The following is a 54,591-nucleotide window of genomic DNA, read 5'->3' on the forward strand; positions in this document are numbered from 1 at the left end:
CCTCGGCCACCTCGACGGCGACCTGGCCCGTCAGGCCGTCGACCACGAGCAGCGTCTCGCGCGGGTTCACCACGTCGCGCACGTCGGCGGCCTGCTGGATCAGCTCCTGGTCGATATGCAGCCGACCGGCGGTGTCGAGCATGTAGACATCGTAGCCGCCCAGGGACGCCTGCGTCTTGGCGCGCCTGGCGATCTGCACCGGGGTCTCGCCCTTCACGATCGGCAGCGTGTCGACGCCGATCTGCACGCCGAGGATCTGCAGCTGCTCCATCGCGGCCGGGCGGTTGACGTCGAGCGAGGCCATCAGGACCCGCTTGCCCTCGCGATCCTTCAGCCGTTTGGCGAGTTTCGCGGTGGTCGTCGTCTTGCCCGACCCCTGGAGGCCGACCATCAGGATCGGCGCGGGGGCGTTGTCGATCTTCAGCTTGCCGGGGTCGCCTTCGCCCTGCAGCACGTGGACCAGCTCGTCATGCACGATCTTGACGACCTGCTGGCCGGGGGTGATCGACTTGGTGACCGCCTGGCCGGTGGCCTTGTCCTGCACCGCCTTCACGAATTCCCGCGCGACGGGGAGGGAGACGTCGGCCTCCAGCAGCGCCACGCGGACCTCGCGGAGCGCGGTCTTCACGTCGTCCTCGGAGAGCGCCCCCTGCTTGGTCAGCCGGTCGAAGACGCCGGAGAGGCGTTCGGAAAGATTTTCAAACATGCCCGGCCCTCCTGCGGCCCCTGAAATGCGACATGCCCCCGATGTGGGCGGGGACGGTGAGTTACACAAGCGCGAACCGAAGGCGCGCGCCCAAACGACGATGGCACCAGTGGGCGCAACGCGCTGACTGGTGGCGATCCCTGCTCGAATGGCAAAGGGACCGGAAGTGCCTTGGCTTCCGGGTATTGCAGCGGCGTTTAGGCCCGCGCGGGCGCGGAGTCAAGGAAAGAGCGGCCCCGGAGCCGCCGGGCGCGGGTTTCCGACACCCGGGCGCCGGGCCTGTTCGCGTGCCTGCCCCTACGGCATTTACAGGGCGCGCGGTTTTTTCCATCCTCGGCGCAGCGTCACAGGAGGCCCGCTTGTCCCTCGTTCCCGTCCTTGCCCGCGCCATGGTCGCGCTTGCCCTCGCCACGCAGGCCTGCGCGCAGGAGGCGCCCGAGCTGCGGCTGGAGCTCGACACCGGCGGGCATCTCGCGGTGATCCGGGCGCTTTCGGCGGATGCCTCGGGGCGCCATGTCGCCTCGGCCTCCGAGGACAAGACCGTCCGGGTCTGGGACCTGGCGGGCGCCGCGCCTCCGGTGGTGCTGCGGGGCTACGCGGGGCCCGGCAACGACGGGATGGTGAACGCGGTGGCGCTGTCCCCGGACGGGCGCTTCGCCGCGGTCGGCGGCTATTTCGGCCCGCATCACGCGGTGGACGCGACATTCGGCGACGTGCGCATCTTCGACACCCGCACGCGCGAGGTGGTGCGGGTGCTCGAAGGCCACCGCTACGTGGTCGACAGCATCGCCTATTCGGCCGAGCGGGACGAACTGGCGGTGACCGGGCAGGGCGGGATCGTGATGCGCTGGAAGGACCCCTTCGGCGCGGCGCCCGAGGCCCTGCCCCCGCTCGACAGCCAGGCAAGCCGGGTGCTGCGGGTGGCCTATGCGGCGGGCGGCACGCGGGTGCTGGCGGCGACGACGGATTACGGGCTGCGGATGTGGTCCCTGCCGGAGGGCGCCGAGATCGCGCCGCCCGAGGCGGAACCGCTCTGGGACATCGTGGTGAGCGGGCTGGCGGTCAGCCCCGACGGCGCGCGCTTCGCGGTCTCGGGTTCGGACGGGCGGGTGGAGATCCGGGCCAGCGCCGACGGTGCCGTGATCGCGCGCCTGCCGGAACGGCCCTTCCGCGCGGATGCGCTGGCCTTCACGCCGGACGGGCGGCTGGCGGTCGGCTGCAGCTATCGCTGCGCCGGGGCGCACGAGGCCGAGGTCTGGACGCCCGGCGCGACGGCGCCGGACACGGTCTACCGCGACCACGACGGCGCGGTGAGCGCGGCGCTGGCGCTGCCCTCGGGCGCGGTGGTCACGGCGGGCGGGCGGGGCACCGCGCTGCATGTCTGGCAGCCGGGCGCAAACGCGGCGCGCCGGGTGCTCTCGGGCGCGGGCACCCCGGTGACGGCGGCGGGGATCGCGCCCGACGCCTCCTGGATCGCCTGGGGCCGGGCGGATCCCTGCCCGGACCGCCCCGTCTGCCCCGAGGTGCTGGCCCCGCTCGCCATGCGGATGGACCTGCCGCAGGGCGACCGCGGCTTCGGACCGCCGGGCCCCGGCGACACCGCGGCCGCGCTCCGCGCGCGGCTCGAGGGCGACGGCCGCACGCTCAGCTTCGAGACGGCGCCGGGCGCGGGGTTCGTCGGCGATACGATGGCGATCTCGGGCGCGGCAAAGCCCGTCCGCCTGCGCCGCTCGGCGACCGACGGGTATTACCACAGCGCGGCCACCCTCGCGGGGGAGGAGGCGATTTCCGGCGGCGCCAGCGGCCTGCTGCTCGCCTATGGCCCCGACGGCGCCTTCGCGGGCGAGTTCCGGGGCCACACCGGCGACATCCTGGCGCTGGCGGCCGCGCCCTCGGCCGGGCGGCTGCTTTCGGCGGCGGCGGACCGGACGATGATCCTATGGAACCTCGCCACCCGGGCCGAGATCGCGCGCTTTTTCGTGGCCGGGGATCAGTGGATCACCTGGACGCCGCAGGGCTATTTCCACGCCTCGCCCGATGGCGACCGCATGGTCGGCTGGCGGGTGAACCGCGGCCGCGACGCGGCGGCCCGCTACATCCGGGCGAGCGAGCTGAAGCGTCATCTCCATTCGCCCGAGATCGTCCGGCGCGCGATCCTCGCCGGCGATCCGGCACAGGCGGCGCGGGACCTGCGCGGGACCGATGGCGAGCTTGCGGCGCTGCTGACCCGTGCCCCGCCCGCCTTCGACCTGCGCCTCGCGTCCGAGATCGACGCGCCCGAGGGGGCCGCGGTGCTCGAGATCACGGGCGCCGGGGTCGAGGAGATCGAGGCCTGGGGCTATTCCATCCTCGTCAACGACCGCCGCGTGCCGCCGCTGCCCTACCCGGACCCGACCGGGCAGGGGCGCAAGCTCTACCAGGTGCCGCTCGGCCCGGGCGAAAACGCGATCAGCGTCACGGGAGAGGACGATTTCGGCTATGTCGCCGAACGCGCGGCGATGGCCCTTGGCGAGACGGTCGCGCGCGCGCCCGAAAAGGTGGGCAAGCTCTATGTCGCGGTGATCGGCGTGGCGGATTACCCGAACCTGCCCGAGGGCTGCAACGGCGGGCCCTGCGATCTTGCCTACCCGGTGCAGGACGCGGTCGAGATGCTGGCGACCCTGGCCGAGACGACCGGCCGGCTGCACACGGAGATGGAGACGCTGGTGATGGTCTCGCCCTCGCGCCTGGCCGGGTCGGACCGGCTGATGCAGGCGCTGAGCGCGGTCACGCCCGCCGATGCCGTCCTGCCGCCCGAGGGCCGGCTGGTGGAGGATGCGCTGACCGATTTCCTCGCCAGGCCCGGGCCCGAGGACACCACCATCGTCTTCGTCGCCGGGCACGGGCTGAACCTCGACGAGGATTACTACCTGCTGCCCGAGGATGCCGAACAGCGCGGCGGGGAATGGCGGACCCGCTCGCTCTTCGACTGGCAGATCCTGCAGGAGGAGCTGGGCTATGCCCTGGGGCGCCGGATCCTGCTGATCGACACCTGCCACGCCGCGGGCGCCTTCAACGCGCGGCTCGAGAAGGACGCGGCCGATGCGCGGATCGTGGTCTTCTCGGCCACCGCCGCCAACAACACCGCCGCCGAGCGCCGCGACCTCGGGCACGGGATCTTCACCTACGCCCTGCTCGAGGGGCTGCGCGGCAAGGCGGCCTCGGGCGACGGGGTGCGGCTGCTGGGGCTTGCGGATTACGTCCATCGCGAGGTGCTGCGGCTGTCCGACGCCCGGCAGGAGCCGTTCTATTCGCTGCTCGAGACCTCCAACTTCCTGCTGGCGCAGCCGTGATCCGGGCGCTGCTGCTCTGGGCCGCGTCGGCCTCTGCCGGGTTCGGCGCCTGCCCGGAGGGCAGGGCGCCCTTCCCGCCCTTCTACACCGATGCGGCGCTCTTCGAGGGCGCGCTGGCGGCGACCGGGCACGAAGCCCCGGCGCCCGACCCGGTGCGCGCGGTGACGGTGCCGCATCATCTGGAGGTCCCGGAGCTGATCGCGCTCGGCCTGCGCCGCGCGGGCGGGGCGCCGCGCCGGATCGTCGTGCTGTTCCCGGACCATTTCCGCGGGCTGCGCCGGCATCTGGGCACCACGACCCGCGGGTTCGAGACCCTGCTGGGCCCCGTTCCCGCCGATCCGGCGGCGCAGGCGCTCATCGACAGCGGGCTGGCCGAGGATGCCTGCATCTTCGACCGCGATCACGGGGTCCGAGCCGTGCTGCCCTTCCTCGCCCGCCTGCATCCCGGGGTGCCGGTTCTGCCGCTGGCCATCGGCATCGGCTCGGGCCCCGCGGAATGGGAGGCGGCGGCGGACGCGCTCGCGCCGCTCGTGGACGCCGGGACGCTGCTGGTGCAGGCCACCGATTTCTCGCATTACCTGCCGCATCACCTTGCCCGGCAGCGCGACCAGCAGGTGCTGAACCTGATGGCCGCGGGCGATCTCGACGCGATCGCGGCGCTGCGGCAGCCCGACCACGTGGACAGCCTCGGCGCGCTCTGGGTGACCTCCCGGCTGATGGCGGCGCAGGGGATGGCGCCGGTGGTGATCGCGAACCGCAACCTGCAGGAAGGGCACCGCGACTTCATCGCCGAGACGACGAGCTACGTCGTCGCGCTCTACCAGCCGCCGGGCGCCGACCCCGGCCCGGCGCCGGGTGACACGCCGGTCTACATGCTGGGCGGCGACTTCTTCACCGGCCGGGCCCTGACGCCGCTGCTCGCCGACGCGCATGTGGCGGACCGGGTCGCCGCGGCGGCACGGCAGGCCACCCGCGGTCTGCCGCTGGTGCTGAACCTCGAGGGCGTGCTGCTGGAGGAGGTGCCCGCCGGGCTGGAGCACCTGACGCTCGGGATGCCCGCGGCGCTGGCCGTGGCCATGGCGGAGAGCCTGGGCGTCGCGGGCTTCGGCCTGGCCAACAACCATGCGAACGACCTCGGCGTCTCGGGCCGGGCGGCGACCCGGGCGGCGCTGGCGGAGGCGGGGATCGCCTTTGCCGGGCCGGGCGAGGCGCTCGACCTGCCGGGGCTGCGGATCGTGGCGCTGAGCGATCTCGACGGGCAGGGCGGACAACTCACCGATGCGGCGCTCGACGCGCTGGTCTCGGACCCGGGCGTCCCGGTGCTGGCCTTCGTGCACTGGGGCGAGGAATGGGTGACCGCGCCCTCGGACCGCGAGCGCGACCTCGCGCTGGCCATGTCGCGGCGCGGGGTGGCGGCCGTGGTGGGCGCCCATCCCCACGCCGCCGGCGCCGGCGTCTCGGTGGTGAACGGCGGCGACACCGGCGTGGTCCATTCGCTGGGCAACTTCCTGTTCGACCAGCGCCCGCCCGCGGCGAGCGGCGCGCTTGTCGAGGTCCGGACCTTTCCGCAAGGCACGCTGTTCCTGCGGCAGATTCCGCTGCCACCGCTCTACGAGATCGCGCGCGGGCGCTGAAGTCTTGCCAGATCCGGAGCGGCGCCGGTAACATTCGCGTTATTTACGGATGAGGTTTGCATGACCCGACGTTTTCTTATCGCCGTCCTCTCGGCCCATTTCCTGTCCGCCGCCCCCGCGATCGCCGATCCGCAGACCGCCCCCCAGGAGCGCCTGCACGTGCTCTATGACCGGGCCGCGGGCGAGGTCGTGCGCCGCATGGTGCGTGTCGTTGCCCCGCATCCCGAGCTCAGCCTGACCTTCCGCTGGGATCCTGCGCCCGGGAACTGGCCCGGCGTCGATGCGGCGGGCTTTGCCGAGGGGCCGGGCGTGGTGACGTGGCGGATCGAGGGGCTGGCCGATTACGATCCGCGCGGCGTCGATCACCGCTACGAGGGCAGTCTGAAGGCCGGGCGCTTCGAAGGGCCGGGCCAGCTGACCTACCGCGACGGGGCCGAGCGCCGCGGCCAATGGATCGCCGGCAGGCTCGAGGGCGAGGGCTACAGCCGCGATGCCGGGGGCAATGTCTACGAGGGCGGTTTCGCCGCGAACCGCCCGGACGGCACGGGCACCTGGCGCGGGCGCGACGGCACGGTCTACGCGGGCGGGTTCGTGGCCGGAGAACGGCACGGCCCCGGCCGCATCACCGAGCCGGGCGGCCTGAGCTACGCGGTCACCCATGACATGGGGCAACTGGTCGAAACCGCCCGGCCCGACGTGCCCGACGCGCTGGTCGGCGGGCTGCTTCCGGCACAGGGCGGGGATTCCGCCTCCAACGTCAGGTTGGCGCTCGGGGTCGACCTGCGGACCACCGAGAATGCCGCGGTGCAATATGCCAGCGAGGCCGCCGACGGTTCGGTCTACATCTTCCCGCGCGACGAGGGCGACCAGAACCTCTGGAACGGGCGGGGCTGGCTGTCGGAATTCGGCTATACCCTCAGGCGCGGCACCGATGCGGAATGGGACGAGACGCGCGCCTTCCTCGCCCTCGAGATGGGGACCAGAAACGGCGGGCGGGAGCGGCTGAAGTCGCTCGACCTCGTCGTGCGTCAGGCCGCGCCGCATCTCCAGCCGATGCTGACGGCCGATCCGCACCTGGGCTGTGTCGGCTTCCGGCCCAGCTTCTCGATCCTGAATTACGGCTGGGGACCGGTCGAGAGCGGCACCGCGCAGGTCCGCTTCATCGACCCGAAGGGCTACGATCCAAACGTCCCGCGCGGGCAGGAGCATGGCTCGGGCTGGTTCGAGCTGCCGATCCCCCGGATCGAGCAGGGCGTTGACATCTACGTGCGCGATGTCCTCGCCGCGGCGGGGGTGGACGTGAACCGGCTGGAGACCGAGCGCTTCACCTGCCCCTCTGCGGACCTGCTGGACCAGTGCCGGGCCACCGCGAAGCAATCGGTGAACTTCGGCCAGCTCGGACCCTACGTGAACGGCTGGGACGGGCTGAGTACGCGGATGCAGGCGAAGATGAGCTACGGCTGGACCGACGCTTTCGGCAAGCCGCAGACCTCGGAGCAGTGGTTCTCGGTCGACATTCCGCTGCTCAAGATCGAAACGCCCGCGCCGCTGGCCGAGTGCGGCGATGCCGGGGCCTATGCGCCCGAGGCGCCGCAGTTCCAGCACGTCGAGCTGAACCCGGACGCGGGCGGATACCGGGTGAACATCCCGGTCCGCGGCAATCCGAACATCGACCGGCTGATCGCGGGGCTCGCGCTCTGGTCGCGCAAGAGCGCATGGCACAACTTGCAGGTCGAGGCGAGCTTCGCCGACGGCAGCGTCCGCAGCACGCCGCCCGTCCACCTGTTCTTCCTGCACCCGCGGCAGCCCGCGTTCACCAGCAGCGCCCGCCCGGCGAGCTGCTACCTCGACCCGGCCGGGGGGAGTTGCTGACGCGGCAGCCCTTGCCCGTCGCGCCGCTTCGCTGCATCAAGGCCCGACGAAGCCGAGGGAGGGGCATGTGCTGGACGACTACCGCGCCATCGTGGGCGAGAAATACCTGCTGACCGGAGAGGGCGCCGCCCGCTGGACGACGGACGCCACCGGCAAGATCAAGGCGACGCCGCTGGCCGTGGCCCGGCCCGCGGACACGGCCGAGGTGGCCGCGCTGGTGACGGCCGCGAACGCCGCCGGGCAGGCCATCGTCCCGGCAGGCGGGCTGACCGGGCTCACCGGCGCCACGGCGGCCGAGGGCGCGCTGGTGATCTCGCTCGACCGGATGAACGCGATCCGCGAGATCCGGCAGGACGCGCGGTCGGCGGTGGTCGAGGCGGGGGTGGTCCTGACCCGGCTGCACGAGGCGGTCGAGGACAGGGGCCTGAGCTTTCCGCTGACCTTCGGTGCGCGCGGCTCCTGCATGGTGGGTGGCTTCCTCTCGACCAATGCCGGCGGTTCGAACGTGCTGCGCTACGGCAACACCCGCGACCTCGTGCTCGGGATCGAGGCGGTGCTGCCCTCGGGCGAGGTGCTGGACCTGATGACGGGCCTGCACAAGAACAATTCCGGCTACGACCTGCGGCACCTGATGATCGGGGCCGAGGGAACGCTGGGCATCATCACCGCCGCCGTCCTGAAGCTGGTGCCGAAGCCGCGCGCCCATGCGACCGCCATGCTTGCCCCCCGCGACCTCGGCGCGGCGCTGAAGATCCTGAACGCGGTGCAGGAGGACAGCGGCGGCGCGGTCGAGGCCTGCGAATACATGCCGGGCGATTACGTCGAGAACTATGCGCAGATGCATCCCGAACACGGGATGCCCTTCGACACGCCGCAGCCCGTCAACGTGCTGATGGAGCTCGGCTCCACCGTGCCGCGGGACAGCACGCCCGGCCCGGACGGAGAGGTGCCGCTCGTCGCCCGCTTCGAGGCGATCCTGGGCCGGTTCTTCGAGGAGGGCCTGCTGCTCGATGCCGTGGTGGCGCAGAGCGAGGCGCAGCGCCGCGTGATGTGGGCCCGGCGCGAGGCCGCGGCCGAGGTCGCGGGCACGCGGTCGCCGCGGGTGACGAACGACGTCGCGGTCGAGGTCGACCGGATGGACGAATTCATCACGCGGGCGGACGCGGTGCTGGCCCGGGTCGATCCGGGCGCCGGGCGGTCGATCGTCGCCCATCTCGGCGACGGCAACATCCACTACACCGTCTGGCCCGGCAGCGACGATCCCCTGGAGCACGACCGGATGGTCGAGGCGATCGAGGATATCGTCGTGGACATGCGCGGCAGTTTCTCTGCCGAGCACGGGATCGGGATCTACAAGCTGAACTCGATGGCGCGGCGGAAGAACCCGGCCGCGCTCGGCGCGATGCGCGCCATCAAGGCCGCGCTCGATCCGAAGGGGATCATGAACCCGGGCAAGATGCTGCCCTGAGCGGGCGGCCCGTCGCTGCAATGGTCGCGGCGGGCCGGTTCGCGGGGTGTCCGGTCAGCTGACCGGTTCGCAGAACAGACGGTAGAGCAGCGCGATCACCTGCGAGGTGCTGTCGCCCGCGAGACGGTAGTAGACCGTCTTGCCGTCGCGCCGCGTGTCCACCAGACCCTCGTCCCGCAGGCGGGCCAGCATCTGGCTGACGGCCGCCTGCCGCATCTCGAGCAGCGACTCGAGTTCGCCGACGGATTTCTCGCCATTTCCGAGGTGGCAGAGAATCATCAGCCGCCCCTCATGGGCCAGAGTCTTGAGGAAGGCGGCTGCCTTTCCGGCGTTTTCCGCCATTTCTTCCGCGGGTGCGGGGGGAGCGGCATCCATTGGGCTCACACGCTTTCCAATTCGTTTTTGTCAGAACGAAAGTTTCTTACCATTTCGCTACGGCAAAAGCGAGATCAGGATTTCACGCTCGGAGCCCCCCCTTCGAAGACGTTCTCGTCCGTGTAGTCGCAGGGAGCGTCCTGCATCTGCAGGTGCAGGCTTTTGCCACTCCACAGATGGGTACGCGCGAGCTCTTCGTCCACCTCTATGCCCAGGCCGGGCCCGGAGGGGGGCGTGACGTACCCGCCCTCGACCGAGATCGCCCCCTTGATGAGGGCGGCGTGGAACGGGGTCTCGATGGTCTCGATCATCAACAGGTTGGGGATCGAGGCCGCGAACTGGATGTTGGCCGCCCATTCGACGGGCCCGCAGTAGAGATGCGGCGCCATCTGCACGTTCCAGCCTTCCGCCATGGCGGCGATCTTCTTCGCCTCCCAGATGCCGCCGACGCGCCCGAGGGCCGGTTGCAGGATCGTCGCGGCGCCGGTGCGCAAAAGCGCCGCGAACTCGGCCTTGGTGGTCAGCCGCTCGCCCGCCGCGACGGGGATCGAGGTGGCGCGCGCGACCTCGGCCATGCTGTCGGGATTGTCGGGCGGCACCGGCTCCTCGTACCAGAGCGGGGACCAGGGCTCGATCGCCTTGGCGAGCCGGATCGCGCCGCCGGTCGAGAATTGCCCGTGGGTGCCGAAGAGCAGGTCGGCGCGGTCGCCGACGGCCGCGCGCACGTCGCGGCAGAATTCGGCGGAGCGCGAGATGTCGCGCATCGCGGGCATGTGGCCGCCCCGGATCGTGTAGGGGCCGGCCGGGTCGAACTTGACCGCCGTGTAGCCGCGGTCGACGAGGTCGCGCGCGCTTTCGGCGGCGAGGTCCGAGCGGATCCAGAAATCACCCGGATCGTGGTGCGGCAGCGGATAGAGGTAGGAATAGGCCCGCAGGCGGTCGTTCATCCGTCCGCCGATCAACGCGTGCACGGGGCGGTCGCGGTGCTTGCCCAGGATGTCCCAGCAGGCGATCTCGAGCCCCGAGAAGGCGCCCATCACGGTCGGGTCGGGACGCTGCGTGAAGCCAGAGGAATAGGCGCGGCGGAACATCAGCTCGATGTTCTCGGGGTTTTCGCCCGCCATGTGGCGGTCGAAGACGTCGCGGATGACGGCGGTCTGCGCCCCGGCGCCGACGGCGGCGGCGTATACCTCGCCCCAGCCGGTGATCCCGGTGTCGGTGGTGACCTTCACGAGGATCCAGTAGCGACCGCCCCAGCCCGGCGCGGGCGGGGCGGTCACGATGATGTCGAGGCCGTCGAGCCTCACCCGATCACCGCATCACGATGACGTTGCGCCGCGCGGCCCCCGTCTTGGTGTTCTCGATCGCGTCGTTGATCTGGTCGAACCGGTAGCGGCCCGAGATCAGCTCGTCGAGCTTCAGGCGGCCCTGCTTGTAGAGGTCGATGATCCAGGGGATGTCGCGCTTGATGACCACGTCGCCCATCTTGGAGCCGACGAAGCCCTGGCCCTGGTTGGCCATGATCAGCGGCGAGTAGGACGAGGTCTTGTCGCCATGCGGCATGCCGACCATCACGACGTTGCCGCCGGCGGCGAGGTAGAGCGGCGCCTGGTTGTAGACGGCATCGACGCCCACGGTGACGAGGACGGCATCGGCGCCGCGGCCGAGGATCTCCTTCACCAGCTTCCAGGGCTTCTGCTCCCTGGCCGAGACCACGTCGGTCGCGCCGAATTCCTTCGCGACCTCGAGCTTCTCGTCCAGCATGTCGACGGCGACGACCCGCCGGGCGCCGGCGATCACCGCGCCCTGGATCGCGTTGAGCCCGACGCCGCCCGCGCCGATCACCACGACGTCCTGGCCGACGCGGATGTCGGCCGCGAGCGCCGCGGCGCCCACGCCGGTGATCACGCCGCAGGAGATCAGCGAGGCCACGTCCTTCGGCAGGTCCGCGGGGATCCTGCAGAGCTGCGACTGGTCGACCACGACCTTCTCGGCGAAGGCGCCCGAGGCCATCGCCTGGAAGACCGGCTGGCCGTCCTGGCTGAGCGGGCCCCTGGTGCCGTCATAGGGGGTTTCGCAGATCGTCGGCTGGCCCGACCCGCAGGAGGTGCAATGCCCGCAGGCGCGGATCAGCGTGACGCAGACATGATCGCCCACCTCCAGACCCTGCACGCCCTCGCCGAGCTTCGTGATCCGGCCCGCGGCCTCGTGGCCGAAGACGGCCGGCACGGGACCGCCGAAGCCGCCCTCCTGGAACGAGATGTCGGAATGGCAGATGGCGACGGCGTCGATCTCGACCTCGACCTCGCCCATTTTCGGGTCGGCGAGCTGGATGTCCTGAATGACGAGCGGTTTGCCGTGCTCGACGCAGACGGCGGCCTTGACGGTTTGCATGATGGGGCTCCTCCGGTGTTGCGGTGACCTTGTCCGGGGGTGGTGTAGCATGCAAGTGCGAAATTGAATTCCGTTCGCCGGAAATTCCGTTGCGTCACAGGGCCGGGCGGGATCGAACGGAGCGCGGCCCTGCGGGCCGCGCACACGATGTTTGCGATCCGGCCGGGGGCCGGATCGCGATGCCTCCGGCGGGGGTGAGCGGCGTCCCGGCCAACGTCCAGTGGACGTTGGCAGCCGCGAACGGGCGGAGCCCCGGGATCGGGGTGCTCTCTTTGCTCAGGCGGTCTGGCGGGCCTTCTTCGCGAAAAGCCGGGCTTCCTGCGGGGCAGTGCCGAGGGCTGCCACCGGGTCGAAGATGTCGCGCGTGTCGGTCTCGGGCCAGGTCTCGGTGGCGATTTCGGCGAGGTGGCGGTTCTCGTCGCGGGCCCGGAGGCAGGCCTGTTTGACCGCCGCCTGCGCCTCGGGGCGGGGCATGTGGGCGGCCAGCCGGAAGGAGAGCGCCTCGGCGTGGAGGAGGCCGCGGCTGTCGTTCAGGGCGGCGCGCATGGCCTCGGCGTCCGGCGTGAGGGCCGGAGCCAGGGTGCGGGCGGTCTCGAGCGCGGAGGCGGCGGAGAGGGTGAGCTGCGGCAGGGTCAGCCATTCGGTGAACCAGGCCGCGCCGTCCCGTTCCTGCCGGGGGTGACCGGCGGCGAGCATCGCGCCGTTCAGGGCGTTGACGTGGGCGGCCAGCGCCACGAGGGCGGAGGGGCCGACGGGGTTCTGCTTCTGCGGCATGGTCGAGGAGCCGCCGGAGGTGCCGAGACGGATCTCTCCGATGCCGGATTGCGTGGCGAGGATCAGGTCCTCGCCCATCTTCGCGAGCGCCGTGGCGAGGCGGGCGAGCCAGGCGGTGATGCGGAGGAGCGGGCTGCGGTCGGCGTGCCAGGAGCGTTCGGGATCCGTCAGGCCGAGGGCCCTGGCGAGATCGGCGCGGAGGGCCGCCGGGTCGGGGCCGAGCTCGGAGCCGGTGCCAGCGGCGCCGGAGAGGGAGACGGGGAGGCTTTCGCGGATCGTGGCGAGCTCGGTGCGCAGGTCGATCAGCGGGAAGCCCCAGTGCGCGACCTGCGCGCCGAAGCTGACGGGGGTGGCGTGCTGTCCGTAGGTGCGGCCGGGCATCGGAAGCTCGGCATGGGTCTCGGCCAGCGTCGCGAGGTCGGAGAGCAGCGCGGAGAGCCCGTCGTGGAAGAGCGCGAGTGCCTGCCGGAGGCGGAGCATCAGGGCGGTGTCCATGATGTCCTGCGAGGTGGCGCCCCAGTGGAGGTACTGCGCGTGTTCGGGGGCCTCCATCGCCTTGCGGAAGGCCGCGACCAGCGCCGGGACGGGGACGCCGTTCCGGCCCGTCGCCTCGGCCATGCCGCCGGGGTCGAGCGGGATCTCGAGCGCGGCGCGGTGGATGAAGGCGGCGGAGATCTCGGGGATCACGCCGGCCGCACCCTGGACCTTGGCCAGCGTCCCCTCGACCAGCAGCATGGCGCGGATCTCGGCGCTGTCGGTGAAGAGGCGGCCGATCTCGCCGGGGTTGAAGAGCTTGGCGTAGAGCTGGCTGTCGTGCGGGGAGGCGGCCATCAGGAGCTTTCGGCGATGCGGTGGATCAGGGCGGCAAGGCCGCGCGGATCGGAGAGGAAGGGGGAATGGCCCGTGGCCAGGTCGTAGCGCGCGGCCTTGCCTTGCGCCGCCATCCGCTCCTGGTCTGCGGCGGGGATCATCCGGTCCTCGGTGCAGCGGATGTAGCTTTTCGGCACCGCGTCGAAACCGGGCTCGAGGCGGATTTCCTCCTGATGCGGGGCGTTCGGCTCGGGGACGATATGGTCGAGCGCGGCGGCGGCCTCGGCCTCTGTCGCGCCGTTGTAGAGGAAGGGGGCGGCGCCCTCGGGATCGAAGATGTAGGCGTCGGTGCCGGCGCGGCGGAAGCGGGGGCGCTCCTTGGCTTCGAAGCTGCGCATCTTGCCGACGAGGGTGTCGCCGTCCTGCGGAAGCAGGGCCGCGACGTAGATCAGGTGCAGCGCCTTTTCCGGCGCGGCCTGCGCGGCGGCGGAGATCGAGAAGCCGCCGGCGGAATGGCCGACGAGGACCGCGCCGTCGCCCGCCGCTCCGAGGATCGTCTCGGCGTGGTCGGCGAGGGTGAGGGCCGCCGGATCGCGGGTGTCGTTCCCGCGGCCCGGCATGTCGAGGGCAAGGACGTCATGGCCCTGCGCCTCGAGGAGGGGGACGGTCGCGTGCCAGCACCAATGGTCATGGCACGCGCCGTGGATGAGGAGAATCCGTTTCACAGGTCGAGGAAAACGGTTTCCTTGTCTCCCTGCAAGACGATGTCGAAGCGATATTCCCCGTCGGCGGTCTTTTTCGCCATCAGGGTCTCGACCCGGGGGCGCTGCTCGATCCGCTTCAGGAGGGGATCGTCGCCGTTTTCCTCGTCCTCGAAGTAGATGCGGGTCTGCAGGCCCGTGTTGATCCCCCGCGCCACGATCCAGAGCGAGATATGCGGGGCCTGGAAGCCGCCGCCGCGCGCCGGGACCCTGCCGGGCTTGACGGTGCGCAGTTCGTATTCCCCGCTCTCGCCATGGGCGGCGAAGCGGGCGAAGCCCGAGACCCTGGGGTCGGCGCCGTCCTGGCCGGGGAATTTCCCCGCCGCATCGGGCTGCCAGCTTTCGATCATCGCGTCGCGGAGCGCCCAGCCGGTGCCGTCGAAGACCTGCCCGCGGATGGTGATGACCTCGCCCCGGGCCCCGTCCTCGATGGGCGAGGTGCCGAGCTCGATCTCGTAGGCGCCGGCGTTGCCCGCGTGGGTCGGCATGCAGCCGATATGGACGTAGGGGCCCGCCGTCTGGGAGGGGCTTTCCTGCAGGGTGTCGAGTTTCTGGACCATCACATGCCCTCCGGCTTGTTCTCGAACATGGTCTGGCGGCGGCCGCGCAGGACGATGTCGAACTTGTAGGCGAGGAAGTCGAGCGGCCGCGACTTCGCCATGTCGAGCGGCGCGACCAGCCGGTCGAGGTGGCTGCGGTCGCGGATCGTGTTGGCGATCGGGCAGAGGTCGATCAGCGGGTCGCCCTGGAAATACATCTGGGAGATCAGGCGCTGGCCGAAGCTGTGGCCGAAGATCGAGAAGTGGATGTGCATCGGCCGCCAGTCATTCGCCCGGTTGGGCCAGGGATAGGCCCCGGGGCGGATGGTGAGGAACTCGTAATAGCCGTTGTCGTCGGTGATGGTCCTGCCGCAGCCGCCGAAGTTCGGATCGATCGGGGCGAAATAGGTGTCCTTCACGTGGCGGTAGCGACCGCCCGCGTTGGCCTGCCAGATCTCGACCAGCGTCTGCGGCACGGGCCTGCCGAATTCGTCGAGCACCCGGCCGTGGACGAGGATGCGCTCGCCGACAGCGGGGCTTTCGCCCCTGGTCCAGTTCAGGATCAGGTTGTTGTCGAGTTTTCCCAGGATGTTGTGGCCGAAGCGGGGGCCGGTTTCCTCGGAGGGCGTCGATTCCATCGACAGCAGCGCCTGGTTCGGGGAGCGCGGCACGCTCGTCTTGTAATCCACCGCGTAGGCGGGCGGGTGGATGTCCCGGTTGCGCGGGACCAGCGGTCCGAGGTCTTCATTCATTCGTCGTCTCCTCCATCTCGGCGAACGTGGCCTTGGCGATCTTGATCGCGTGGTTGGCCCTGGGCACCCCCGCGTAGATCGCCACGTGCTGCATGACTTCCTGGATGTCCTTCTTCGTGGCCCCGGTGTTCTGCGTCGCGCGGACATGCATCGCGACCTCGTCGAAATTCCCCAGCCCGGCGAGCAGGGCGAGGGTGACGAGCGAGCGTTCGCGCGGCGTCAGCCCGTCCGAGGCCCAGACGGTGCCCCAGGCGCCTTCGGTTATGAGCTCCTGGAAGGGCTGGTCGAACGCGGTCTTGTTCGCTTCGGCGCGGTCGACATGGGCGTCGCCCAGGACCGAGCGGCGGACCTGCATGCCGCGGTCGTATTTCTCAGACATGGCCGGTCCCCCTGATGAAATCGTTCAGGATGCGGGAATAGGCCTCGGGCTGCTCGACGGGAGGAAGGTGGCCCGCCTTGCGGATCAGCTCGAACCTGGAGCCGGGGATCAGGTCGATGGTCTCGCGCACGAGGTCGGGGGGCGTGGAGCCGTCGTCGGCCCCCGCGATGCCGAGCGCGGGGATGCGCAGGCCCGAGGTGGGGGTGTAGAAATCGGTGCCGGAGATCGCGGCGGAGCAGCCGGCATAGCCCTCAGTGGGCGTCGCCAGCAGCATGTTGCGCCAGGCGTGGAATTCATCGGTTGCGTGGAAGGGCTTGGCGAACCAGCGGTCCATGATCGCGTCGGCCAGCGCCGCCACGCCGCCCTCGCGGACCGCCTTGATGCGGTCGTCCCACATCTCCTTGGTGCCGATCTTGGCGCCGGAGTTAGAGATCACCACCGCGCGGACGAGGTCGGGGCGCTTCACCGAGAGCCCCTGGGCGATCATGCCCCCGATGGAGAGGCCGACGAAGAGCGCGTCCTTCACCCCGAGGCGGTCCATCAGCTTCTCGGCGTCCGAGACGAGGGTGCCCATCGAATAGGGCCCCGCCGGAACGTCGCTCAGCCCGTGGCCGCGCTTGTCGTAGCGGATGATCCGCAGCCCGGCGGGAAGGTTGGGCACGATCTTGTCCCAGAGCCGGAAATCGGTGCCGAGGGAATTGGCGAAGACGATGGGCGCGCCATCCGGGTCGCCCTCGTCGGAGTAATGCAGGCGGATGTCGCCGAGGTCTGCGATCTTCATCAGTACGGGAGCCCCACGTAATTCTCCGCGAGCGAGGTCTGGGCCGCCCGGGAGTGTTGCAGATAGTCCAGCTCCGCCTCCTGCATCCGGGCCTCGAAGGCGCCGCGGTCGGGAAAGCGGTGGAGGAGCCCCGTCATGCTCCACGAGAAGCGCTCGGATTTCCAGACCCGCGCGAGGGCCTGTTCCGAGTAATGCGTGACCCCGTGCGCGTCGCCCTCATAGGCCTGCACGAGGGCGTGGTAGAGGTAGTGCACGTCCGACACCGCGAGGTTCAGACCCTTGGCCCCCGTCGGCGGCACGATGTGGGCGGCGTCGCCCACGAGGAACAGGCGGCCCCATCTCATCGGCTCGGCGACGTAGGAGCGCAGCGGGGCGATGGATTTCTCGATCGAGGGGCCGGTGACGAGGCGCTCGGCGGCGTCCTCGGGGATGCGGCGCCTCAGCTCGTCCCAGAAGGCGTCGTCGGACCAGTTCTCGACCTTGTCGTCCTGCGCGACCTGCACGTAGTAGCGCGAGAGCCTGGCGTTCCGCATCGAGCAGAGCGCGAAGCCGCGTTCGTGCTGGGCATAGATCAGCTCGTCGTCGACCGGGGGCGTCTCGGAGAGGATGCCGAGCCAGCCGAAGGGATAGACCCGCTCGAATTCCTTCAGGACGGACGCCGGGATGGTCTGGCGGGACACCCCGTGGAAGCCGTCGCAGCCCGCGACCCAGTCGCAGTCGAGCCGGTGTTCGGTGCCGTCCCTGGTGTAGGTCACGTAGGGGGCATCGCTGTCGGCGCCGTGGATCTGCACAGCCTCGACATTGTGGATGACCTTGCCGTCCATCCGGTCGCGCGCCTCGTAGAGGTCACGGGTGGCCTCGGTCTGGCCGTAGACCATCACCTGCTTGCCCACGAGATCCTTGAAGTCGATCCGGAAGCCTTCGTTCCGGCAGGCGAGGTAGACGCCGTCGTGGGGATAGCCCTCAGCGTCCATGCGGGCCCCGACGCCCGCCTCGCGGAGCATCTCGACCGAGCCCCATTCCAGCACGCCCGCGCGGATCCGGCTCAGCACGTAGTCCCGGCTCTGGCGTTCCAGAACGACCGTGTCGATCCCGGCGCGGTGCAGCAGTTGCGACAGCAGCAGGCCCGACGGCCCGCCACCGATGATGGCTACCTGGCAACGCAAAGCAAATCCTCCCTGTTCGCGGGGAACAGGGTATGGATTTGGTTGTCACTGTCAATCAATTTTGGCCCCGCCCGGGGCCGGGCTCATTTCCCGATGGTCTGCAAGGCCTTGGCGAACATGGCCGGATCGACGTTGCCGCCCGAGACGACGGCGACGACGGAATCGCCCTCGATCTCGTGCTTTCTGGTCAGCGCCGCGGCGAGCGCGACGGCGCCGCCCGGCTCGGCCACGATCTTTAGCCGCAGGAAGGCCTCGGCCACCCCCGAGAGCGCCTCGTCATCCGTGACGGTGAGGCCGGGGCCGCAGAGCGCGGACATGATCGGGAAGGTCAGGTTGCCCGGCTGCGGGGTCACGATGGCGTCGCAGATCGAGCCGCCCATCGACTCGTTGCGCTGGATCGAGCCTGCCGCGAGCGAGCGGGTCACGTCGTCGAACCCCTCGGGCTCGACCGGCCGGGCGCGCAGGCCGGGTGCCTTGTCGGCCAGTGCCAGCGCGATGCCCGAGGTCAGCCCGCCGCCGCCGCAGCAGACCAGCACGTCGGCCTTCGCGATGCCCGCCTCGGCGGCCTGCTCGGCGATCTCGAGGCCGGTCGTTCCCTGTCCCGCGATCACCATCGGCTCGTCGAAGGGCTTCACCAGCGTGAGCCCGCGCGCCTCGGCCATCTCGGTGCCGATCTGGTCGCGGTCCTCGGTCAGCCGGTCGTAGAGGACCACCTCGGCGCCATAGGCACGAGTGTTCGCGATCTTCAGCGCGGGCGCGTCCGAGGGCATGATGATGACCGCCGGCGCCCCGTGCATCTTCGCCGCCCACGCGACGCCCTGCGCGTGGTTGCCCGAGGAGAAGGCGATCACGCCTTTCCGGCGCAGATCGGGGGCGAGCGCCGAGACGGCCGACCACGCGCCGCGCGCCTTGAACGATCCGGTGTGCTGGAGGCATTCCGGCTTCACGAAGACCTTCCGGCCCGCGATCTCGTCGAGGAAGGGCGAGGTCAGCAGCGGGGTGCGCCGGATATGGCCCTTCAGCCGGGAGGCGGCGGCCTCGATGTCTGCCACGGTGATTGCGAAGTCGTTCATTTCAGCTGCTCCAGCCATGCCGTCAGCGCGGCGAGCGCCTCGGGTTCGTCAAGAAAGGGGATGTGGGCCCGGTCGGGCACATGGGCCACGATCAGGTCGGGATTGCGGCGGGCCATCTCCTCGACCGTCTCGCGCGTCAGGAGGTCCGAGTTCTCGCCGTGGATGACGGCACAGGGCAGGGGCGCGATGGCCTCGAACAGCGGCCAGAGCGCGATGTCCCCCTCCACCGGGCCGCCCGCCTCGGTGGCGGTGACGAGGCCGGGATCGTAGTTCAGCCGCAGCCCCTCGGGCGTCATGTCGGTGGCGTTCTCGACCTCGGTGATCCAGCGCTCGAGCGGCACGCCGGGGAAGGCGGCGGCGTTCTGCGCCATCTTCGCGCGGGCGGCCTCTTCGACTGTCGCCTGTTCCGGGTGCTTGCCGAGATAGCCGCGGATCGCCTGCAGCCCGGCGCCGGAGACCACCGCGCCCACGTCGTTCATCGCCAGGCCGAGCAGACGGTCCTTCCGGGTCGCGGCCATCATCATGCCGATGAGCCCGCCGCGCGAGGTGCCCAGCACGGCGGCCTTCTCCACGCCCAGATCGTCGAGCAGCTTCAGCGCATCCGCCATCTCGACCGCGGGGTCGTAGGTCTTCCACTCCGCCCAGTCCGATTTCCCGCGCCCGCGGTAATCCATGCGGATCATGCGGACGCCGCTCAGGTGCGGGGCGACGTGGTCGAAATCCCGGGTCGTGCGGGTCAGTCCCGACAGGCACAGAAGCGGCAGGCCCTCGCCCGTGTCCTCGTACCAGAGCGAGAGACCGTCGGGGGCGGTGAAATGCGGCATCAGAAAAGCTCCAGCGCGGGGACGCCGGAGAGGTCCGGCAGGATGTGGGCGGGCCGGCCGGGCAGGCGATCGAGCGGTTCGCCCTTGCGGTTCACCCAGAGCGCGGTGAAGCCGTAGGCGGCGGCCGCCGCCGCGTCCCAGCCGTTCGACGAGACGAAGAGCACCTGATCCGGCGCGGTTCCGAAGCGGTGCCCGACAAGGTCATAGACGGCGCGGGCAGGCTTGAAGATGCCGACGCTTTCGACCGAGAGGCAATCGTCCAGCACGTCGCCGATCCCCGCCGAGGCGACCGCATCGGCCAGCATCCCGGGCGCGCCGTTCGACAGGATCGCGGTGGTGAGCCCACGGTCCTTCAGGGCCCGCAGCATGGCGGGAACCTCGGGGTAGGCCTCGAGTTCGCGGTAGAGCGCCAGCAGCCGGTCGCGCAGCGCGGCGTCGCCGTCCAGCCCGTGCCGCTCGAGCGCCCAGTCGAGCGCGTCCTGCGTGACGGTCCAGAAATCCGCGTGATCGCCCGACACCGCGCGAAGCCAGGAATAGGAGAGCTGCTTGATCCGCCAGTCCTCGGCCAGCGCCTGCCAGCACGCGGCCAGCCGGGCGCGGTCCGGTTCGCGCGCCGCGGCACGCGCGGCGGCGGCCACGTCGAAGAGCGTGCCGTAGGCGTCGAAGATACAGGTCGTCACGGGCATGGCGGATACTCCGTCGCGAGGTCGCGGCGACCCTGCCACGACGCGCGGGCCGGCGGAAGGCTTGTTTGCATTGCGCGGCCGGAGCCCCTAAATTGGGTGGCAAGACCGGGCAACCCGTAGAGATCGGCCCCGGCAAACCCATCCCCCTACATCGAAAAGGAAACGCCATGAGCGAAGCCAAGCAGGGCGATACCGTCCGTATCCATTACACCGGAACCCTCAACGACGGGACCACCTTCGACAGCTCCGAAGGCCGCGATCCGCTGGAATTCACCGTGGGCACCGGCCAGATCATCCCGGGCCTCGAAAAGGCCATTCCGGGCATGAACGTCGGTGAGAAGAAGACCGTGGAGGTGCCCTGCGCCGAAGCCTACGGCGAGCGCGAACCCGGCGCCATGCAGACCGTGCCGCGCGACCAGATCCCCGAGGAGATCGAGGTCAAGCCGGGCCTTCAGCTGCAGGTGCAGACCCCGCAGGGTCAGGTGATGCCGGTGACCGTCGCCGAGGTGAACGAGAGCGAAGTGACGCTCGACGCGAACCACCCGCTGGCCGGCCGCGACCTGACCTTCGACATCGAGCTGGTCGAGATCGCCTGAGCGACCGCCGCTTTCTTGAACCGGGCAAGGGCCGGGCGGGACACCGCCCGGCCCTTTTCAGTGCTGCGTGATCTCGGGCGGAAGGGGCTTCACCGCGAGGTCCTCGTGCAGCGGCACGGTCTGACGCTCGATCAGCCGGTGGACCCGGGGCCGCCCCGGGCCACGGTGCAGGGCCTGCAGCGTCTCGAACCCCTCGAGGTCGGATTTCGTGCGCCGGGCATTGTGGCGGAGATAATCGTTCCAGGTGGCGACGTGGAACCGCTCGCTCCAGAGGTCGGGGTTCTCGAGATCGCGCAACAGGCACCAGTTCCGCGCGCCGTCCCGGATCCGCACCCTCCGGCGGCGGTGGATGGCGGCCAGGAAGGCGTCGGTGTCCTTCTCGTCGATGACGTAGTCGATCATGATCACGATCGGGCCGGACCGCGCCCTCAGATCAAGCCGCAGCTCGGGTTCGGTGAAGGTGTTCAGCGGATCGAGGTCGAGCGCCCCGAATTCGCCGACGCCGAACCAGCGCCCGATGAAGACCCCCAGCGTCAGCAGCGCGCAGGAGATCAGCAGCGCGACCGAAACCGAATGGCTCTCGGCCACGAGGCCCCAGATCCACGACCCGAGCGCCATGCCCCCGAAGGTGGCGGTCTGGTAGAACGACAGCGCGCGGCCGACCACCCAGCGGGGCGTGGACATCTGCACCGACACGTTGAAGAGCGACAGCGCCAGCACCCAGCAGGCCCCGGCGATCATCAGCCCGACTGCGCTGACCGCGATGTGGCGCCCGAGCGCGAGGATGAAGAGCCCGATGGCGAAGCCCAGGAACGAGGCCGCGATGATGCGCTCGTTCGGGTAGCGTTCGCGGACCCGGCCGTTGAGCAGCACGCCGCCGATCGCGCCCAGTCCGAAGAAGCCCAGAAGCAGGCCGTAGGTGAGCGCGGTGCCGTTCAGCATGTCGCGCGCGACCAGCGGCATCAGCGCCAGTGCGGAGGAGGCGGCGAAACCGAACAGGCAGCTGCGCACCAGCACCTTCAGCAGGTGCGGCGACATCGACATGTAGCGCAGCCCCGCCCCGAGCGCCTGCGCCAGCGGCTCGCGCGGGAGACGTTCGGTCTTCTCGGCCGGTTTCCAGAGGAAGAGCGCGGCGATGATCGGGATGTAGCTCAGCGCGTTGAAGGCGAAGGCCGCCGCCGCCCCCGCGAAGGCCACCAGCGCGCCGCCGAAGGCCGGACCGACCGAGCGCATGAGGTTGAAGCCCATGGCGTTCAGCGTCACCGCCGAGGACAGGTTCGTCCGGCTCACGATGTCACCCATCGAGGCCTGCCAGGACGGGTTGTAAAGCGCCATGCCCGAGCCGATGGCGAAGGTGAAACCGAGCAGGCCCCAGGGCCCCAGCACGTCGAGCCAGGCGCAGATCGCGAGGCCGAGGGAGGCCGCCAACATGAAGAGCTGCGCGCTGAGCAGGATGCGCCGGCGGTCGAAACTGTCCGCGAGCGCCCCCGCGATCAGCGAGAAGGCCATGATCGGCAGCGTGTTGGAGGCCTGCACCAGCGCCACCATCTCGGAGCTGCCGGCGAGCGAGGTCATCAGCCAGCCCGCGCCCACCATCTGCACCAGCCCGCCGAGGTTCGAGGTCTGCGAGGCGATCCAGAGCCGGCGGAACGTCTGATTGGCGAACGGAGCGAAGGTGTTGCTCTTGGGTTCTATCGGTCTGCTCCGGATCCTGGCTGGCGCGCGCCGCGCCCTTGTGGCGGGCGTGGCTGCGGGCGGCGGCAGGAAGGGGGCGGAGCCGTCCTGTCCCGCGTCGTCGGAGCATAACGCACCGATTTCGCGGGCAGTTCAAGGGGCGCGATTGCGCCGGGACGGCGGCCCCTGCCGGCAGGCGGGGCCGCGTCGGTCTTGCGGCCGGGTCAGCCGTTGGCGGCGATGAGCTCGGCCTGTTTCACGATCACCTCGGCCTGCTTGATCGAGGCGATGTCGACGAGGCGGCCCTTGTAGACCACCGCGCCGGCGCCGGATTTCTGCGCCTCTTCCATCGCGGCGAGGATCTCTTTCGCCTCGGTCACCTTGTGCTCGGGGGGGGTGAACACCTCGTTGGCGAGCGCGACCTGCTTGGGGTGGATCGCCCATTTCCCGACCATGCCGAGCGTCGCGGAGCGCAGCGCCTGCGCCCGGAAGCCCTCGTCGTCCGAGAAATCGCCGAAGGGGCCGTCGACCGGCAGGACGCCATGGGTCCGGCAGGCGGCGACGATGGCGGCCTGCGCCCAGTGCCAGGGGTCGGACCAGTATTTCTGGCCCGCCTGCAGCATGTAGTAATCCTCCTGCGTGCCGCCGATGCCGGTGGTCTGCATCCCCATGGAGGCCGCGAAATCGGCCGCGCCCAGGCTCATCGCGACGAGGCGGGGGGAGGCGGCGGCGATCTGTTCGACATGGGCGATGCCCGCCGCGCTTTCGATGATGACCTCGAACTTGATCGGCTTCTTGCGGCCCTTGGCGCGTTCGATGGCGGTCACGAGGGCGTCGACGGCGTAGATGTCCTCGGCGCAGCCCACCTTGGGGATCATGATCATGTCGAGCCGGTCGGAGCTCTGCTCCAGCAGATCGACCACGTCGCGGTACCAGTAGGGGGTGTCGAGCCCGTTGATCCGGACCGAGAGGGTCTTCCTGCCCCAGTCGATGTCGCCGATGGCCTCGACGGCGAGCTTGCGGGCGCTCTCCTTGTCGTCGGGCGCAACGGCATCCTCGAGGTCGAGGTTGATCACGTCGGCGGCCGAGGCGGCCATCTTCGGCGGCAGCTTGGTGTTCGAGGCCGGGCCGAAGAGCTGGCAGCGGTTCGGCCGGGCGACGGGCTGGGGCTGGATGCGGAAGGACATGGGTGGAACCTCGCGGCAAGGAAATTACGTTTCGGTCGGAGTCCGGGTTATGAAATTGCGCTCTGTGCTGCAAGGGGATTTCGCGCTTGCAGCAATGGGCTCGGGGCCGGGGCGGATGTCGTGCCTACGGGGCGTGGCGGCCTTTCGGAGCGGCGGCGCTGCATCCTGAGCGCCGTGGCTTCGCGGTGTGGGAACTTCTTCGGCAGATGTGCCGGGATTTCGGACAATCTTGCGCGCCGCGCGGCAGAACGGCACTAAATGCAAAGCAATCCCGGGGCGAATCCTGTTTCCTCCGGCGCAACGAATTCTCCTGACGAGGGCTGACATGATCGAAACGCCGTATCTTCTCTTCCTGGGCGACGCGCCCGATCCGCTGGCCGCCAAGGTGGCGCAGGGCATCCGCGACTGGCGCCCCGACAACGCGGTCGGGCAGTTCCGGATGGAAGGCTGCAAGGCGGACATGAAGCTGCCGGACATGACGCTGGCCGAGGCGAAGGCCGCCGGCGCCAAGACGCTGGTGATCGGCGTGGCGAACCGGGGCGGCGTGATCTCGCAGGCCTGGAAGAAGGTGCTGATCGCGGCTCTGGAAGAGGGCTTCGACCTCGCCTCGGGCCTGCACAACCTGCTGCGCGACGAGCCCGACCTGAAGGCCGTCGCGGAGGCCACGGGCCGCAAGCTGCACGACGTGCGGGTGCCGTCGGTGAAATATCCGATCGCGAATGGCGAGAAGCGGACCGGCAAGCGCTGCCTGGCCGTGGGCACGGATTGCTCGGTCGGCAAGATGTACACCGCGCTGGCGATGGACCGCGAGATGAAGAAGCGGGGGCTCAAGTCCTCGTTCCGCGCGACCGGACAGACCGGGATCCTGATCACCGGCGAGGGCGTGCCCCTGGATGCGGTGATCGCGGATTTCATGGCCGGTTCCATCGAATGGCTGACGCCCGACAACGATGACGATCACTGGGACATGATCGAAGGGCAGGGCAGCCTGTTCCATGTCTCCTATTCCGGCGTCACCATGGCGCTCGTGCATGGCGGCCAGCCGGATGCGCTGATCCTCTGCCACGAGCCGACCCGCGAACACATGCGCGGGCTGCCGGGCTACAAGCTGCCCACGCTCGAGGACCTGCGGGACACCGCGCTCGCCATGGCGCGGGTGGCGAACCCGGCCTGCGAGGTGGTGGGGATCTCGGTCAACACGCAGCACCTTTCGGACGACGAGGCGCGCGCCTATCTCGACGAGGTCGAGGGGCGGATGGGGCTGCCGACGGTCGATCCCTACCGGCACGGCGCCGAACGGCTGGTCGACGCGCTCGAGGCGGTCTGATCCGGCGGAGCGCGGGCCTTGCGGCCCGCGCATGCGATCCATTTTTGCGGACGAGGGGGCTTTGCCCCCTCGAGCTCCCCCAGGATATTTTTGGCAAGAGGAAGAGGCGGACCATTGGAGATATCGGTCAAGGCAGAGACGTTCCGGCTGGCGGAGGTGTTCACCATCTCGCGCGGGTCGCGGACCGAGGCGAAGGTTCTGACCGTGAAGGTCTCGGACGATGGTGTCGTGGGGTGGGGGGAATGCGTGCCCTATGCCCGCTATGACGAGACGCTGGAGAGCGTGACCGAGGAGATCGAGGGGCTGCCGGAGCGCTTCACGCGGGAGGAGCTGCAGGGACTGCTGCCCGGCGGGGCGGCGCGGAACGCGGTGGATTGCGCGCTCTGGGACCTCGAGGCGAAACGCGCGGGCAAGCGGGCGTGGGAGCTGGCCGGGCTGAAGGTGCCGGGGCCGGAGATCACGGCGTTCACGCTCTCGCTCGACACGGCGGAGAAGATGGAGGCGCAGGCGCGCAAGCATGCGCACCGGCCGCTGCTGAAGATCAAGCTCGGGACGCCCGACGACATGGCGCGGCTGGAGGCCGTGCGGCGGGGGGCGCCCGCGTCGAAGATCATCGTCGATGCGAACGAGGGCTGGTCGGCGGAGGTCTATGCCGAGCTCGCGCCGCATCTCGTGCGCCTCGGCGTCGCGCTGGTGGAGCAGCCGCTGCCCGCGGGCGATGACGCGGCGCTGATCGGCATGGACCGCCCGGTGCCCGTCTGCGCCGACGAGAGCTGCCATGACCGCGCCTCGCTGCCGAAGCTGAAGGGCAAGTACGACGTGGTGAACATCAAGCTCGACAAGACCGGCGGGCTGACCGAGGCGCTGGCGCTGCGCGACGCGGCGCTGGCCGAAGGCTACAGGGTCATGGTCGGCTGCATGGTGGGCACCTCGCTCGCCATGGCGCCGGCCGTCCTGGTGGCGCAGGGGGCGATGGTGACCGATCTTGACGGTCCGCTGCTTCTGGCGGAAGACCGCGACGCGCCGCTGCGCTACGACGAACAGGGCGTGTACCCGCCCGAAGCCTCGCTCTGGGGCTGACAGGACATCAGGAGAGACAGATGAGCCGGACCGTATATGTGAACGGGGAGTATCTTCCCGAGGAGGAGGCGAAGGTCTCGATCTTCGACCGCGGCTTCCTGATGGCCGACGGGGTCTACGAGGTGACCTCGGTGCTGGACGGCAAGCTGGTGGATTTCGAAGGCCACGCGAAGCGGCTGGAGCGCTCGCTGGGCGAGCTCGAGATGAAGGCGCCCTGCACCACCGGGGAGCTTCTGGAGATCCACCGGGAGCTCGTCGCGAGGAACGGGATCGAGGAGGGGATGATCTATCTCCAGATCACCCGCGGGTCGCCCGGCGACCGGGATTTCGTCTTCCCGGATCCGGAGACGACGGCGCCGACCATCGTGCTCTTCACCCAGAACAAGCCAGGTCTGGCGGACAACCCGGTGGCGAAGCAGGGCATCAGCGTGATCTCGATCGAGGACATCCGCTGGGGCCGGCGCGACATCAAGACGGTGCAGCTGCTCTACCCCTCGATGGGCAAGATGATGGCCAAGAAGGCCGGTGCGGATGACGCCTGGCTGGTCGAGGACGGGAAGGTCACCGAGGGCACCTCGAACAACGCCTATATCGTGAAGGGTGGCAAGATCATCACCCGCGCGCTGTCGAACGACATCCTGCACGGGATCACCCGGGCGGCGGTGCTGCGTTTCGCGCGGGAGGCGCAGATGGAGGTCGAAGAGCGATCCTTCTCCATCGAGGAGGCGCAGGGGGCGGACGAGGCCTTCTTCACCTCGGCTTCGGCCTTCGTCATGCCGGTGGTGAAGATCGACGGCGCCGAGGTCGGCACCGGCAAGCCGGGGCCGGTGGCGGCGCGGCTGCGGGAGATTTACCTCGACGAGAGCCGGAAGACGGCCATCTGACACGACTGGATTTGTGCGGTTGTGCACAGGTCCTGTTTTGCGGGCCGTGATGCGCATATGTGGGGTCCGGCCTCGGGGTCGGATGCTACATATTGCGTTTTCGGGTTGAGTTTTATCACCCGAATGTGAGCGGGGCATTTGCCGTGCGCGCGGCGTAAATCCTACAAGCGGCTGATTTTATTTGATGAATCGCAATTCCCGCGCCGCGGCGCGGCATGCGGCCCGATTGCGGAACCTGCGCATCCGCACAGGCATTGTCTTCCCGAACGCCGGCAGTGTCGGCAACACCGGAACAGGAGTTACATCATGAAACGCATCATCACCACGTCCGCCCTTGCCCTCGCACTCGCCGGGCCGGCCCTCGCCGCGACGGAATACACCAACAACGGCGTCGTCCCGCCGCGTGAATACCAGCAGGACGTCGTCGGCCAGACGATCGAGCCCGATGCCCGCACAGTGGTGAAGACCGACCGTGTCTTCGACCCGAAGGCAGCGGCCGTGATCGATCAGGAAAACGTCAACCAGTACATCTTCAATGACGACGGCCAGCGCGTCGAGGCTGGCGGCAACTACAAGATGGAAGATGCCCGCTACCGGTAATCCCGGATCCTGGCAGGCCTTGCGCCCTCTCCCCGGCCGGGGAGAGGGCGTTTTCATGTCCGGCAGGGGTGGGCAGGGATGAGGCCGGGCCCTAGATGGAGTGCAGGGCGCACAGCGCCGATGGAGGAGATCCCGGATGCATCGCATGGCGATCCTTATGTGCCTTCTGGCCGCCCCCGCGGCCGCCGGAAGCGAGAATGCCGAAGCGCCGCAGGTGCCCGAGCGCGAGGCCGAGCTGGGTATCGTCGGCAAGGTGATCGGCGCGGACCGGCGGGAGCGGGTTCCCACGCTTCAGGTCTATGACCCGTTCGAGGCGGCGCTGATCGGACAGCGATACGTGAACCAGTACGTGTTCGAGAACGACGCCGAGGCCGCGGCCCGCAAGGCCGATCCGCGCGACTATCGGTAAGCCTGCCGGCTGTGAGGTTGACGACGCCGCCGGATGACGCGCGGCGGTCCGGCGGCGCCTTGGGCGCGACGGTCCAGCGGGCGGGAGACCCGGATCCGTCGCCCCTGCGCCCGGTCCGGGGCCGGTCAGGTCCGGCGCCCGGTGGGCTTTCCCCTTCAGGCTTCGGGCGCCTGCCGGACGAGGCAGGACGACGTGCCGAGGGCGAGGATCCGGCCCTGCGCGTCCACCGCGCGCCCCTCTGACGTGCCGACCTGCCGTCCGCGGGTCTGGATGCGGGCGGTCACCGTGACTTCGCCCGTCGCGGGCGTGATGGGCTTCACGAACTTCACGTCCGTATCCAGCGACACGTAGGTCTCGCCCGGTGCCAGCGTCGTATGCACGGCGCAGCCCAGGGCGCTGTCGAGCAGGGTCATCACCCAGCCCCCGTGCACGAGGCCCATCGGGTTCAGCATGTCGCCGGACGGGGTGCCGCGGAACTCGGCCCAGCCATCTCCGGCCTCTGTCAGGATGAAATCAAGCGCCCGGCAGATCGTCGGAGCCGGGAGCTCGCCGCGCAGCATCGCCTGCAGCTGCTCCAGTCCCGTGAGCGTTGCGATCTGGTCGGGACGGGCGAGGCCGTAGCTGACCGCGTCTGTGGACGGCGCGTCCTTCATGGGATACCCTCAAATTGCATGTCTATGCAAGTAATGTCCATGCATATGCATCGAGTCAAGGGCAAAACGGGAGGAGGCCGTCATGGCCGAGGGATTGAAGGACGACATCGCGGTCACGCCCGCCTTCGAGGAGCTGATGTCGGGCGCGTGCTATTGTCTCGCGCTGCGACGGGCGTCCCGGCGGATGATCCGGCTCTACGACAAGGTGCTGGAGGAACACGGGCTGACGATTGCGCAGTTCTCTCTCCTGCCGTGGATCCATGCGATGAAGCGGCCGACGGTGCAGCGGCTCGCCGAGAAGGCGCAGATGGACCAGTCGACGCTGTCGCGCGGGCTCGCGCTCTTGGAGCGGGACGGGTTCGTCACCTCCGACGTCGATCCGGAGGACAGGCGCAAGCGGATCCTGCGACTCACGGACGAGGGCCGGCGCCGCATGGTGGCGGCCGCCGAGGCCTGGAAACAGGCGCAGGACGAGGTCGCGACGGCGATGGAGGGCGTCTCGATGGCCGATCTCATGCGTGACGTGGGACGTCTGGGAGAGTGACACCCGCGATTGCCGCAACGGAGCCCTGCAGCGGCTGCAATCCTGCTATCCGGATTCCGTAAACAGACGACCTGTGCGCAGATGCGCAGAAGCCTTGAAAAAATAACTGAACTGACCTGTTTAGTTACAAAAACGACGCTTTACGAGTCGAAAGCGACGATTTTGGCGGGCGATGTCACGGCGGCGTGATTTTCGCCCAAAACTTCGTCAAAGTGCGAAAAACACGCCAAGCATTTGATAAATAGCAATTATTCTGTCAAGTTTCACGCGAGTAACCTTGTCATACTGCTGTTACCTTGCTGTGCATGCCCGATCTTGAAGCTTCCGACAAAAAGGCACAGATCACCGTCATCGGAGGCGATACACCGCCCCCGCACAGCAAAAGGAAGACAGAAATGAAACTCGCAACCTTCGCGACCAGCGCTCTCGCAACCGTCCTCGTCGCGGGCTCCGCATTCGCCTACAGCCCCTCCGACGAACGCGCCAACGTCCCGACCCGTGACTACGAACTGGGCTACGTGACCGCACAGCCGACCGATGGTCAGAAGACCACCGTCAAGACCTCGGACGTGTACGATTCCCGCGATGCCGCGCTGATCGGCGAGGAAACCGTGAACGAATACGTGTTCACCTCGGACAACCGCGACAACGACGACACCGCCTTCGGCAACCGCTACCGCTGATCGGATGCCGTGGCTTCGTGACCTGACCGGTACCCTTCCCCGGGTGCCCCTGGTGCTGGCGGTGGGGCTCAGCCTCTCCGCCGGCGCTGCCGGAGCCTATATCGGCCCGGACGAGGTCTCGCCGCCCTATGGCTGGGGCCTGAGCGAGCTGAGCCAGCCGCGCAATCCCATGCCGTCACCCATCGACGACGGGCACAGCGTGAACCCGGACACGGCAGATGCCGCGACCGGCACGACCCCCGCTTCCGGGACGCAGGACTGACACCTGCGCCCCGGAGCCGTCAGCCCGCCTGACGCCTCATCTGCACCGCCGGGAACCAGACCCCGGGCGCGATGCGGATATCGATCCTCCCCCCGATCTCGAACCCGAGCGAGCTGTAGAAGGGCTGCGCCGTGAGCGTGCTCTGACAATGCAGGCGCCGGATTCCGGCCGCCTCGGCAGAGGCGAGCACCTCGGCCATCAGGCGGCGTCCCAGCCCCCTCCGGACGCAGTCCGGATCGGTGGCGACGTGGCGCACGTGGCCCTCGCTCCGCCGCCCGACGGACCCATGGGGCGAGGTGTCGGTCCAGCCGCCCGCGGCCAGCGGACGCCCGTCCTGATCGATCGCGACGAAATAGGTCCCGCAGCGCATCAGCCGCGGGTTGGCCCGTGCCAGGTGGGGCAGGGCGTCGCGCAGCACGTCGGGCTCGTAATCGGCGGCGAGGAGGGCGCGGTAGGACCGTGCGAGCATGGTGGAGACCCTCTCGAGGTCTCCGGGCACGGCGGGTCTTATCGTTATCGTCTGGCACATCGGGATGGCTCCTGGGTCCCGTGGGGGAGGGGAGCGCAACCCTGAAACGACAAGAGCCGCGCTCTGGCGGCGCGGCTCTGCATCTTCTTCGAGTTGGGGGCGATCTTACTTGATCTTGCCTTCCTTGTACTCGACGTGCTTCCGCGCGACGGGATCGTACTTACGTACGGTCATCTTCTCGGTCATCGTGCGTGCGTTCTTCTTGGTCACGTAGAAGTGGCCCGTGCCCGCGCTCGAGTTCAGGCGGATCTTGATGGTGGTCGGCTTCGCCATTTTCGTGTCTCCTGCGGCGGAACGGGTCGTGGTTCCGCGAAATCTCTTGAACTGCGCCTTTTACCCAAGCCCGGGGATGAGTCAACCGCTATCCGCCGAAAAAGCGCGTGCGGCCGGACTCAGCCGAAGGGCAGCCCCTTGGCGACCCCCGTCAGGCTGGTCGAGGTCAGGTGTCCGCGCTCGATCGCGATGCGGATCGCCTCGGCATTGGTGGCGGCGCCGAGCACCTTGCGGGCGCCCTTCAGCCGGTTGACCACCGCGGTGCGGGAGAGGTCCAGCTCTGCGCAGATCTGCTCGTAGGTGAGGCCTGCCTCGAGCAGCTGCAGCACCTCCTGCTGGTGGCTCTTGAGGCCGGGCAGCCGCTCCACCCGGGCGTGGATGCGGGTCACCACGTCGAGGATCGCGGCGATCTCGGCATCGGTGAATTCCCGGTCCCGCCGGGCGCAACTGCCCAGGCTGCGCGATTCGATCGGGCCGGTGCTGCAGGTGACGCCGAAGCGGTATCCATATCCGGCCGCCTCGCAAAGGACGCCAAGCGGATCGGGAATGTCGATCTCGGACCAGCGGGTCGCGCCGGTGTGGAGCAGCGACCAGATCATCGTCGGATCGGCAAGGATGAACTTGCGTTTGGAGTAATGGAGCGACCAGACGTCCTCATAGGTCGAGCGGACCAGAACGGGCCTGGAATAACGCAAATGGAAGCCGAAATTGTATCCGCCGCCGCAAAGCGAATGCAATTCCCTGAAGAGGTCATCGGTTTCGTGCATGACGTTTCGCCGTTCCTGCGATCATGCAATGGCAGCAGAAAATATCGTTAACCACAACCCGTGACGTAACGATCCGATTCCCGGCAACCCTGGGACGACTCATCCCTCGGCAATTGCAAAGGGCGAAGGTGGTGCCGTTTTTTGCAGCGCCCTAGCACTATGGGTCTAAGTCTGGGCAGACATCGTGTCCAATGCGGCACGCTAAACGTGTGTTGGGTCGGCGCCTGCACGCAAGAGAACTTCGTTCCGCGGCGATGCACTATTCTATTTCAGGCGATGCGGGGTCGCGCTGAAATTGAGGCCATGTCTGAATTCTGAAGGAGTTTCGCGTTGAAGGCGAATGACGACCCGCACGACCGGCATCTGATCAGGGCAAGGAACGGCAAGAGCCTGGGGCTGGCATTCTTACTGACGCTCGTCTTCGGCCCGGTCGGTCTGTTCTATTCTTCCATCGTCGGCGGCATTTTCATGGTGACGATCGCCATCATCATCGCGCTGGTCACCATGAGCTGGGGAGTCCTGCTGACCTGGCCGCTCAGTATCGTCTGGGGCGTCGTGGCGACCATCGCCCACGAACGGACCTGACCCGGCCTCAGCCGTCGGTGTCGATCCAGATCGTCACCGGGCCGTCGTTGATCAGCGATACCTTCATGTCCGCGCCGAAGCGCCCCGTCTCGACCGCGGGGCCGAGCGCCGCGAGGCTGGCGGCGAAGGCGGTGTAGAGCCGTTCGGCCTCGGCCGGGGCGGCGGCGCCGGAGAAGCCGGGGCGATTGCCGCGGCTGGTATCGGCGGCGAGGGTGAACTGGCTGACGACAAGCGCGCTGCCGCCGGTATCGACGAGCGCGCGGTTCATCTTGCCTGCCTCGTCCTCGAAGATCCGCATCTTCGAGATCTTCGCGGCCAGTTTCTCTCCGGTCGCCGTGTCATCGCCGGGCATGGCGCAGACCAGGATCAGAAGGCCCGGGCCGCACTGGCCGATCACCTCTCCGTCCACCCGCACCGCGGCCTCGGACACACGCTGGATCAGGGCCCGCATCCGTCAGCCCCGCATGTCGAGGATTTCGGAGAGCGGCGCGCGCTCGGTCCGGAAGGCGTTGGCGGGGTGGTCGCGGTCCTCGTATCCGAAGCTGAGCGCACAGAGGATCATGCGGTCCTCGGGCACGCCGAAATGGTCGCGCAGCAGCGGGGCATGGGCCGCGATGGCCGCCTGCGGCACGCAGCCCAGCCCGAGCGCCTCGGCCGCGAGGCAGAAGGCGAGGATGAAGCCGCCGCAATCCATCGCGCCGTAGGGGCCAAGCTCGGTCCCGGAGGTCAGGATCGCGGTGTGCGGCGCGCCGAAGAAGCGGAAGTTCTCCATCGCCTGCCGGGCCGAGCCCTCCCGGTCGCCCTTGGTCACCCCGACCGCGTCATAGAGCTGCCAGCCGCAGGTGCGGCGGCGGTCGCGGTGCTGGCCGGTGTAGCCTGTGGGGAAGGTCATGTCCGGGTGCCCGCCCTCGGTCGAGGTGGGGTTGGCAAGCAGCTTCGCGCGCAGCGCCTCGGTCTCGGCCGGGCGGGTCACGATCACCTGCCAGGGCTGGGAGTTGCACCAGGACGGGGCACGCCCCGCGGTGGCGACGAGTGTCTCTATGATGTCGTCCGGCACCGGCGTGTCGGTGAAGGCGCGGCAGGAATGGCGCGATTTCAGAAGCCCGTCGAGGGCGGCAAGGTCGGTCGTGTCTGTCATCTGTCTCATCCCGATTGCGAGGTCACGAAGGCGACGATCCCGGCGACGATCAGGCCGAGGAGCACCGCGAAGGCGATCTTCCACGCGGACCATGGCCGTTCGCCCTGAACCCGCCCGGTGCGGCCGTTGACCACGAAGCGATAGGTCTTGCCGCGGAACCGGTAGGCGGCCAGCCAGACCGGCAGCAGCACGTGCTTGAAGGTCACGTCCGCGACCGTGGTGTCGATCGCGTGGACCTGCTGGGCGTCCCCGCCGATGTCGAATTTCACGTCGCGCTCGATCACCCGGTCCATCTTCTGCCGTGCCTCGTCGAAGCCGGCGCGCAGCTCCACCTGATAGGCCTCGGCCCGGAACCCGGCGAGGAAGTCGGGCCGGTAGGGCTCCAGCGCGGACAGGTCCCACGGCTCCAGCGCGTCGGTGTAGCGCTTGGGCAGCGAGGTGGAGGCCAGCACCAGCACGTCGTCGAAGAAGCGCCGGACACGGCCCGAGGCGGGACTCCAGCGGATCTTCTGGACCTGCACCCGCTGCGGCTTGCCATCGCGCATCACGGTATGCGTCTCGTAGTAGATATGCCCCCGTGCGCCGGTATAGCGCGACGCCGTGTCGGCGTCGAAGGTCCAGTAGGGCACGTAGATGCCCTGCATCCGGCGCCCCTTGCGCGCGTAATCGGTCAGCCCGTTCGGCGCGAACCACAAGGCGCCCAGCCACGCGGTCATCGCCTGCCGCGCCGCCGCTTCGTCCAGCGCGAAGGGCAGGACCCCCCGCGGCTTGATGTGTCGGTTCACCCCGGTGTCGGTGACGACGGGCGTGGCGCAGAAGGGGCATTCGGTGGCGTGGATATCCGGGTCGAACTCGACCTCCGCGCCGCAGTTCGGACATTTGGAGACGCGGCTCTCCTCGGTCTCGGCCTCGGGCAGGCGCGCCTCGAGCGCCGCGTTGAAGTCGAGCTCGCGGATCGCGGGAACATGGGATTGGGTCAGCCCCTCGACCTGTTCGGTGTTGCCGCAGAAATCGCAGACCAGCTCCCCGGTGGCGGGGTTGAAGCGGTAATCCGCGCCGCAATTGGGGCAGGGGAAGCGGTGGTCCGTCGGGACGGCCGCAGCCGCGTCGCTGGTCATGGTCGTGCTGCCCCTCGTCTCCGGCATCCGGGGCGGAGAGTGTGGCCCCCGCCCCGGAGGGTCAAGGGCCGGCTCCGCCGCGTTCCGCGGTTCAGGCCCCCGGCGGGGGCGGCGGCATCACGGTGAAGAGCTGCGCCAGCTCCGGCACGTCCTCGGCCCGTTTCCAGCCGTCCTGCCCGGCGGTCCAGACGTGGGTGTCGCGGCTGAAGGACCCTTCCGTCACCATCCGCCCCAGCCGGGCCCTGGAGAAGGGACCCGAGGTCTGGCCGTTCTCGGCCAGGTGCCAGACGTGTTCGACCGGCGGGGGCGGGGGCGGGGCCGCGGCGGCCGGCGCCGCCTGCGCCGGAGCGGCGGCGGCAGGCGCGGTGCCCCAGGGGCCGCGCTGGCCGAGCGCCGCACCCATGGCCATGCCCATCCCGGCCCCGATCCCCGCGCCCATGCCCGAATTCGGCGTGCTCGCCGCCCTCTCCATCGCCTGCGCGGCGGCGAACTGGGTGTATTTGCCGAGATCGCCGACGATTCCCATCGAAGTCCGCTTGTCGAGCACCTCCTCGACCGCGGGCGGCAGCGAGATGTTCTCGACGTAGAGCTCGGGCATCTCCATGCCGTATTGCGCCAGCGTGCCGGTGATCTCCTTCGCCACGAGCGTGCCGAGGTCGCGGGTGTTCGCCGCCATGTCGAGCACCGGAATGCCGGAGGAGGCGACGACGCGCGAGAATTCCTGCACGATGATGTTGCGGATCTGGAAGGCGATCTCGTCCATCGTGAACTCGCCATCCGTCCCTACGATCTCCTGCAGGAACTTCGCCGGGTCGGTGACGCGGATCGCGTAAGTCCCGAAGGCGCGCAGCCGGACCGGCCCGAACTCGGGGTCGCGGCAGATGATCGGGTTCTTCGTGCCCCATTTCAGGTCGGTGAACCGGGTCGTGTTGACGAAGTAGATCTCGGACTTGAACGGCGACTTGAAGCCGTGGTCCCAGTGCTGAAGCGTGGTCAGCACCGGCATGTTGTTGGTCTCGAGCATGTAGAGCCCGGGCGTGAAGACATCGGCCAACTGGCCTTCATGCACGAAGACCGCCGCCTGCCCCTCGCGCACCGTGAGCTTGGCGCCGTACTTGATCGCGTGGCCATGCCGCTCGAACCGCCAGACGAGCGTGTCGCGGGTGTCGTCGGTCCAGTGGATGACGTCGATGAACTCGCCGGAGAGGAAATCGAAGATGCCCATGGTGACCTCGGAATGACGTGGTGGTTAGGGGTGACGGGTTTCGGCGGCCCCGAACCCCGTGTGGATCGGATGGCCGGAAACCGCGCGACGCTGCGTGCAAGCTGCGCCCGGATCGCGCCCGGCCTGGTGGCGGGGTCGGGCGGCGACGGTCCGCAGCCTATTCGCCGGGTTCGTGGAAAGCCGCGGAGGGTGCATCACGACGGCCCCCCCGACAGCCCTTCCGCGATCTCCTGCACGATCGGGCGGGCCTGCGCCGGGGTCATCCCCGTGGACAGGCGCGTGTCGTAGAGCATCCGCAGCAGCAGCTCGTCGTGGGTGGTCAGCAATGCGAATTCGTCGTCGTCGTTGAAGATCGACGGCCGCGCGTTCGGGCTGTCGTTGGCGAGGCCGAGGCCCTGCGCCATCTCCTCGTGATAGCAGGAGCGGCGCATCAGGTCGGGATGTTCGGCCCGGACGAAGGCGATGGCCTTGCGGTATTCGTAATCGCTGCTGCCGCCCGAGAAGGCGACCACGAGGCAGTGGATCGACCGGGGCAGCGTCCGGAAGATGTCGACCGAGCTGTCCGAGATGTTCGGCACCAGCTGCCGGATCCGGCGGATCGCGGGGCCGCGGTCGTCCTCGCCCATCACCAGCACGTGGAAATTGGCCGACGCTCCGCGGGCCATGGTCACCGGATGCCCGGTCAGCCGCCCCAGCCGGGCGGCGTAATCGGCGATGTAGGCGCTGTCCGTGGCCCTGATCTCCTCGGGCACCGTGTCCCCGAACTCCACGTTGACGCGCACCGGAAGGACCCAGCGGCGCAGGTGCGAGGGCGCGTCCGAGGCCGTCCGCAACCCCGCCCCGCGCGCGTATTCGTCATACAGCGCGATGCGCTCGAAATTCTCGGCCAGCTGGCGGGTGTTGAACGGCGTGTCGATCCCGCCGCCGTCCTGCCGCAGGAGCCCCTGCGCCAGAAGGTCGGCCTGCACGCCCGCGTAATACCGCGTGAGCTCTTCCGAGCGGGCCGAGGGCTTGGGCCGCTCCTCGACGGGCTTCGGCAGCACCACGGGTCTGGCCTTCGGTGTCAGCGATGTCTGCAAGCCCTGCTCGCAGCCCGCGAGCAGGGCGGTCACGGCGAGTCCCGTGAGGAATGTCCTGAAGCCGCCCACCCCTGTGTGACCTCAGCCCTGCTGCGGCGGAACGGCGGTCGAGGTCGTGTCGCCGAGCCCCGTCGCCTTCGCCTTGGCCGAGGCGAGCGTGTCGCGCAGCTCGGCCTCCATCTTCTGCAGGTCGGCCTCGGCGGCCGCGCGCTTCTTCTTGCCTTCGTCGGCGATCTGCAGGCTTTCCTGGATCGTGCCGATCAGATCGGCGTTGGCCTGCTTCACGGCCTCGATGTCGAAGACCCCGCGCTCCATCTCCTGCCGGATGGCCTTGTTGCTGTCGCGCAGGTTCTTGGCGTTGGCGGTCAGCAGCTCGTTGGTCAGGTCGTTGGCGTCGCGCACGGCGGTCGCCGCCTCGGCAGAGCGCTGGATGGTGACCGCCTGGGCCAGCTGCGTCTCCCACAGCGGCACGGTGTTGACGAGGGTCGAGTTGATCTTCGTGACCAGCGACTTGTCGTTCTCCTGCACCAGCCGGATCGAGGGCAGCGACTGCATCGTCACCTGCCGCGTCAGCTTCAGGTCATGCACCCGGCGCTCGAGGTCGTCGCGGGCGGCGCGGAGGTCGCGCAGCTCCTGCGCCTTCATCACCTGCGCGTTCTCCGCCGCGGCCTGCACATCGGCCTCCAAGGCGGGAATCTCGCCGCCGTCGAGCGATTTCAGCTTCTCCTCTCCGGCCGCGATGTAGAGCGCGAGCTCGTCGTAGAAGTTCAGCGTCTTGTCGTAGAGCATGTCGAGCGACTTGATGTCCTTCATCAGCGCGTGCTCGTGCTTGAGCAGGTCATCGGTGATGCGGTCGATCTGGCCCTGCACCTCCTCGAACCGGGCGGTGAACTTGGCCATCGGCGTCGCCCGGCCGAGGATCCGGTCCCAAAGGCTGCGCTTGCGGCCGACGTCCAGCTCGCTGACCGAGAAGCCGCGGATCGCCGAGACGATGTCGCGCAGGCTGTCGCCGGCGGGGCCGACGTCCTTGTTCTTGACGTCCGCCAGCATCGCCTGGCTGATCTGCTGCAGCTCGGCCTGGGCGGCGGAGCCGAAGCTGACGATGGAGTTGGTGTCCCCCATGTCGATCTCGGCGATGCGCTTGCGGATCGCCTCGGCCGCGGCGGGCTCGGCCTGTTCCAGCGGAACGATCTCCTGTTTGGGTTCGGGCAGCACGGTGGCGGTGACCTCTTCGACCATGGTTACGGATTCGGCGGCCTTCCTGCGGACGGTATCGGACATCGTCTTCACTCCATCTTGCCGGGGGCGCCCACGCCCTCGCGTTGCAGCCGCTCGCGCAGCACGTCGATCTCGACGGTCAGGTCGCTCCTGTCGTCAAGCAAGAGCTTTTCCGTCCGGGCGGCGAAATTCTGCTCCAGGTCGGTGAGCAGCGCCTCGTAGCTCGCCCGTGCGCCCTGGCTGTGGTTGCGGGCGTAGATCTCGGTGAACTTCACCGTCGCGTCACGGGCCCCCATCAGGTAGACGCCCAGGAATTTCCGGGCCGAGGTCAGGTCGCGCGGATCGTTCTCGATCGTGCGGATCATGTCCTCGGCGGTGGCGCGGAAGCCCGCGACCCGTCCCGACAGGCCGCGGTCCCGCAGGGTGTCGATGGTGGTCTGCATGGTCTTCAGGTAGGCCTCGGCCTCGTCGACCACGCGCGCGACCCGGTCGCGCTGGAAGGTGTCGATCCCCTCGGCGCCCTTGTTGCGCAGCGGGTCCGGCCCGAAGGAGGCAAGGTGCAGCCCGCCCGCGATCACCGCGTATATCACCGCCGAGACCAGGTCGATCCCGTGCACGCTCGCGCCAAGCGCGGTGCCGACGGCGATCGAGAGCGAGCCCAGCATCTTGCGCGGAATGGCCGGGCGGCGGGCGATCTTGCGCTCGTGATAGGCGGCCTCGGCCCGGAGCCCCTCGCGCGTCAGCCAGGCACCGAGCACCCAGGCCCCGGCACCGAGCAGCCCGGTCGCAAGCCCGACGGCGCCGGCACCGAGCGCGGAGAACGCCAGCAGCACCGGCGGCACGAACAGCACGTTCGACCGCGCGCCCGCGGTGTTCGGCCGCTCCAGCCGCCGCGGCGGACGGGGCGGCGGGGTCTCGCCGGTCCCGCCGCGGGGGGCCGGGGAATACTGTCCGCCGTAGCGTTCGGCCATCACTCGGCCCCCAGCCAGCCGGTCGCCACACCGCACATCACGGTGATGAGCAGGGCATAGGAGATCTTCTGGATCGCGCCGCTCCGCCGCGTCGTGCCGGTCTCGGGCCGGCGCTCGAAGGCCGAGGCCACCAGCGAGGCCGCGGCGACAAGTGCAGCCAGGAGAACCACTATGAGGAACAGCCGTGACATCGCGCCCTCCACGGGTCAGGTTTCGTCATGAACATAGGGGGCGCCGGAGCGATCCGCCACCCTTGCCGTGGTGGCGATCAGCGCGAGCTGCCGGCCTTGCGCGCCGCCGCGAGCTTGCGGGCATAGCCCGACTGGATGAACTCCACGACGAAAAGCACCACCACCGAGAAGTAGAAGGTGGATTTCGACATCGGCACGATCTCGTAGCCGAAGACGCGCAGCGCCATGGCCTCGTCATGGGTCGCATGGGCCGCGGCCTGGCCGGCTTCGCCCAGCAGGACGACGCCCACGATCAGCAGGATGAAGAGGCCCAGAACCTCGAACATGCGGTTCTTTTCCAGGAAGGCCGTCACCGCGTCGGCGAGCAGCAGCATGGCGAGGCCCGACAGGATGATCGCCGCGGCGAGGACCGGGAAGACGTCGGTGATCGCGATGGCCGAGAGGACCGAATCGAAGCTGAAGATCAGGTTCATCAGCACGATCAGCAGGATCACCTGCGTCGCGGACTTGCCGTCCTTCGCCTCGACGTCGGAATGCAGGTCCTCGACGCTCAGCATGTGGCCGATCTCCTTCACCGCGGTGTACATGATGAAGGCGCCGCCGAAGACGAAGACCAGCGTGGCGAAGTTGACGCCGCCGGTCAGCACGCCGTCCCAGCCGAAGACGAAGAACGGATCGGTCAGCGCGCCGAGCAGGCCGATCATCACGAAGAGCAGCACCACCCGCAGCGCCACGGCGATGATGATGCCCCAGAAGCGCACCGCCTTCTGCTGCGGGACCGGGGCGCGCTGGCTCTCGATCGAGATGTAGAGAAGGTTGTCGAACCCGAGTACCGCCTGCAGGAAGCAGAGCATGAGCAGGTTCAGAAGGTTCTCGATCGTCAGAAGGTCCGCCATAAATCCCGTCCCTGAAGGTCCATGAAATGCGCCTCCAATGTGACGGGACGCCAAGGGCTTAACAACCCTCGCGTTCAGCGGTTCCCCGCAGACCGCGCCCTGCCTTCATCGTTCCGGGCCAAATGCCGGTGGCCGGGCTTCGGCCCGGCCCGCCCTGCGGTCAGGAATTGCGCGGCTTGCGCACCCGGCGCACCGGTTTCGCGGGCGGCGGTGTCTCCGCCTCCAGCCCGAGCTGGTCGCGCATGATCTTGGGGCGGACCTCCTCGACCTCGCCTGCCTTCAGCTGACCCAGCTGGAACGGCCCGTAGGAGATCCGGATCAGGCGGTTCACGCTCAGCCCGACCGCCTCCATCGCGCGCCGGATCTCGCGGTTCTTGCCTTCGCGCAGGCCCACCGTCGCCCAGGCGTTCGCGCCCTGCTGGCGGTCGAGCGTGACCTGCATCGGCTGGAAGGTTTCGCCGTCCAGCGTGATGCCCTCGCGCAGCGCGGCGAAATCCTCGTCCTTCGGCGCGCCCTTCACCCGCACGCGGTAGCGCCGCAGCCAGCCGGTCGAGGGCAGCTCGAGCCGCCGCTTGATCCCGCCGTCATTGGTGAGCAGCAGCAGCCCCTCGGAATTGAGGTCGAGCCGCCCCACCGTCATCACCCGTGGCAGATCCTCGGGCAGCGCGTCGAAGATCGTCCGGCGCCCCTGTTCGTCCCGCGTCGTCGTCACTAGCCCCGACGGCTTGTGGTAGAGCCAGAGCCGCGCCGGTTCGGGCGCCGAGATGGCCTTGCCGTCGACCTCGACCTTGTCGCGCGCCGTGACGTTCAGCGCGGGCGAGGCGATCGGCTTGCCGTTCACCCGCACCCGCCCCTCGGCGATCATCTTCTCGGCGTCCCGGCGCGAGGCGACACCGGCGCGGGCCATCACCTTGGCGATCCGGTCCCCATCGGGCGAGGCGCCCTCGGCGGGCGTCGGCGCGGGGGTGCGGGCCGGTCTGCCGCCGGGTTTTCCCCCAGGTTTTCCGCCGGGTTTTCCGCCGGGTTTGCCGGGCCCCTTCGCGGGGCGCGGCGGTCCCTTCCGGTCCGTCGCGGCGGCGGGTCTGCGGCCGCTCGGGCGGCTGTCGGAGGGCGGGGAGGGCGGTTTGCGGGCCATGCGCCCCGCTTACCCGGTTTCGCGGCGGGGCGGAAGCGGGCTTGCGATGCAGCCTTCCGCCGGGCAGGAAGACCCCCATGAGGTTCGCGCCCCACATGGACACCGCGCTGGAAGAGGCGCAGGCCGCCGCCGCCCGCGGCGAGGTGCCGGTCGGCGCGGTGCTGGTCGCGCCCTCGGGGCAGGTCGTGGCCCGGGCCGGGAACCGCACGCGTGAGCTCTCCGACCCCTCGGCCCATGCCGAGATGCTGGTGATCCGCGCCGCCTGCGCCGCCGCGGCAAGCGAACGCCTGCCGGGTCATGTGCTCTATGTCACGCTGGAGCCCTGCGCGATGTGCGCCGCCGCCATCGCCGCCGCCCGCATCGCGCGGGTGGTCTACGGCGCGGCCGATCCGAAATCCGGCGGGGTGGCCCATGGCGCGCGGGTCTTCTCGCACCCGCAGGCGCACCACGTGCCCGAGGTGATCGACGGGATCGGTGCCGCCGCCTCCGAGGCGCTGCTGAAGGGCTTCTTCGCGGCCCGCAGGGACCTGTCATCCGATTGACAAACCCGCCCGCCGCCGCCGTTATGGCCCGCGCCCGGAGAAGGAGACAGACAGATGCCGAACCTGCATGACGTGCTCGCGGGGTTCACCGCCCATGACGGCGGCAGCCGCGTCGAGACGCCGGAGAACTGGACGCAGGGGCGGACGATCTACGGCGGCATGACCACCGCGCTCTGCTGGCATGCCGCGACGCTCGCGGTGCCGGACCTGCCGCCGCTGCGGGCGGCGCAGGTGTCCTTCGTCGGGCCCGCCTCCGGGACGCTCGACTTCTCAACCGAGCTCTTGCGCCGCGGGCGGAACTCGGCGGTGGTCGAGGTCGCCTGCCGGACGGCCGAGGGCTATGCCGCCATGGCGCTCTTCACCTGCGCGAATGCGCGGCAGAGCAGCGTCTCGCACGATCTCAGCCCCGCGCCGGAGGCGCCCGGTCCCGACGGGGTGGAGGATTTCCACCGCAAGCCGCCCAGGGCGCTCGCCTTCCCGCAGAACTTCGACATCCGCTTCGTCCGGGGCGGCCGTCCGCTGTCGGGCGATGAGCCGGAGATCCTCGTCTGGACCCGTCTGAAGGAGGAGGAGGGCGTCGATCCGGTCACCGCGCTGCTCGCGCTGGCCGACGTGCTGCCGCCGGGGGCGATGGCCGAAATGCCGGAATGGGGCCCGGTCTCGACGATGACGTGGGGTGTGGATTTCCACCACCCGGTCACCTCGCGGGGATGGCACCTGCTGCACACCTATTCCGACCAGGCGGACGACGGCTATTCGCTGCAGGGATCCGATATGTGGGACGCCGAGGGGCGGCGGGTGCTGACCGCCCGTCAGATGGTCGCGATCTTCGGCTGACGCCCGGGCGGCGGCGCCCGTCGCCGGGCGCCGCGCGGCGATCAGATCTCGACCGTTTCCAGCACCTCGGGGGTCTTCACGTCGACGCCCGGCAGGGCCTCGACCAGCGCGTCGGCGCTCTGTTCGAGCAGGGGGAAGGTCTTGTAGTGCATCGGGAAGACCGTCTTGAAATCGAAGAAGGTCCTGGCCGCGTAGGCCGCCCGCTTCATGTCCATCGTGAAATGGCCGCCCGCGGCGAGGATGCCGATGTCGGGCTTGTGCAGGTCGTTGAAGATCTTCATGTCGGCCATCACGTCGGTGTCGCCCGAGAAGTAGATCGAATGGCCCTCGCCCTCGATGATGAACCCGGCCTCGGAGCCCGCATAGGCGCCATCGGGGGTGGAGGACGAATGCGTCGCGTGCACCATCGTGACCGAGACGCCGCCCAGCCGGATCGTGCCGCCCTTGTTGAAGCCGGTGCAGGACAGGCTGTCGTCCTGTTTCTCCAGCCAGCCCATCAGTTCGACCATGCCGTAGACCGGGATGCCCAGCTCCTTCGCGATGCCCGCCGCGTCCGAGACGTGGTCGCCGTGGCCATGGGTGAGGAAGATGTGGGTCGCCCCGCCGATCGCCTCGTCGCGCCGGTCGTCCGGGAAGGTGGGGCCGGACAGGAACGGGTCGACGAGCAGGACCTTGTCCTCGATTTCGATGCGGAACGAGCCGTGGCCGAGCCAGATGATCTTCATGGAATGAACCTCCCCATGTGTTGCGGTGTCCGGTCGGAGGTTAGGGCGGGGGACCCGGTGCGGCAATGCGCGGCGGGAAAATCCCACGCGCGACGGACGGGGTCGGATGCAGGCCGGGCGTCGGCCCGGCACCGGCAGAAGCGCCGGGCGCGCGCCCGGCGATCCCCTCAATACCCGACGCGGCTGACCGTGTTCACCAGCTCGACCAGCTTCGGCCCCAGCTCCTGCTCCAGCCGTTCCTTCGGCAGCGAGAAGGAATAGCCGCCGAGGTTGAAGGCCAGCATCGGCGTGTCGGGCTGCGGCGAGCGATAGGGGACGGAGACGGCGTGCACGTCCTTCTGCCATTCCTTGATCGAGGTATAGAAGCCGCGGGTTGCGATCTGCTCGCGCGCGTCGTCGATGCCTTCGAGGATCTGGTTCAGCTTGTCGGGCTCGGTGCGCTGCCGGATCCGTTCGATGATGTCGCGCCGCTCCGCATCGTGAGTGCCCGCGATATAGGCCCGCCCGATGGCCGAACGCGCCAGCGAGATCCGCGAGCCGACGTCGAGCTGGAGCGAGATCACGCCCACCGACCGGGCGCAGGAGATATAGGTCATCGACATGTCGTCGCGCCCGCCGAGCGCCACCAGCACCCCGTCGCCGCAATCGTCGGCAAGCTTCTGCATGTAGACCTGCGCCGTCTCGCGCACGTGCAGACCGGCAAGGCAGGCATAGCCCAGCGACAGGACCGGGACCCCCATGCGGTAGCGTCCGGTGTCGTCGTCATAGACGAGGTAGCCCGCCTTCAGCAGCGTGAAGGTCAGCCGCGAGACGGTCGAGTTGGGCAGGCCGGTCCGTTCGGCCAGATCCGAGTTTCCCAGCCCCGCCCGGTCGTTCGGGCTGAAGGCGCGCAGGATCTCGAGCCCGCGGTAGAGCGCGGTCACGAACTGCCTGTCGTTGTCGCCCTTGTCGGCCTCGCGGGCCGCGTCGGTCATTCTCTTGCGCAAGTCGCGTCTCCAAATTCCGCAGAGCGGTTCATGATTGCGTAGCTGCCCGGGGTCTTTGCGGTCAACAGGAACATGCGGCTATCCCGGCTCCCGTTCCGTTTCGGCGACACCGCCGCCGGCGCCGCGGTCGGACAGCAGGCGCCACTGCACCTTTCCGGTGCCGCTGCGGGGCAGGGCGTCGGTGAAATGCACGGCGCGGGGGACCTTGTAGGCGGCCATCTCTCCGCGGCACCATGCGATCAGCTCCGCCTCGGTCAGCTCGGCGCCCGGGCGGCGCACGACATGGGCCGCCACGCTCTCGCCCTTGCGCGGGTCGGTCATGCCGACGACACAGGCCTCGGCCACGTCGGGATGGCGGTGCATCAGCGCCTCGACCTCGGCCGGCCAGACCTTGAAACCGCTGGCGTTGATCATCCGCTTGAGCCGGTCGGTCATGTAGAAATAGCCGTCCGCGTCGTAATGGCCGATGTCCCCGGTGCGCAGGAACCGCTTGCCGTCCAGCTCGGTCAGCGCGGCCGCGGTGGCCTCGGGGTTGCGCCAGTAGCCGTCGAAGACCTGCGGCGCGCTGATGACGATCTCGCCGGTCTGGTCGGGTCCCAGCTCGTGCCCGTCCTCCAGGTCGATCACCCGCGCGTCCACGTCGAAGATCGGGATCCCGAGGCATTGCGGACGGGGGCGGTGGAACGGGTTGATATGCGTCACGCCCATCGTCTCGGACATGCCGTAGCCTTCGATGATCTCGAGCCCGGTCAGGTCGCGCAGCCGGCGCGCCACCGCCTCGGGGACCGCCGCACCGCCCGCGCCGATCAGCGTCAGCGAGGAGACGTCCCGCGGCCGCGTGTCGAGCGCCCGCATCGCGTCGATCACCATCGTGGTGATCGAGCGCCACATGGTGATCCGGTGCCTCTCGATCAGGTCGAGCGCGAGGTCCACGTCCCACCGGGTCAGCTGCACCAGCGTCGAGCCGGCGCAGAGCGGGGCGTTCATGCCGTTCTGCATGCCCGTCACGTGGAAGAAGGGCATCACCGACAGAAGCACCGTCGCTTCGGTATAGGGCGAGAGCGGGATATAGCCGTGGATCACCGGCTGCAGGGTCCGGTGCCGGTGCACGCAGCCCTTGGGCTGGCCGGTGGTGCCCGAGGTGTAGAGGATGAGGGCCAGATCCTCGGGGCCGGCCTCGTGCGGGCCGGGCGCCCGTTCGACGGCGAGGGCCTCGCGCCAGCGGGTCAGGCCCGGTCCTCCGACATCGCTGTCGGAGAGATCGCGCAGGGCCTCGGGCATGTCGGCGCGACCCTCGGGCGCGGCCATGTCGGCGGGCGCGGCGGCAAGGATGTGATCGAGATGGCCCGAGGCGAGCAGCGGGCGCAGCGTCTCGACCAGCTCGGTCCCGGCGATCACGATGCGGGCGCCGGAATCCGACAGGATGTGTTCGAGCTCGCCCTGCCGGTACATCGGGTTGGCGGGCACGACGGCCGCGTCGGCCCGCAGGATGGCGTAATAGGCGATGATCCACTGCGGGCTGTTCTGCATGTCGATCACGACGCGGTCGCCGCGCTTCACGCCCATCGAGACCAGCCAGCCCGCGATCCGCTCCACGTCCTGCCAGAGCGCGCCGTAGGGGATGTGGTTGCCGTAGTAGATCACGGCGGTCTTGTCCGGCAGCCGGGCCGCCGTCGCCTCGAGATTCCGCGCGACCGAGCGGTCGGGAATGTCGATGCGCGTCGGGACGCCCGGCGGCCAGTGCTTCATGTGCAGCTCAGGCATTCAGACCTTCATGCCGGGCAGGTTCAGCGACGCGGTGTTGCCGCCGTCCACCGGCAGCGCCTGCCCGGTGATGTAGGAGGCGTCGTCCGAGGCGAGGAAGCAGATCGCCGCCGCAATCTCCTCGGGCTTGCCGTAGCGCCGGAGCTCGCAGCGCGAGCCGAGCTTGTGCTCCTTGTCGTTGTCGCGGGCGTAGTCGAAGACGCGCTTGGTCATGCCGGTCTCGATCAGCCCCGGGCAGACCGCATTGACGCGCACGTTGTAGCCGCCGAGGTCGCAGGCCGCGGTCTGGGTCAGCGAGATCACCCCCGCCTTGGAGGCCGAGTAGGCGTTGCCGCCCGCGCCAGAACGGATCCCCGCGACCGAGGCCGTGTTCACGAAGGCGCCGGAGCCCTGCTCCTGCATCACCTTGCCCGCGTGTTTCAGGAAATGCGCCACGCCGAAGAGGTTGACGCCGATGACGGTGCGCCAGTCCTCCATGTCGTTTTCCATGATCGGCTGGTAGCCGCGCGAGACGCCGGCGTTGTTGGCGACCGCGTCGATGCGGCCCCATTTCTCGACCACCGCCTTCACGCAGGCCTCGACCTGCGCCTCGTCCGAGACGTCGCAGGCATGGGTCATCACCTCGCCCTCGGGCGTGGCCGCGTCCAGCGCCGCCTGTTCGCGGTCGACGATGCAGACCTTCGCACCCTCGGCCGCCAGCCGCGCCGCAGTGGCCCGGCCGATACCCGACGCCGCCCCGGTGACGATCGCCACCTTGCCCTCAAATCTCATGACAATGTCCTCCCTGGCCTCAGGTTTGCACAGAAGCCTACACCGTTCAATCTATGGAAATGCGTTCCGCGATGCGGATTTCACGCTGGTGTATTCTGCCAGTAGGGCTCCCGCAGCTCGCGCTTGAGGATCTTGCCGATCTCGGAGCGCGGCAGGTCCTCGCGGAACTCCACCTTGCTGACCCGCTGGATCTTTCCAAGCTGGCCATTGGCCCATTCGCGGATCTCCTCGGGGTCCGCATCCTTCGAGGCGGGCACCACCAGCGCCAGCGGCGTCTCGCCCCAGTCGCGGGAAGGGATCGCGATGACGGCCACGTCGGTCACCTGCGGATGCTTGCGGAGCACCTGTTCGAGGTCGGTGGCGTAGATGTTGAAGCCGCCCGAGATGATCATGTCCTTCTTGCGGTCGAGCAGGTGCAGGAAGCCGTCCTCGTCGACCCGGCCCATGTCGCCGGTGCGGATGAAGACCTCGCCCTCGGGCGAGATCCAGGTGGCCTCCTCGGTCTTGTCGGGGGCGTTGTGATAGCCCGGCATCATCGACACGCCGCGGCCGACGATCTCTCCGAACTCGGTGATCGGGATCTCGTTGCCCTGCTCGTCGATCATCCGCATCTCGCAGCCGGGGTTCAGCTGGCCGACGGTGTCCCACTTGTCCGGATGGGCGTCGCAGTCGAGCGTGAAGGACGCGCCGCCCTCGGTCATGCCGTAGGTTTCCATCAGGTTGCCCGGCCAGCGTTTCTGGACCTTGGCGATCACGACGCCGGGCAGCGGGGCCGAGGTCGACATCTTGCAGACGAAGGACGACAGGTCGTACTTGTCGAAATCGGGCTCGTCCATCAGGCGCATGTATTGCACGGGCACCAGCATGGAATGCGTCACGCGGTACTTCTCGCAGAGCCGCAGGAACTCCTTGGTGTTGAACTTCGACATGATGACGGAGGTCGCGCCCTTGGTCTGGGCGGCGAGCGAAACGACAAGCGTCGTGTTCGAATAGAGCGGCGTCGACATGATCTGGACGGAGGTGCCGTCCATCTTGTTCCGTGCCGCCCGCGTGTTCTGGCGGGCCCGGAACCGGTGATCGTGCACGATGCCCTTCGGCGTGCCGGTGGTGCCGGACGAGAAGATCATGTCGAACATCGTCTCGGGCGCGACCTCGGTCGGGGGCACCGGCTCCGCGTCGCCGATATAGGCGTCGAGCTCGGCCAGCGGCACGACCCGGGCGGCGCCCAGGCGGTTCGCCACATCCATGTATTTTTCCGAGGCGAACAGAAGGACCGGGGCCGAGTTCTCGACCATCTTCGCCAGCGCCTCGTCGCTGGCCGAGAAGGGCAGCGGGGCCATGCAGCCGCCCGCGTGCAGCACGGCGGTATAGAGCGCGAAGTAATCGGGAGAATTCTCCGACAGCCCGGCCACCAGCACGTCCGGCCCCACGCCATCGGCATTCAGCCGCCCGGCGATCCGCGCCACCCGATCCGCGTAGTCCCGCCAGGTCCACTGGATCCCGGTCTCGTCGCTGATGACCGCGATCGCGTCGGGCTTCTCCGCCGCCACCTTCTGAACCTCGGCGCCGTAGTTGAAGAACTCGTCCTGCTCCGGCGTCTTCGGTTCGATCTTGCCGCGGTGCGTGCGGATCGTATTCATTTGCTGGACCTCCCATCCATCGCGAAATAGTTAGCAAGCACATTATGCCTGCCACGCGGTCGCGTCAATATTCCGCTTTACGGAATAAAGTTCCACGACATTGACAGCCGCGCCGACAGCGTGTCACTTAGCGGCAACCCGAGGAGGAGGACAGCGATGTACGATTATTTTCCGATATCTGACAAAGCCAAGAAGATGCGTGAACAGCTCATGCGCTTCATGGAAGACCACATCTATCCCGCCGAGAAAATCTACAAGGAACAGGTAGAGGAAGGCGACCGCTGGGAAGAGCCCCAGATCATGGAAGAGCTCAAGGCCAAGGGCAAGGAATCGGGCCTCTGGAACATGTTCCTCCCCCATGATGCGGGCGAGTACAAGGGCGCGGGCCTGACCAACCTCGAATACGGCACGCTCTGCGAGATCATGGGCCGGTCCTCGATCGGGTCGGAGCCCTTCAACTGCTCCGCCCCCGACACCGGCAACATGGAGACGATCTTCCTCTTCGGCGACGACGAGGCGAAGGCCACCTGGCTGAAGCCGCTGCTCGACGGCGAGATCCGGTCGTGCTTCTCGATGACCGAACCGGCGGTGGCCTCCTCCGACGCGACCAATATCGAGACCTCGATCAGGCGCGAGGGTGACGAATACGTCGTCAACGGCCGCAAGTGGTGGTCCTCGGGCGCGATGGACAAGCGCTGCAAGATCGCCATCGTCATGGGCAAGACCGACCCCAATGCCGAGAAGCACAAGCAGCAGTCGATGATCCTCGTGCCGCTCGACACGCCCGGCGTGAAGGTCGAACGCGCCCTCTCGGTGATCGGCTACGACCACGCGCCGCACGGCCACGCCGAGATCCATTACGACAACGTCCGGGTGCCCGCGAAGAACCTCCTGCTCGGCGAAGGCCGCGGCTTCGAGATCGCGCAGGCCCGCCTCGGGCCCGGCCGTATCCACCACGCGATGCGCTGCATCGGCGGGGCGGAACGGGCGCTCCAGATGATGTGCGAGCGCGGCATGCAGCGCGAGGCCTTCGGCAAGAAGATCGCCGAGATGGGCGTCAACAAGCACTGGATCGCCGAGAGCCGGATGGAGATCGAACAGGCCCGCCTGCTGGTGATGCACGCCGCCTACATGATGGACACCGTCGGCAACAAGGCCGCCCGCCGCGAGATCGCGATGATCAAGGTCGTGGCCGCGAACATGCTGCACAAGGTCGTCGACCGCGCGATCCAGGTGCACGGCGCCATGGGCGTGAGCCAGGATTCGATCCTCGCCTCGTCCTATGCCAACGCCCGGACCATGCGCCTCGTGGACGGCCCCGACGAGGTCCACCGCGAGACCATCGCGAAGCTGGAACTGAAGCAGTACCGGAACTGAGGGCGCCTTTGCCCACGCACGGGCCGGGGACCTCCCCGGCCCGCAGCCGTTCGGGCCCGCGCCGTTTGCGAACAGAGGGAGGAAACCATGTTCGATCTGAAGGGCAAGGTGGCCGTGGTCACGGGCTCGTCCCGCGGCATCGGCCGCGCCATCGCCGAGATGTTCGCCGAGGCGGGCGCGAAGGTGGTGGTCTCCTCGCGCAAGGCCGAGGCCTGCGAGGAGGTGGCCGAGGCGATCCGCGCCAAGGGCGGGGAGGCGATGGTCATCCCCTGCCACATCGGCGACACGGAGCAGCTGCAGAACCTCGTCGACAAGACGATCGCGGAATGGGGGCAGATCGACGTGCTGGTCCCGAACGCGGCGATCAACCCGGTCTACGGGCCGCTGCAGGACCTGGGTGACGAGGTCTTCGACAAGATGCTCATCACCAACGTCCGGGTGATCAATACGCTCTGCAAGATGGTCCTGCCCGGCATGGCCGAGAAGGGCGGCGGCGCGGTCGTGGTGATCTCGTCGGTGGCGGCGATCAAGGGCTCGACCACGCTGGGCGCCTATGGCGTGACCAAGGCCGCGGATGCGGCGCTGGTGCGCAGCCTCGCGCTGGAATGGGGCCCGAAGAACATCCGCGTGAACGCCATCGGCCCGGGCCTCGTGAAGACCGATTTCGCCAAGGCCCTCTGGGAGGACCCGGAGCGGATCGAGCGGATCAACAGCGCCAATCCGCTGCGCCGCATGGGCAAGCCCGAGGAAATCGCCGGCACCGCGCTCTGGCTCGCGACCGAGGCCTCGGGCTATGTCACCGGCCAGCTCATCATCGCCGACGGCGGACAGAGCTTCGCCTGACGACACCGCGCGCCCCGCGGCGCGCGGTCCGGGCAGGGGCGGGACGTCCCGGGACGTCCCCCCAGCTTCATCTTTCCGGAAATACTCCCGCCGGAGGCCGCGCCCGCAGCGGGCTCGATGCCCGCTGCGGGCGCCCCCCGGGCGACGGGCCTGCCCGGCGCAACCCCGGTCTCAGATCCCGATGAATGGCTGCGCCAGCCGCGGGATCCACGACTTGAACCGCAGCCTGCCCTCGGTCGCGGCCAGGCAGATGCAATCCGCGCCCACGTCCGCGACGGGCGTGTGATCGACCTCGTCATCGGCGATCTCGACGTCGCCCGGACCGAATCGGTCGCTGTCGTCCTCGAAGGCGCCCTGCAGCACAAGCGTCAGCTCCATCCCGCGGTGGCTGTGCTCGGGCATGGCCGCGCCCGCCGGGATGTAGAGCAACCGGGCCGAGGCGCTGTCCGAGGTCTTCAGCACCGCCTGCTTCACGCCCATGCCGACGGGTTTCCACTTCACCGCGTCCAGATCGCCGCCGATATAGGCGCGCACGGGCGCCGGCAGCACGCCGCGGTCGACCCGGATCGGGGCCGCCGGCGCATCGTCGAGCCGCGCCATCACGGCCTCGAGCGCGCCGGCATCCATCGCGGCGCCGTCCAGCCCTTCGATCAGGGTCCCGCCGATGCCGTCCAGGCTCTCGGCCATGGCGCGGCATTCGTCGCACATCGACAGATGCGTCGCCACGACCAGCGCAAAGGCTTCGGGCAGCGCGCCCGCGGCATAGGCGGTCAGGAGTTCCTCGCTCAGGTGATGCCGTACTTCGCTGTTCATCTCTACCTCATCGCATGGCGCAGTCGATCCAGCGCCAGCCTGATCCGGGACTTGATCGTGCCGAGCGGAAGCCCGGTGATATCGGCGATCTCTCGATGCGAAAGGTCGCCGTAGAAGGCCTTTTCGATCAGGACTCTCTGTTTCTCGGGCAGGGAGGCGATCGCCGCCCCCAGCCGTTCGGTTTCCTGGTTCATCTCGACGACCTCGGACTGGTCCGGCTCGTGGCTCGGCCCCCAGGTGAGGTCCTCGGGTTCGGGGCGTCGGTCGCGGCGCAGCAGGTCGATGCGCCGGTTCCGGGCGATGGTGAAGACCCAGGTGGCGACGCTCGCCCGCGACGGGTCGAACAGGTGCGCCTTGCGCCAGACCGTCACCATCACGTCCTGCGCGCAATCCTCCGCCACCGAAGGCTCGGCACCGGACTTCACGAGGAAGGCCTTCACCCGCGGTGCGAAATGCCCGAACAGGGCGGCAAAGGCGGCGCGGTCGCGGTCGTCGCGTATCCGCCGCATCTCGGCCACCCAGGGCGCGTCCGTGGTCTTTTCGGTTCCGGCCACCACTCTCGGTGTCACCCCCCTGGCTGCTCCGCCCTGCCTACCATGGCGGTGCGGGGCAGGCGAGAGGGCGGCGTGAGCAGCGGCCTGGTGCGTGTGCTGCAACATGACCCGTCTACGCCCCTGGAGCCGGGATGGATCACCCGGATCCGCGCGCTGGAGAAAAATAAAATCCGGGCCATATGCATCCTTTTCACCCCCGCGCCCGTATCTGCCCAGAAGACAACGAGTATACGGAGACACGAATGCCCTTCGAAGCAGCAAGCCCGCAGCGGACCATCGCCGTCATCGGCGGCGGGATTTCCGGCATGGGGGCCGCGCATCTGCTTGCCCGCGATCACAGGGTCACCCTGATCGAGGCCGAGCCGCGCCTTGGCGGCCATGCCCGGACGATCCATTGCGGACCGGACGGCGCGCAACCCGTCGACACCGGCTTCATCGTCTTCAACCGGGTGAACTATCCCCACCTCGTGCGCCTGTTCGAAGAGCTCGACGTGCCGGTGGTCGAAAGCGACATGAGCTTCGGTGCCTCCTTCGCGGGCGGCCGGCTGGAATACGGCCTGCCGAACCTCGGCGCGATCTTCACGCAGCGCGCGAACGCCTTCAATCCCAGCTTCCTCGGCATGCTGCGCGACATCATGCGGTTCAACAAGCGGGCCCTCAAGACCGCGCGCGACGACGACATGACCATCGAAGGGCTGCTCGACGCGCTCAAGATGGGCCGCTGGTTCCGGGAGTACTACCTGCTGCCCTTCTCGGGTGCGATCTGGTCCGCCCCGAAGCGCCAGATCCTCGACTTCCCGGCCCAGTCGATGATCCGCTTCTTCGAGAACCACGCCCTTCTCAGCCGTGGCAGCTCGCACCAGTGGTGGACGGTCGCGGGCGGCTCGGTCGCCTATGTCCGCCGGCTCGAGGCCGCGATGCGCGGCGCGGGCGTCGAGCTGCGACTCGGCACGCCCGTCGCAGGCATCCGCCGCACGCCCACGGGGGCCGAGGTCCGCATGCAGGGCGGCGAATGGGAGCATTTCGACGAGGTGGTGCTGGCCACCCATGCCGACGACAGCCTCGCCCTGCTCTCGGACCCGACGCCCGAGGAACGCGCGAGCCTCGATGCCGTGCGCTACCAGCCGAATCGCGCGGTGCTGCATTCCGACCCCGGACTGATGCCGCGCCGCCGGGCCTGCTGGTCGTCCTGGAACTACGCCGAGAGCGCCGCGGGCCCCGGCGAGGCGATCGACCTGACCTACTGGATGAACTCGCTGCAGCCGATCCCGAAGGAAAACCCCTATTTCGTCACGCTCAACTCCACCCGGCCGATCCGGGAAGAGCTGATCCACGACGAGACCACATTCCGCCACCCGGTCTACACCCGCGCCGCGCTGGCCGCGCAGCGTGACATCGCGCGCGGCAACGGCACCAATGCGACGTGGTTCTGCGGCGCCTGGATGCGCAACGGCTTCCACGAGGACGGGCTCGCCTCGGCCGTCGCCGTGGCCGAGGGGCTGGCCCGCCGCGCCGATCCCGCCCCCCTGATCGCCGCGGAATGACCGGGGCCGAGATCATATCCGGCCACACCTGGCACGGGCGCAAGGGGGGCATGCGCAATGCCTTCCGCTACGGGGTCGATTATCTCCTCCTCGACCCCGAGGCGCCCGCCCCCCGGCTGCGCCTGTTCCGGCGCAACCGGGGCTGGCTGACCTCGCTGAACGACAGCGATCATGGCGGTCCGCCGGGCGAGGGGCGGGGCGCGCCCTGGGTGCGCGACCAGCTGGCCGCGCATGGCCTGCCGGGCGGGCACAGGATCCTGCTGCTCGCCCAGCCGAAGGTGTTGGGGCACGTGTTCAACCCGGTCTCCTTCTGGCTCTGCCACGACGCCGCCCTGCGGCTGCGGGTGGTGGTGGCCGAAGTGACCAACACCTACGGCGACCGGCATTCCTATCTCTGCCATCGCGAGGATTGCGAACCGATCGAGGCCGGGGATACGCTCCATGCGCGCAAGATCCTGCACGTGTCGCCGTTCCAGCCGCAGGAAGGCCTCTACGCCTTCCGCTTCGACATCCGGCCGGAGCACATCGGCATCCGCATCGACTTCACCGGCGGCAACGGCGGGGTCACCGCCACGCTGGCGGGGCCGCGACGCCCGCTGACCGACGCGCGGCTGCTCGCCGCCTGCCTGCGCCGCCCCTTCGGCTCGCGGCGGGTGCTGGCGCTGATCCACTGGCAGGCACTGAAGCTCTGGTGGAAGGGCGCGCGCTTCCGCCGGCGGCCCGAGCCGCCGGACGCCGAAGTGTCGCGCTGAAGGAACCCGCCCGGACCGCACCGGTTGGTCCGGGGACATCTGACGGAGGCACGGAATGCGGGACTGGCAAGGCAAGCGATACTGGCTGATCGG

At 69.0% G+C, this 54,591-nt stretch carries 58 protein-coding genes (2 of these 58 cut by a window edge); 21 read left to right on the forward strand and 37 right to left on the reverse strand.

Annotated features, from left to right (window positions below; genetic code table 11):
- Window positions 1-706, reverse strand: partial view of a signal recognition particle protein gene (ffh, locus tag Q344_RS0114690; protein WP_028287405.1) — the 5' portion only. The gene continues 803 nt to the left of window position 1, outside the view; 706 of the gene's 1,509 nt are visible here — the first part of the coding sequence; the start codon lies at window positions 704-706; its stop codon lies off the left edge, out of view.
- Between the two features lie 359 nt (window positions 707-1,065).
- On the opposite strand from ffh, the gene Q344_RS0114695 reads away from it, so the two are divergent.
- The 4 genes from Q344_RS0114695 (at window position 1,066) to Q344_RS0114710 (ending at window position 9,012) form a co-directional block, all read left to right on the forward strand.
- A complete protein-coding gene (locus Q344_RS0114695) occupies window positions 1,066-4,038 on the forward strand; it encodes a caspase family protein (protein ID WP_051630648.1) in 2,973 nt (990 codons plus the stop codon).
- Window positions 4,035-5,672 carry an AmmeMemoRadiSam system protein B gene (amrB, locus tag Q344_RS0114700; RefSeq protein ID WP_028287407.1) on the forward strand — a complete coding sequence of 546 codons (1,638 nt, stop codon included), beginning with the start codon at window positions 4,035-4,037 and terminating at the stop codon, window positions 5,670-5,672. Before Q344_RS0114695 ends, amrB begins: the two co-directional genes overlap by 4 nt.
- A gap of 60 nt (window positions 5,673-5,732) precedes the next feature.
- Window positions 5,733-7,544 carry an MORN repeat-containing protein gene (locus Q344_RS0114705; protein WP_028287408.1) on the forward strand — a complete coding sequence of 604 codons (1,812 nt, stop codon included), beginning with the start codon at window positions 5,733-5,735 and terminating at the stop codon, window positions 7,542-7,544.
- Between the two features lie 67 nt (window positions 7,545-7,611).
- Complete coding sequence (locus Q344_RS0114710) at window positions 7,612-9,012, forward strand: FAD-binding oxidoreductase (protein WP_028287409.1); 1,401 nt, start codon at window positions 7,612-7,614, stop codon at window positions 9,010-9,012.
- A gap of 54 nt (window positions 9,013-9,066) precedes the next feature.
- On the opposite strand, the gene Q344_RS0114715 is transcribed toward Q344_RS0114710, so the two are convergent.
- The 13 genes from Q344_RS0114715 to Q344_RS0114775 form a co-directional block, all read right to left on the reverse strand.
- Window positions 9,067-9,354: an ArsR/SmtB family transcription factor gene (locus Q344_RS0114715; RefSeq protein WP_051630650.1), complete on the reverse strand. Its 288-nt coding sequence runs from the start codon at window positions 9,352-9,354 to the stop codon at window positions 9,067-9,069.
- Between the two features lie 107 nt (window positions 9,355-9,461).
- Window positions 9,462-10,694: a mandelate racemase/muconate lactonizing enzyme family protein gene (locus Q344_RS0114720; RefSeq protein WP_028287411.1), complete on the reverse strand. Its 1,233-nt coding sequence runs from the start codon at window positions 10,692-10,694 to the stop codon at window positions 9,462-9,464.
- 4 nt (window positions 10,695-10,698) lie between these two features.
- Window positions 10,699-11,781, reverse strand: a complete 1,083-nt coding sequence (locus tag Q344_RS0114725) for a Zn-dependent alcohol dehydrogenase (protein WP_028287412.1) — start codon at window positions 11,779-11,781, stop codon at window positions 10,699-10,701.
- A 276-nt stretch (window positions 11,782-12,057) separates the two neighbouring features.
- The gene (locus tag Q344_RS0114730) at window positions 12,058-13,386 is read right to left on the reverse strand and encodes a lyase family protein (RefSeq protein WP_028287413.1); all 1,329 of its coding nucleotides are present in this window, start codon (window positions 13,384-13,386) and stop codon (window positions 12,058-12,060) included.
- The gene (locus tag Q344_RS0114735) at window positions 13,386-14,090 is read right to left on the reverse strand and encodes an alpha/beta fold hydrolase (RefSeq protein ID WP_028287414.1); all 705 of its coding nucleotides are present in this window, start codon (window positions 14,088-14,090) and stop codon (window positions 13,386-13,388) included. Before Q344_RS0114735 ends, Q344_RS0114730 begins: the two co-directional genes overlap by 1 nt.
- Window positions 14,087-14,686, reverse strand: coding sequence for a protocatechuate 3,4-dioxygenase subunit alpha (pcaG, locus tag Q344_RS0114740; RefSeq protein ID WP_028287415.1), 600 nt, complete (start codon window positions 14,684-14,686; stop codon window positions 14,087-14,089). The genes Q344_RS0114735 and pcaG overlap by 4 nt, the downstream gene beginning before the upstream one ends.
- On the reverse strand, window positions 14,686-15,417 hold the full coding sequence (pcaH, locus tag Q344_RS0114745; RefSeq protein WP_028287416.1) for a protocatechuate 3,4-dioxygenase subunit beta: 732 nt from the start codon (window positions 15,415-15,417) through the stop codon (window positions 14,686-14,688). The genes pcaG and pcaH overlap by 1 nt, the downstream gene beginning before the upstream one ends.
- Window positions 15,410-15,796, reverse strand: coding sequence for a 4-carboxymuconolactone decarboxylase (gene pcaC / locus Q344_RS0114750; RefSeq protein ID WP_028287417.1), 387 nt, complete (start codon window positions 15,794-15,796; stop codon window positions 15,410-15,412). Before pcaC ends, pcaH begins: the two co-directional genes overlap by 8 nt.
- Window positions 15,789-16,577, reverse strand: a complete 789-nt coding sequence (gene pcaD / locus Q344_RS0114755; RefSeq protein ID WP_028287418.1) for a 3-oxoadipate enol-lactonase — start codon at window positions 16,575-16,577, stop codon at window positions 15,789-15,791. Before pcaD ends, pcaC begins: the two co-directional genes overlap by 8 nt.
- Window positions 16,577-17,743, reverse strand: a complete 1,167-nt coding sequence (gene pobA / locus Q344_RS0114760; protein WP_028287419.1) for a 4-hydroxybenzoate 3-monooxygenase — start codon at window positions 17,741-17,743, stop codon at window positions 16,577-16,579. Before pobA ends, pcaD begins: the two co-directional genes overlap by 1 nt.
- A gap of 83 nt (window positions 17,744-17,826) precedes the next feature.
- Window positions 17,827-18,816: a threonine ammonia-lyase gene (locus tag Q344_RS0114765; protein ID WP_028287420.1), complete on the reverse strand. Its 990-nt coding sequence runs from the start codon at window positions 18,814-18,816 to the stop codon at window positions 17,827-17,829.
- Window positions 18,813-19,640, reverse strand: coding sequence for an alpha/beta fold hydrolase (locus Q344_RS0114770; protein ID WP_028287421.1), 828 nt, complete (start codon window positions 19,638-19,640; stop codon window positions 18,813-18,815). The genes Q344_RS0114765 and Q344_RS0114770 overlap by 4 nt, the downstream gene beginning before the upstream one ends.
- Window positions 19,640-20,326: a haloacid dehalogenase type II gene (locus Q344_RS0114775; RefSeq protein ID WP_028287422.1), complete on the reverse strand. Its 687-nt coding sequence runs from the start codon at window positions 20,324-20,326 to the stop codon at window positions 19,640-19,642. The genes Q344_RS0114770 and Q344_RS0114775 overlap by 1 nt, the downstream gene beginning before the upstream one ends.
- Window positions 20,327-20,493: 167 nt before the next feature.
- Between Q344_RS0114775 and Q344_RS0114780 the strand changes: the two genes are divergently transcribed.
- Window positions 20,494-20,922 carry an FKBP-type peptidyl-prolyl cis-trans isomerase gene (locus Q344_RS0114780; RefSeq protein ID WP_028287423.1) on the forward strand — a complete coding sequence of 143 codons (429 nt, stop codon included), beginning with the start codon at window positions 20,494-20,496 and terminating at the stop codon, window positions 20,920-20,922.
- 57 nt (window positions 20,923-20,979) lie between these two features.
- Here the strand turns inward: Q344_RS0114780 and Q344_RS0114785 are convergent, their stop codons facing one another.
- Window positions 20,980-22,617, reverse strand: coding sequence for an MFS transporter (locus Q344_RS0114785; protein WP_028287424.1), 1,638 nt, complete (start codon window positions 22,615-22,617; stop codon window positions 20,980-20,982).
- A gap of 203 nt (window positions 22,618-22,820) precedes the next feature.
- Window positions 22,821-23,783: an L-malyl-CoA/beta-methylmalyl-CoA lyase gene (locus tag Q344_RS0114790; RefSeq protein ID WP_028287425.1), complete on the reverse strand. Its 963-nt coding sequence runs from the start codon at window positions 23,781-23,783 to the stop codon at window positions 22,821-22,823.
- A 325-nt stretch (window positions 23,784-24,108) separates the two neighbouring features.
- Here Q344_RS0114790 and dgcN point away from each other — a divergent pair, with 325 nt between their 5' ends.
- From dgcN to Q344_RS0114815, 5 genes are all read left to right on the forward strand, one after another.
- Window positions 24,109-25,110, forward strand: a complete 1,002-nt coding sequence (gene dgcN / locus Q344_RS0114795) for an N-acetyltransferase DgcN (RefSeq protein WP_028287426.1) — start codon at window positions 24,109-24,111, stop codon at window positions 25,108-25,110.
- A gap of 114 nt (window positions 25,111-25,224) precedes the next feature.
- Window positions 25,225-26,190 (forward strand): N-acetyl-D-Glu racemase DgcA, encoded by a 966-nt coding sequence (gene dgcA, locus Q344_RS0114800; protein ID WP_028287427.1) that lies wholly within the window; start codon window positions 25,225-25,227, stop codon window positions 26,188-26,190.
- Between the two features lie 20 nt (window positions 26,191-26,210).
- Entirely contained in the window at window positions 26,211-27,074 is an 864-nt protein-coding gene (locus Q344_RS0114805) for a D-amino-acid transaminase (protein ID WP_028287428.1), read from the forward strand.
- Between the two features lie 306 nt (window positions 27,075-27,380).
- Window positions 27,381-27,674: a hypothetical protein gene (locus tag Q344_RS0114810; protein WP_028287429.1), complete on the forward strand. Its 294-nt coding sequence runs from the start codon at window positions 27,381-27,383 to the stop codon at window positions 27,672-27,674.
- 145 nt (window positions 27,675-27,819) lie between these two features.
- Window positions 27,820-28,083 carry a hypothetical protein gene (locus tag Q344_RS0114815; RefSeq protein WP_156954712.1) on the forward strand — a complete coding sequence of 88 codons (264 nt, stop codon included), beginning with the start codon at window positions 27,820-27,822 and terminating at the stop codon, window positions 28,081-28,083.
- 155 nt (window positions 28,084-28,238) lie between these two features.
- Here the strand turns inward: Q344_RS0114815 and Q344_RS24065 are convergent, their stop codons facing one another.
- Window positions 28,239-28,736 (reverse strand): PaaI family thioesterase, encoded by a 498-nt coding sequence (locus tag Q344_RS24065; protein WP_036539272.1) that lies wholly within the window; start codon window positions 28,734-28,736, stop codon window positions 28,239-28,241.
- Window positions 28,737-28,818: 82 nt separating this feature from the next.
- Between Q344_RS24065 and Q344_RS24070 the strand changes: the two genes are divergently transcribed.
- From Q344_RS24070 to Q344_RS0114835, 3 genes are all read left to right on the forward strand, one after another.
- Entirely contained in the window at window positions 28,819-29,280 is a 462-nt protein-coding gene (locus tag Q344_RS24070; RefSeq protein WP_051630652.1) for a MarR family winged helix-turn-helix transcriptional regulator, read from the forward strand.
- A 395-nt stretch (window positions 29,281-29,675) separates the two neighbouring features.
- Window positions 29,676-29,963 (forward strand): hypothetical protein, encoded by a 288-nt coding sequence (locus tag Q344_RS0114830; protein WP_028287431.1) that lies wholly within the window; start codon window positions 29,676-29,678, stop codon window positions 29,961-29,963.
- Window positions 29,964-29,967: 4 nt separating this feature from the next.
- Entirely contained in the window at window positions 29,968-30,225 is a 258-nt protein-coding gene (locus Q344_RS0114835) for a hypothetical protein (protein ID WP_156954713.1), read from the forward strand.
- 19 nt (window positions 30,226-30,244) lie between these two features.
- Here the strand turns inward: Q344_RS0114835 and Q344_RS0114840 are convergent, their stop codons facing one another.
- The 3 genes from Q344_RS0114840 to Q344_RS24075 form a co-directional block, all read right to left on the reverse strand.
- Window positions 30,245-30,754 carry a GNAT family N-acetyltransferase gene (locus Q344_RS0114840; RefSeq protein ID WP_028287433.1) on the reverse strand — a complete coding sequence of 170 codons (510 nt, stop codon included), beginning with the start codon at window positions 30,752-30,754 and terminating at the stop codon, window positions 30,245-30,247.
- A 105-nt stretch (window positions 30,755-30,859) separates the two neighbouring features.
- Window positions 30,860-31,027, reverse strand: coding sequence for a 50S ribosomal protein L33 (rpmG, locus tag Q344_RS0114845; RefSeq protein WP_008885060.1), 168 nt, complete (start codon window positions 31,025-31,027; stop codon window positions 30,860-30,862).
- A 119-nt stretch (window positions 31,028-31,146) separates the two neighbouring features.
- Window positions 31,147-31,794, reverse strand: coding sequence for a helix-turn-helix transcriptional regulator (locus Q344_RS24075; RefSeq protein WP_051630654.1), 648 nt, complete (start codon window positions 31,792-31,794; stop codon window positions 31,147-31,149).
- A gap of 330 nt (window positions 31,795-32,124) precedes the next feature.
- On the opposite strand from Q344_RS24075, the gene Q344_RS0114855 reads away from it, so the two are divergent.
- On the forward strand, window positions 32,125-32,379 hold the full coding sequence (locus Q344_RS0114855) for a hypothetical protein (protein ID WP_028287434.1): 255 nt from the start codon (window positions 32,125-32,127) through the stop codon (window positions 32,377-32,379).
- Window positions 32,380-32,386: 7 nt separating this feature from the next.
- Here Q344_RS0114855 and dtd read toward each other — a convergent pair whose 3' ends face one another.
- From dtd to Q344_RS0114905, 10 genes are all read right to left on the reverse strand, one after another.
- Entirely contained in the window at window positions 32,387-32,830 is a 444-nt protein-coding gene (gene dtd, locus Q344_RS0114860) for a D-aminoacyl-tRNA deacylase (protein ID WP_028287435.1), read from the reverse strand.
- 3 nt (window positions 32,831-32,833) lie between these two features.
- Complete coding sequence (locus Q344_RS0114865) at window positions 32,834-33,517, reverse strand: nitroreductase (RefSeq protein ID WP_028287436.1); 684 nt, start codon at window positions 33,515-33,517, stop codon at window positions 32,834-32,836.
- 5 nt (window positions 33,518-33,522) lie between these two features.
- Window positions 33,523-34,635, reverse strand: a complete 1,113-nt coding sequence (locus Q344_RS0114870) for a TFIIB-type zinc ribbon-containing protein (protein WP_028287437.1) — start codon at window positions 34,633-34,635, stop codon at window positions 33,523-33,525.
- A gap of 91 nt (window positions 34,636-34,726) precedes the next feature.
- Window positions 34,727-35,860, reverse strand: coding sequence for an SPFH domain-containing protein (locus Q344_RS0114875; protein WP_028287438.1), 1,134 nt, complete (start codon window positions 35,858-35,860; stop codon window positions 34,727-34,729).
- Between the two features lie 194 nt (window positions 35,861-36,054).
- On the reverse strand, window positions 36,055-36,972 hold the full coding sequence (locus Q344_RS0114880) for a DUF2927 domain-containing protein (RefSeq protein ID WP_084178424.1): 918 nt from the start codon (window positions 36,970-36,972) through the stop codon (window positions 36,055-36,057).
- A 48-nt stretch (window positions 36,973-37,020) separates the two neighbouring features.
- Complete coding sequence (locus tag Q344_RS0114885; protein WP_028287440.1) at window positions 37,021-38,220, reverse strand: toxic anion resistance protein; 1,200 nt, start codon at window positions 38,218-38,220, stop codon at window positions 37,021-37,023.
- Window positions 38,221-38,225: 5 nt separating this feature from the next.
- Window positions 38,226-39,128: a 5-bromo-4-chloroindolyl phosphate hydrolysis family protein gene (locus Q344_RS0114890; protein ID WP_028287441.1), complete on the reverse strand. Its 903-nt coding sequence runs from the start codon at window positions 39,126-39,128 to the stop codon at window positions 38,226-38,228.
- Window positions 39,128-39,319, reverse strand: a complete 192-nt coding sequence (locus Q344_RS0114895; RefSeq protein ID WP_028287442.1) for a hypothetical protein — start codon at window positions 39,317-39,319, stop codon at window positions 39,128-39,130. The genes Q344_RS0114890 and Q344_RS0114895 overlap by 1 nt, the downstream gene beginning before the upstream one ends.
- 77 nt (window positions 39,320-39,396) lie before the next feature.
- Entirely contained in the window at window positions 39,397-40,215 is an 819-nt protein-coding gene (locus Q344_RS0114900; protein WP_028287443.1) for a TerC family protein, read from the reverse strand.
- Window positions 40,216-40,375: 160 nt separating this feature from the next.
- A complete protein-coding gene (locus Q344_RS0114905; RefSeq protein WP_051630656.1) occupies window positions 40,376-41,122 on the reverse strand; it encodes a pseudouridine synthase in 747 nt (248 codons plus the stop codon).
- Window positions 41,123-41,427: 305 nt separating this feature from the next.
- Between Q344_RS0114905 and Q344_RS0114910 the strand changes: the two genes are divergently transcribed.
- On the forward strand, window positions 41,428-41,892 hold the full coding sequence (locus tag Q344_RS0114910; RefSeq protein ID WP_028287445.1) for a nucleoside deaminase: 465 nt from the start codon (window positions 41,428-41,430) through the stop codon (window positions 41,890-41,892).
- 54 nt (window positions 41,893-41,946) lie between these two features.
- Window positions 41,947-42,729: an acyl-CoA thioesterase gene (locus tag Q344_RS0114915; protein ID WP_028287446.1), complete on the forward strand. Its 783-nt coding sequence runs from the start codon at window positions 41,947-41,949 to the stop codon at window positions 42,727-42,729.
- 41 nt (window positions 42,730-42,770) lie between these two features.
- On the opposite strand, the gene Q344_RS0114920 is transcribed toward Q344_RS0114915, so the two are convergent.
- The 5 genes from Q344_RS0114920 to Q344_RS0114940 form a co-directional block, all read right to left on the reverse strand.
- A complete protein-coding gene (locus Q344_RS0114920) occupies window positions 42,771-43,454 on the reverse strand; it encodes a metal-dependent hydrolase (RefSeq protein WP_028287447.1) in 684 nt (227 codons plus the stop codon).
- Between the two features lie 167 nt (window positions 43,455-43,621).
- The gene (locus Q344_RS24080; RefSeq protein ID WP_156954714.1) at window positions 43,622-44,440 is read right to left on the reverse strand and encodes an IclR family transcriptional regulator; all 819 of its coding nucleotides are present in this window, start codon (window positions 44,438-44,440) and stop codon (window positions 43,622-43,624) included.
- 78 nt (window positions 44,441-44,518) lie between these two features.
- The gene (locus Q344_RS24085; RefSeq protein ID WP_051630658.1) at window positions 44,519-46,204 is read right to left on the reverse strand and encodes a long-chain-fatty-acid--CoA ligase; all 1,686 of its coding nucleotides are present in this window, start codon (window positions 46,202-46,204) and stop codon (window positions 44,519-44,521) included.
- Complete coding sequence (locus Q344_RS0114935) at window positions 46,205-46,975, reverse strand: SDR family NAD(P)-dependent oxidoreductase (RefSeq protein ID WP_028287448.1); 771 nt, start codon at window positions 46,973-46,975, stop codon at window positions 46,205-46,207.
- Window positions 46,976-47,055: 80 nt separating this feature from the next.
- Window positions 47,056-48,615 carry a class I adenylate-forming enzyme family protein gene (locus Q344_RS0114940; protein ID WP_051630659.1) on the reverse strand — a complete coding sequence of 520 codons (1,560 nt, stop codon included), beginning with the start codon at window positions 48,613-48,615 and terminating at the stop codon, window positions 47,056-47,058.
- A 156-nt stretch (window positions 48,616-48,771) separates the two neighbouring features.
- Between Q344_RS0114940 and Q344_RS0114945 the strand changes: the two genes are divergently transcribed.
- Window positions 48,772-49,992 (forward strand): acyl-CoA dehydrogenase family protein, encoded by a 1,221-nt coding sequence (locus Q344_RS0114945; RefSeq protein WP_028287450.1) that lies wholly within the window; start codon window positions 48,772-48,774, stop codon window positions 49,990-49,992.
- 87 nt (window positions 49,993-50,079) lie between these two features.
- A complete protein-coding gene (locus Q344_RS0114950; protein ID WP_028287451.1) occupies window positions 50,080-50,835 on the forward strand; it encodes an SDR family NAD(P)-dependent oxidoreductase in 756 nt (251 codons plus the stop codon).
- 171 nt (window positions 50,836-51,006) lie between these two features.
- Here the strand turns inward: Q344_RS0114950 and Q344_RS0114955 are convergent, their stop codons facing one another.
- Window positions 51,007-51,648, reverse strand: a complete 642-nt coding sequence (locus Q344_RS0114955; protein ID WP_028287452.1) for a ChrR family anti-sigma-E factor — start codon at window positions 51,646-51,648, stop codon at window positions 51,007-51,009.
- Between the two features lie 2 nt (window positions 51,649-51,650).
- Window positions 51,651-52,157 (reverse strand): sigma-70 family RNA polymerase sigma factor, encoded by a 507-nt coding sequence (locus Q344_RS0114960; protein ID WP_051630756.1) that lies wholly within the window; start codon window positions 52,155-52,157, stop codon window positions 51,651-51,653.
- 287 nt (window positions 52,158-52,444) lie between these two features.
- Between Q344_RS0114960 and Q344_RS0114965 the strand changes: the two genes are divergently transcribed.
- The 3 genes in view from Q344_RS0114965 to Q344_RS0114975 are tightly spaced (at most 55 nt apart) and all read left to right on the forward strand, a layout consistent with a single transcriptional unit that may run on beyond the window.
- Window positions 52,445-53,746, forward strand: coding sequence for an NAD(P)/FAD-dependent oxidoreductase (locus Q344_RS0114965; protein WP_028287454.1), 1,302 nt, complete (start codon window positions 52,445-52,447; stop codon window positions 53,744-53,746).
- Entirely contained in the window at window positions 53,743-54,498 is a 756-nt protein-coding gene (locus tag Q344_RS0114970) for a DUF1365 domain-containing protein (protein ID WP_028287455.1), read from the forward strand. The genes Q344_RS0114965 and Q344_RS0114970 overlap by 4 nt, the downstream gene beginning before the upstream one ends.
- A gap of 55 nt (window positions 54,499-54,553) precedes the next feature.
- Window positions 54,554-54,591: the 5' portion of an SDR family NAD(P)-dependent oxidoreductase gene (locus Q344_RS0114975; RefSeq protein ID WP_028287456.1), read on the forward strand. The gene runs 694 nt beyond the window's last position; only the first 38 of its 732 coding nucleotides appear in the window; its start codon is at window positions 54,554-54,556; its stop codon lies off the right edge, out of view.

The sequence above is a fragment of the Pseudooceanicola nanhaiensis DSM 18065 genome, from assembly GCF_000688295.1.
GTDB classification, from domain to species: domain Bacteria; phylum Pseudomonadota; class Alphaproteobacteria; order Rhodobacterales; family Rhodobacteraceae; genus Pseudooceanicola; species Pseudooceanicola nanhaiensis.

What these genes read in the sequence shown, in the direction of transcription:
- Q344_RS0114920 (WP_028287447.1), bottom strand. Translation starts at nt 43,454, where the DNA reads ATGAAGATCATCTGGCTCGGCCACGGCTCGTTCCGCATCGAAATCGAG.
- dgcN (WP_028287426.1), top strand. Translation starts at nt 24,109, where the DNA reads ATGATCGAAACGCCGTATCTTCTCTTCCTGGGCGACGCGCCCGATCCG.
- Q344_RS0114730 (WP_028287413.1), bottom strand. Translation starts at nt 13,386, where the DNA reads ATGGCCGCCTCCCCGCACGACAGCCAGCTCTACGCCAAGCTCTTCAAC.
- Q344_RS0114960 (WP_051630756.1), bottom strand. Translation starts at nt 52,157, where the DNA reads ATGCGGCGGATACGCGACGACCGCGACCGCGCCGCCTTTGCCGCCCTG.
- Q344_RS24065 (WP_036539272.1), bottom strand. Translation starts at nt 28,736, where the DNA reads ATGAAGGACGCGCCGTCCACAGACGCGGTCAGCTACGGCCTCGCCCGT.
- Q344_RS0114945 (WP_028287450.1), top strand. Translation starts at nt 48,772, where the DNA reads ATGTACGATTATTTTCCGATATCTGACAAAGCCAAGAAGATGCGTGAA.
- Q344_RS0114870 (WP_028287437.1), bottom strand. Translation starts at nt 34,635, where the DNA reads ATGACCAGCGACGCGGCTGCGGCCGTCCCGACGGACCACCGCTTCCCC.
- Q344_RS0114810 (WP_028287429.1), top strand. Translation starts at nt 27,381, where the DNA reads ATGAAACGCATCATCACCACGTCCGCCCTTGCCCTCGCACTCGCCGGG.
- Q344_RS0114940 (WP_051630659.1), bottom strand. Translation starts at nt 48,615, where the DNA reads ATGAATACGATCCGCACGCACCGCGGCAAGATCGAACCGAAGACGCCG.
- Q344_RS0114935 (WP_028287448.1), bottom strand. Translation starts at nt 46,975, where the DNA reads ATGAGATTTGAGGGCAAGGTGGCGATCGTCACCGGGGCGGCGTCGGGT.
- Q344_RS0114955 (WP_028287452.1), bottom strand. Translation starts at nt 51,648, where the DNA reads ATGAACAGCGAAGTACGGCATCACCTGAGCGAGGAACTCCTGACCGCC.
- Q344_RS0114950 (WP_028287451.1), top strand. Translation starts at nt 50,080, where the DNA reads ATGTTCGATCTGAAGGGCAAGGTGGCCGTGGTCACGGGCTCGTCCCGC.
- Q344_RS0114725 (WP_028287412.1), bottom strand. Translation starts at nt 11,781, where the DNA reads ATGCAAACCGTCAAGGCCGCCGTCTGCGTCGAGCACGGCAAACCGCTC.
- Q344_RS0114895 (WP_028287442.1), bottom strand. Translation starts at nt 39,319, where the DNA reads ATGTCACGGCTGTTCCTCATAGTGGTTCTCCTGGCTGCACTTGTCGCC.
- Q344_RS24085 (WP_051630658.1), bottom strand. Translation starts at nt 46,204, where the DNA reads ATGCCTGAGCTGCACATGAAGCACTGGCCGCCGGGCGTCCCGACGCGC.
- Q344_RS0114780 (WP_028287423.1), top strand. Translation starts at nt 20,494, where the DNA reads ATGAGCGAAGCCAAGCAGGGCGATACCGTCCGTATCCATTACACCGGA.
- Q344_RS24070 (WP_051630652.1), top strand. Translation starts at nt 28,819, where the DNA reads ATGGCCGAGGGATTGAAGGACGACATCGCGGTCACGCCCGCCTTCGAG.
- Q344_RS0114875 (WP_028287438.1), bottom strand. Translation starts at nt 35,860, where the DNA reads ATGGGCATCTTCGATTTCCTCTCCGGCGAGTTCATCGACGTCATCCAC.
- Q344_RS0114775 (WP_028287422.1), bottom strand. Translation starts at nt 20,326, where the DNA reads ATGCCCGTGACGACCTGTATCTTCGACGCCTACGGCACGCTCTTCGAC.
- pcaH (WP_028287416.1), bottom strand. Translation starts at nt 15,417, where the DNA reads ATGAATGAAGACCTCGGACCGCTGGTCCCGCGCAACCGGGACATCCAC.
- Q344_RS0114915 (WP_028287446.1), top strand. Translation starts at nt 41,947, where the DNA reads ATGCCGAACCTGCATGACGTGCTCGCGGGGTTCACCGCCCATGACGGC.
- Q344_RS0114900 (WP_028287443.1), bottom strand. Translation starts at nt 40,215, where the DNA reads ATGGCGGACCTTCTGACGATCGAGAACCTTCTGAACCTGCTCATGCTC.
- pcaC (WP_028287417.1), bottom strand. Translation starts at nt 15,796, where the DNA reads ATGTCTGAGAAATACGACCGCGGCATGCAGGTCCGCCGCTCGGTCCTG.
- Q344_RS0114885 (WP_028287440.1), bottom strand. Translation starts at nt 38,220, where the DNA reads ATGTCCGATACCGTCCGCAGGAAGGCCGCCGAATCCGTAACCATGGTC.
- Q344_RS0114705 (WP_028287408.1), top strand. Translation starts at nt 5,733, where the DNA reads ATGACCCGACGTTTTCTTATCGCCGTCCTCTCGGCCCATTTCCTGTCC.
- Q344_RS24075 (WP_051630654.1), bottom strand. Translation starts at nt 31,794, where the DNA reads ATGCACGAAACCGATGACCTCTTCAGGGAATTGCATTCGCTTTGCGGC.
- Q344_RS0114815 (WP_156954712.1), top strand. Translation starts at nt 27,820, where the DNA reads ATGGCGATCCTTATGTGCCTTCTGGCCGCCCCCGCGGCCGCCGGAAGC.
- Q344_RS0114970 (WP_028287455.1), top strand. Translation starts at nt 53,743, where the DNA reads ATGACCGGGGCCGAGATCATATCCGGCCACACCTGGCACGGGCGCAAG.
- Q344_RS0114835 (WP_156954713.1), top strand. Translation starts at nt 29,968, where the DNA reads ATGCCGTGGCTTCGTGACCTGACCGGTACCCTTCCCCGGGTGCCCCTG.
- Q344_RS0114830 (WP_028287431.1), top strand. Translation starts at nt 29,676, where the DNA reads ATGAAACTCGCAACCTTCGCGACCAGCGCTCTCGCAACCGTCCTCGTC.
- Q344_RS0114905 (WP_051630656.1), bottom strand. Translation starts at nt 41,122, where the DNA reads ATGGCCCGCGCCGGTGTCGCCTCGCGCCGGGACGCCGAGAAGATGATC.
- Q344_RS0114770 (WP_028287421.1), bottom strand. Translation starts at nt 19,640, where the DNA reads ATGCCGCATTTCACCGCCCCCGACGGTCTCTCGCTCTGGTACGAGGAC.
- pcaG (WP_028287415.1), bottom strand. Translation starts at nt 14,686, where the DNA reads ATGGTCCAGAAACTCGACACCCTGCAGGAAAGCCCCTCCCAGACGGCG.
- Q344_RS0114805 (WP_028287428.1), top strand. Translation starts at nt 26,211, where the DNA reads ATGAGCCGGACCGTATATGTGAACGGGGAGTATCTTCCCGAGGAGGAG.
- dtd (WP_028287435.1), bottom strand. Translation starts at nt 32,830, where the DNA reads ATGCGGGCCCTGATCCAGCGTGTGTCCGAGGCCGCGGTGCGGGTGGAC.
- Q344_RS0114890 (WP_028287441.1), bottom strand. Translation starts at nt 39,128, where the DNA reads ATGGCCGAACGCTACGGCGGACAGTATTCCCCGGCCCCCCGCGGCGGG.
- Q344_RS0114715 (WP_051630650.1), bottom strand. Translation starts at nt 9,354, where the DNA reads ATGGCGGAAAACGCCGGAAAGGCAGCCGCCTTCCTCAAGACTCTGGCC.
- pcaD (WP_028287418.1), bottom strand. Translation starts at nt 16,577, where the DNA reads ATGAAGATCGCAGACCTCGGCGACATCCGCCTGCATTACTCCGACGAG.
- rpmG (WP_008885060.1), bottom strand. Translation starts at nt 31,027, where the DNA reads ATGGCGAAGCCGACCACCATCAAGATCCGCCTGAACTCGAGCGCGGGC.
- Q344_RS0114840 (WP_028287433.1), bottom strand. Translation starts at nt 30,754, where the DNA reads ATGTGCCAGACGATAACGATAAGACCCGCCGTGCCCGGAGACCTCGAG.
- Q344_RS0114865 (WP_028287436.1), bottom strand. Translation starts at nt 33,517, where the DNA reads ATGACAGACACGACCGACCTTGCCGCCCTCGACGGGCTTCTGAAATCG.
- Q344_RS0114910 (WP_028287445.1), top strand. Translation starts at nt 41,428, where the DNA reads ATGAGGTTCGCGCCCCACATGGACACCGCGCTGGAAGAGGCGCAGGCC.
- Q344_RS0114965 (WP_028287454.1), top strand. Translation starts at nt 52,445, where the DNA reads ATGCCCTTCGAAGCAGCAAGCCCGCAGCGGACCATCGCCGTCATCGGC.
- Q344_RS0114765 (WP_028287420.1), bottom strand. Translation starts at nt 18,816, where the DNA reads ATGAACGACTTCGCAATCACCGTGGCAGACATCGAGGCCGCCGCCTCC.
- Q344_RS0114790 (WP_028287425.1), bottom strand. Translation starts at nt 23,783, where the DNA reads ATGTCCTTCCGCATCCAGCCCCAGCCCGTCGCCCGGCCGAACCGCTGC.